Origin of the sequence: Xanthobacter sp. (assembly GCF_041911315.1) — a bacterium.
GTDB lineage: Bacteria > Pseudomonadota > Alphaproteobacteria > Rhizobiales > Xanthobacteraceae > Xanthobacter > Xanthobacter aminoxidans.
Genome location: NZ_JAYRPE010000058.1, coordinates 109,014 through 160,857, shown reverse-complemented (window position 1 = coordinate 160,857; position 51,844 = coordinate 109,014). Strand labels below are relative to the sequence as shown.

Sequence of the window (51,844 nt, the reverse complement as noted above, 5' to 3'; positions counted from 1 at the left end):
GGCCTTGCCCTTGTGTTGATCGGCTGGGCGCGGCGCGGACATTTCGCGCGCCTGCTCCTCGGTCACGAGGATGTCGCCCTTGCGCAGGGTGGTCTCGTCCTCAAGCCCGGCGAGGGCCTGCGCCCACGACTGGCCGGCCGGCTTGCAGGTGCAGGAGGGCACCAGTTCCTTGCGGTAGCGCAGGGCGTTTGGCAGCGACATGTAGGACTGGCCGGAGATGCTCACCGCCGACTTGATGTCGCCGCTATAGGTGAAGAGCTGCGCATCCGAGCCCGGGCACAGCCGCTTGCAGAGCTGCTCGTCCTGCGCGTAGCGGCTGGAGTTGGTGGCGCTCGCCATGGGGAAGAAGTAGCCGTCGCAGGTCCTGACGCACACGGTGCGCGAGGAATAGGTCTTCGGCGTCTCCAGCGGCATCAGGTCGAGGTCCGGCGAGGTTTCCTCGCTCTGGGGCTGCTGGGTGCCGAAGATGGCCTCGAAGAAGTTCTTCGGCTTGGCCGGCTCGGCGGCGCGGCGGGCGGCCTGGACGGCGGCGGTGTATTGCGGGCCGCAATTGTTCTGGGCAAGGGCGATGATAAGCGCCCGGCGCTGGCCGCCATTGTCGGCGCCACCGCGCTCAAGCCCGGCGATCTGCGACCTCAGGCGCGAGACCTGATCGTCGATCTGGTCACACTGGGGCGGACGGGGCGGACCCTGGAAGATGAGAAAGCCGCGCGGCGCATCGCAGCCCATGCCGCGCGCCTGGGCGGACAGACGGTCGAGATCGCCACGGAGCTTGGCGGCCTGCGCCTGCTGGTTGGCGACGCCGCCGGCGCTGCGATCGAGGGCCATCAGCGAGCCTTCGAGCTGCTGGCAGGTCGGGCTGCCGGCCTGCGCCAGCGCGGTGCCCGCGGTGGTGAGGGCGACCATGAGGCCCAGCGCCAGACGGCGCGCAGCACCTCGCGCAGCCTTTCCACGGGCTGCAATCCGGGCCATCCGAATGGCGCCGATCCCTCGCGCGGACTCCATCCTCAGCTCTTCTCTCCACTGGCGCCGTGCCGATCCGGCGCCCCTCTATAGACCGACAGCGGGGGACAATGGTGACGAAACTGTGGCCCCTCTCCGGAAGGTGAGGGGCCGGCCCGTTTGCGGTCCGGCGCGCTCAGCCGCGGCCGCGCGAGCGGATGTTGTAGCTGTCGTAGGCGTATTCCGCGATCTGCCACCACACCAGCTGATCGGCGCGGATGGCGAGCATGGAATCCAGCGCCTGCTTGAACGCCGGGTTGGTGGCGGCCAGCTCGTTGTACAGCTCGAATGACGCCTTGTAGCCCGCCTCCATGATGGACGCCGGGAACGGCTTCAGCTCCACGCCCTGCTGCACCAGCCGGCGCAGCGCCGGGGGATTCACCGAATCGTACTTCGCCAGCATCCAGTTGTTGGCGGCCTCGGCGGCATTGCGGACGATGGCCTGGTAGTGCTTCGGCAGCGCGTTCCACTGGGCGTTGTTGATGACGAGGTGCAGCATGGCGCCGCCCTCCCACCAGCCGGGGTAATAGTAATACTTGGCCACCTTCACGAGGCCGAGCTTCTCGTCGTCATAGGGGCCGACGAACTCCGCCGCGTCGATGGAGCCGCGCTCCAGCGCCGGATAGACGTCGCTGGGGGCGATCTGCTGCGGCACCACGCCGAGCTTCGCCAGCACCTGCCCGCCGATGCCGCCGATGCGGAACTTCAGGCCCTTGAGGTCGGCGACGTCGTTCAGCTCCTTGCGGAAGAAGCCGCCCATCTGGCAGCCGGAATTGCCGAGCGGCATGCCGGTGACATTGTACTTGGCGAGCACGCCGTTGATGATCTGCTCACCGCCACCGAAGAACCACCAGGAATGCTGCTGGCGCGAGTTGAAGCCGAACGGCACGCCGGTGCCGAAAGCCAGCGCGGTGTCCTTGCCGGTATAGAAATAGGTGGCGGTCTGGGCGCACTCCACCGAGCCGGTGGAGACCGCATCGAGCGCCTGCAGGCCCGGCACCAGCTCGCCGGCCGGGAAGGTCTGGATCTGGAAGCGGCCGTCGGTGGCCTCGGCCACATACTTGGCGAAGATCTGCGCCGTGCCGAAGATGGTGTCGAGGGAGCGAGGGAAGGAGGAGGTGAGGCGCCACTTCACCTCGGGCTGGGTCTGCGCGAGGGCGGGGGCGGCGACCGCGCCGGTGGCGAGCGCGGTGGCGGACGCGCCAATGAAATGGCGGCGCTTGATCTCCATGGATGTGCTCCTCGGGCCGGTTGATCGGCTCTCTAGGTTGGGGCGAAAACCGTGCGATGGGGCGAAAGGGGTGTCACGCGGCGCGTCGGCCGTCAATGTCGGCAATCGCCGGAGGAGTGATATTGCGCCGCTCTTCCGCTGCGGTCGGGGCATCCCATATGTCGGGGGCCCGCCTGTGGCAGCTTACCGGGGAGTTCCATGACGCACGCTGTCTCGACCATCCGTCCCACCCATACCCGCCGCCTCGGCCGCCTCGCGCTCGCGGGCGCGCTGGGCGTCACGCTGGGTGTCATGGCGCTCGCGGGCGGACCGGCGCTGGCGCAGGAGCCGAACCTCATCTTCCGCAAGTCCACGGTCTGGAAGTTCCTGACCCCCGACGACAAGCTCGCCGTCTACGGCATCGACGATCCGGTGGTGGAGGGCGTCGCCTGCCACTACACCACCCCCGAGAAGGGTGGCGTGAAGGGCATGGTGGGCCTCGCGGAGGAAGTCTCCGACATCTCGCTCGCCTGCCGGCAGGTGGGGCCGATCTCGTTCAAGTCGAAGTTCGAGCAGGGCGACGTGGTGTTCCGCGAGAGTCGCTCCTTCTTCTTCAAGAAGATGCAGATCGTGCGTGGCTGCGACACCAAGAGGAATGTGCTCGTGTATCTCGTCTATTCCGACAAGCTGATCGACGGCAGCCCGAAGAACTCCACCTCCACGGTCCCGATCATGCCGTGGGGCGGCAACACCGACGTGCCGAAGTGCGCGGACTTCCTGAAGTAACGAAAAGAGAAACGCCGCGCGCACAGGCGGGAGATCACCTCCGCCCCGGGCGCGCGGCGCATGCGTCAGAGGCAGATCAGAGGAAGTTCACCTTGCCGGTGCCGATGTCGTACATGGCGGCGGCCGACTTCAACCTGCCGGCGGCGGCCCGCTCCGACAGGATCGGTGCCGCGGTCTGCGCCAGCTTGGCGTTCATCTTCACGTTCATGTCGCTGGCGGCGGCGAGGAGATCGGCCGGGTTGCTCCGCATGGCCTCATAGACCGCCGGGCGGATGGCGTTGACGAGGCTCGGCAGGTGGCCGGGCGGCAGGGTGTTGTCCTTGATGGACGTGATGGTCGCCTGAATCGCGCCGCACGAGGCATGGCCGAGCACGAGGATGAGCTTCACCCCCAGCACGGCGGTGGCGAATTCCAGGCTCGCCAGCCCGTTTTCATCGATAAAGTTGCCGGCCACACGCACGATGAACAGTTCGCCCGGCCCCTGGTCGAACACCAGTTCCGGGACCACCCGCGAATCCGAGCAGGCGACAATGGCCGCGAACGGCTGCTGTCCCGTCGTGCGCTGCAGGCGGCCGGCGGAATAATCCGCCTGCTGGGGCGTGCCGGCCACGTAGCGGGCATTGCCGTCCACCAGACGCTTCATGGCTTCATCCGGAGTGACCGGCGTGGCCGTGCCATAGCCACCGCTCGACTGGGCGAAGGCGGAGGCGGCGAACAGCGGCGCGGCCGCAAGGGCCAGCCCACCCGCCAGTCCGCCGGCAAGAAGGCGTCGGCGTCCGATGGACGGTGATGAACACGTCTCGCACATGGGCGATCCTCTCCCGGTCAGTCTGTTTCAGGCATGTTTGGACCCGCCCGCAGCGGTGCCGCTGGGGCAGGCCGGGGCCGAACATAGCTGATCCGGGGACGAAGCATCAGGCCCGGCGATCACAAAACGCGGACCTAAAGCTTTGCCATGAAATGGCATTTCGGGGTCGAGGGGACCATCCCGGCGATCGCGCGCAGCCGGGCTACCGCGAGCAGGTGATGGCCACCGTTTCCGGGCAGAGCGGGCCGGTGCAGGTCGTCGCCGGCGAGGCGACGCTGGAGGGGGTGAAGGCGGAGGCAGGCACCGCCACGCGGCCGAAGTCGATGACCTGCGTGTAGGCGTGGCTGCGGCACCAGGCTTCCGCCACCTTCCGCCCGCACGGCGCGCCCGAGGCGAGGCAGGAATCGATGTTGGAGCCGTCGGAATTGTCGATGAGGAAGATGCGCGTCTCCGCCATGGCCGGCGCCATCAGCGACAGGCTCGCCACGGTGACGGCGGCGAGGGTTCGGATCAGCGGCATGGACAGGTCGGCACCTCTTTGACAGGCGCGTCCCGAACGCGGCGGTGCGCTTTCGGGTCACGGGCGGGATCATCGGATGCGCCCCGACCCCCGCCCGGCGCAACTCAGCCGGGGATAGACGCTCACCAAGGGGCAGGTCAAGCTGGGGAAGATAACGATATCCGGAGGTGCGGGGCCGCGCCGGGCGGCGTGAAACATCTTGACGAGCGCCCGCGCCCGAACCATTGTCCCGCGCCATGAACGGCGGTCTCGTCACCATCTGCGCCATTGCGGCGATTATTTGCGGTTAGCCGAAAAGCTGGCCGCGGCCGTCCTTTGCTCATCTTCTTAGACAAGGATCTGGACGCCCCGGCCGGTGGACCGGCTTGGCGCTTGTGCGCCATTCGGGGGAACGATCCATGGAGCTCAGGCTCTACAACACGCTGACCCGCTCGAAGGACCTGCTGCGTCCGCTCGATCCCTTGAACGTGCGCATGTATGTGTGCGGGCCGACGGTCTACGACCATGCCCATATCGGCAATGCCCGCCCGGTCATCGTCTTCGACGTGCTGTTCCGCCTGCTGCGGCGCCTCTACGGGGCGGAGCACGTCAAGTACGTCCGCAACATCACGGACGTGGACGACAAGATCAACGCCCGCGCCGCCGATCGCGCCATCTCCATCCGCGACCTGACGGAAGAGACCTATCGCTGGTTCCGCGAGGATACGGCGGCGCTGAACTGCCTGCCGCCCACCGTGGAGCCCCGCGCTACCGAGCATATCGAGGAGATGCGCATCCTCATCGAGCGGCTCGTCGCCTCCGGCCACGCCTATGTGGCGGAGGAGCACGTGCTGTTCCACGTGCCCTCCATGCCGGACTACGGCCGCCTCTCCCGCCGTTCGCTGGACGAGATGATGGCCGGCGCCCGCGTGGACGTCGCCCCCTACAAGCGCGACGCCATGGACTTCGTGCTGTGGAAGCCCAGCGCCGCGGGCGTGCCCGGCTGGCCCTCGCCCTGCGGCATCACCACCCCCGGCCGCCCCGGCTGGCACATCGAGTGCTCGGCCATGAGCTGGAAGCACCTGGGCGAGACCTTCGACATCCATGGCGGCGGCATCGACCTCGTCTTCCCGCACCACGAGAACGAGATCGCGCAGTCGCGCTGCGCCTTCCATTCCGGCGTCATGGCGCAGATGTGGATGCACAACGGCTTCCTGATGCTGGAAGGCGAGAAGATGTCGAAGTCCCTCGGCAACTTCGTCACCATCCGCGAGCTGCTGGACGAGTGGCCGGGCGAGGTGCTGCGCCTCGCCATGCTCTCCACCCATTACCGCCAGCCCATCAACTGGACCCGCCAGGGCCTCGGCTTCGCCGCCAAGACGCTGGACAAATGGTATCGCGTGATCGGCGACGTGGAGGCCGAGACGGGGGAGGCCAACCCGTTCGAGACCGAGATCGCCGATCGCCTGTCCGACGACCTCAACACGCCCTCCGTCATCGCCCATCTGCACCACCTCGCCGAGGTGGCCGAGCACGAGGACACGTCCTCCGCTCTGCGCCGCCGCTTCAAGGGCGCGGCCAACCTGCTCGGCCTGCTCGGGGATACCGAAACCGGGTGGCGCGCGCGGCAGAAGGAGGGCATTGCGCTGGACGAAGGTGTGATTGCCGGCCTCATCGCCGACCGCATCGCCGCCCGCAAGGCGAAGGACTTCAAGCGCGCCGACCAGATCCGCGAGGAGCTGGCGGCCAAGGGCATCGTGCTGATGGACAACAAGGACGGGACCACGAGCTGGGAGGTGTCGCGATGAGCGCCATTTCCCTGCGCCCCTACCTGCCCGCCGATGCGCCGGCGCTGGCCGACCTGTTCCGCGCCGCCATCGCCGAGCTGACCGGCGAGGATTACGACACCGAGCAGCAGGACGCCTGGGCCGCCAGGGCCGACGACGCGGAGGCCTTCGCCGCGCGTCTCGCCGCGAGCCTGACGCTGGTGGCGCTGCGCGGCAAGACGGTGGCCGGCTTCGTCTCGCTGAAGGACAATGCCCACATCGACATGCTCTATGTGGCGCCGGACGCCGCCGGCACCGGCGTCGCCAAGGCCCTGTGCGACGCCGCCGAGACGCTCGCCAAGGCCCGCGGCACCCGCAAGCTCACGGTGGACGCCAGCGACACCGCCCTCGGCTTCTTCCAGAAGCGCGGCTACGAGCCCCAGCGCCGCAACATGGTGCCGCTGGCCGACACCTGGCTCGCCAACACGGCGATGACGAAGACGCTGGGGGAAGGGGCCGGGCAATGACGGGCGCAACTGCCGAGGGGCGTGAACGCCTCTACCTCTTCGACACCACCCTGCGCGACGGGGCGCAGACGAACGGGGTCGATTTCACCGTGGCCGACAAGCTCAGGGTGCTTTCCCTGCTGGACCGGCTGGGCGTGGACTATGTGGAGGCCGGCTATCCCGGCGCCAATCCCACGGACACCCAGCTTTTTGCCGAGAAGCACGAGGCGAAGGCCCGCCTCACCGCCTTCGGCATGACCAAGCGCCCCGGCCGCTCGGCCTCCAACGATCCCGGCGTGGCGGCGCTGCTGGCGGCGCATTCCGATGCCATCTGCTTCGTCGCCAAGTCCTCCGCCTATCAGGTGCGGGTGGCGCTGGAGACCACCAAGGAGGAGAACCTCGCCTCCATCCGCGAGAGCGTGGAGGCGGCCATTGCCGCAGGGCGCGAGGCGCTGGTGGATTGCGAGCATTTCTTCGACGGCTTCAAGGAAGACCGCGACTTCGCCCTCGCCTGCGCCCGCACCGCCTATGAGGCTGGCGCCCGCTGGGTGGTGCTCTGCGACACCAATGGCGGCACCCTGCCCCACGAGGTGGAGGCCATCGTCACCGAGGTGGTGAAGGTGGTGCCGGGCACCAATGTGGGCATCCACGCCCACAACGACACCGAGCAGGCGGTGGCCAATTCGCTGGCCGCCGTCCGCGCCGGCGCGCGGCAGATCCAGGGCACGCTCAACGGCCTTGGCGAGCGCTGCGGCAACGCCAACCTCTGCTCGCTCATCCCCACCCTTCTGCTCAAGAAGGACTATGCGGCGCGCTTCGACATCGGCGTGGGCGAGGAGGCGCTGGGCGAGCTGGTCCACGTCTCCCGCACGCTGGACGAGATGCTGAACCGCGCGCCCGACCGGCACGCGCCTTATGTGGGCGAAAGCGCCTTCGCCACCAAGGCCGGCATCCACGCCTCGGCCATCCTGAAGGATCCCGCCACCTACGAGCACGTCGCCCCGGAAAAGGTGGGCAACCGCCGCCGGGTGATGGTCTCCGACCAGGCCGGCCGCTCCAACGTGCTCTCCGAGCTGGAGCGCCTCGGCGTGCCGGTGGACAAGAAGGACCCGCGCATTTCCCGCCTTCTGGAAGAGGTGAAGGAGCGCGAGGCGCTGGGCTATTCCTACGAGGCGGCGGACGCGTCCTTCGCCCTGCTGGCGCGGCGGATGCTGGGCTCGGTGCCGGACTATTTCGCGGTGGAGCGCTTCAAGGTGAATGTGGAGCGGCGCTACAACGCGCAGGGCGAGCTTGTCACCGTGGCGGAAGCCATCGTGAAGGTGAAGGTGGACGACGAGACCATGATCTCCGCCGCCGAGGGCAACGGCCCGGTGAACGCGCTGGACGTGGCCCTGCGCAAGGATCTCGGCAAGTACCAGCCCTTCATCTCCGGGCTGCATCTCACCGACTATCGCGTGCGCGTGCTCAACGGCGGCACGGAGGCGGTGACGCGGGTGCTGATCGAGAGCGCGGACGAGACCGGCGACCGCTGGACCACGGTGGGCGTCTCCCCCAACATCATCGACGCCTCCTTCGAGGCGCTCTTGGATTCCATCACCTGGAAGCTGCTGAAGGAAGGCGCGCCGGCCTGACGGGCTCGCGAGCCGGAATGTGAAAAAGGCCGGGCTGCGAAGGCCCGGCCTTTTCTTTTCAGTCCTGCGCTGGCGCCGTCAGCGCCCTGCCCTCACTCCGCCGCGGCGGGCGGAGGGGGCGCGACTTCCGGGGCGGGCGTGTAGATCAGGCCGCCGCCGTCGCGGAACTTCTGGGCCATCTCGGCCATGCCCGAGGAGGCGAGGTTGTCGGCCTGGGCGCGGGCGATGTCGCCGGCTTCCAGCTTCAGCTCCTGCGAGATCTTCATGGAGCAGAACTTCGGCCCGCACATGGAGCAGAAGTGCGCCACCTTGGCGCCCTCGGCAGGGAGCGTCTCGTCATGGAAGCGCTCGGCCGTCTCCGGGTCGAGCGACAGCGCGAACTGGTCGCGCCAGCGGAAGGAGAAGCGGGCCCGGGAGAGCGCATCGTCGCGGATGCGCGCGGCCGGGTGGCCCTTGGCGAGGTCGGCGGCGTGGGCGGCGATCTTGTAGGAGATGACGCCGGTCTTCACGTCGTCGCGGTCGGGCAGGCCGAGATGCTCCTTCGGCGTGACGTAGCAGAGCATCGCCGTGCCGAACCAGCCGATCATCGCCGCGCCGATGGCGGAGGAGATGTGGTCGTAGCCGGGGGAGATGTCCGTCACCAGCGGGCCGAGGGTATAGAACGGCGCTTCGTGGCAGACCTTGAGCTGCTTCTCCACATTCTCGCGGATGAGGTGGAGCGGCACGTGGCCGGGGCCCTCGATCATCACCTGGCAATCGTACTTCCAGGCGATCTCGGTAAGCTGGCCGAGCGTCTCCAGCTCGGCGAACTGCGCGGCGTCGTTGGCATCGGCGATGGAGCCGGGGCGCAGGCCGTCGCCCAGCGAGAAGGCTACGTCATACTGGGCGAGGATCTCGCACAGCTCTTCGAAGTGCTCGTAGAGGAAGCTCTCCTTGTGGTGCGCGAGGCACCACTTGGCCATGATGGAGCCGCCGCGCGAGACGATGCCGGTGACGCGGTTGGCGGTGAGCGGCACGAAGGGCAGACGCACGCCGGCGTGCACCGTCATGTAGTCCACGCCCTGCTCGGCCTGCTCGATCACCGTGTCGCGGAAGATCTCCCAGGTCAGGTCCTCTGCGACGCCGTTGACCTTCTCCAGCGCCTGATAGAGCGGCACGGTGCCGATGGGCACCGGCGAGTTGCGCATGATCCATTCGCGGATGGTGTGGATGTTCTTGCCCGTGCTGAGGTCCATCACCGTGTCGGCGCCCCAGCGGGTGGCCCACACCAGCTTGTCCACCTCTTCCGCCACGCCCGAGGTCACGGCCGAGTTGCCGAGGTTGGCGTTGATCTTCACGAGGAAGTTCCGGCCGCTGGCCATCGGCGCGGTTTCGGGGTGGTTGATGTTGTTGGGGATGATGGCGCGGCCGCGCGCCACTTCCTGCCGCACGAATTCCGGCGTGATCTCGGCGGGGATCGCCGCGCCGAGGCCCATGGCCTGATGGTGCGGATGGGCGCCGCCGTTCACCTTGGCGAGGTTCTCGCGGGCGGCGACATATTCCATCTCGGGCGTGATGATGCCGGCGCGGGCATAGGCCATCTGGGTCGGGCGCTTGCCCGCCTTGGCGCGCAGCGGCCTGCGGCCGGAGAGATCGAACTGCGGCAGGGTGGAGGACTGGCCCTCCTTCAGGCCGTTGTCCTCGGGGCGGACGGCGCGGGCCTCCACCTCTTCCACGTCGCCGCGCTCGCGAATCCACTGGGCGCGCAGCTGCGGCAGGCCCTTGGTGAGGTCGATGACGGCATCGAGGTCGGTATAGGGGCCGGAGGTGTCGTACACCTTCACCGGCGGCTCGGACGGATCGGTCAGCGCGATCTCGCGCATGGCGACGCGCACGTCCGGCCGGGTGGCGGAAACGAACACCTTGCGCGAATGGGGCAGCGGCCCGGTGGTGACTTTCAGGGAGGACGTCGAGGCTTCGTCCAGCATTGCGGATCTCCGTTCAGCTTGCGCTTTCAACGAGAACCGGGGTGTTGAGCTAGGAGACGGGTGCGGAGCGACGCTGAGCGCCGGGAAGCACAAGTTCCGATCCCTTCGCCGGTATGACCCGGATCAGGTTCGAAGGGTCATCGCGGCGCCGCGGAGCATAACCCCCGCGAACTTGCGATATCTCAGCCCCTTCCGGGACCCCCCTTGGAACAATGACACTGTGATGTATACGAAAGCCCAATGTCAACGCTGCACTGCAGCACGCGCATAGGTCAAGTCACCCAATTGGGAATGCCGGCGGTATTGGAACGCGCCGCGAAGCCGACTAGACCAGCCCTCCCACATCGCAAGGAGCATGGGCATATGGGCATGGCTGAAGACGGCACGATCCGCCACGACTGGACCGTTGACGAGATCGCGGCCCTCATGGACCTGCCCTTGCTGGAGCTGGTCGGCCGGGCCAATGCCGTCCACCGCGCCAATCACGATCCCAACGAAGTGCAGCGGGCGAGCCTGCTCTCCATCAAGACCGGCGGCTGCCCGGAGGATTGCGCCTATTGCTCCCAGTCCGCACGCCATGCGGAAGTGGACCTGACGCGGGAGAAGTTCCTCGATCCCGCCTCCGTCATCGCCCTCGCCGGGCAGGCGCAGGCCAACGGCGCCGAGCGCTTCTGCATGGGCGCGGCGTGGCGGCGGGTGAAGGAAGGGCGCGAGTTCGACGCCGTGCTGGAGATGGTGCGCGGCGTGCGCGGGCTCGGCATGGAAGCCTGCGTGACGCTCGGCATGCTGGAGCCGCATCAGGCCCAGCGCCTCGCCGAGGCCGGGCTCACCGCCTACAACCACAATCTCGATACGGGGCCGGATTTCTACGGCGAGATCGTCACCACCCGCACCTATGCGGACCGCATCGACACCCTCACCTGCGTGCGCGCGGCGGGCATCGAATTGTGCTCCGGCGGCATCATCGGCATGGGCGAGACCATGCGCGACCGCGCGGCCATGCTGCAGGTGCTGGCGGGGTTCGATCCGCATCCCGAAAGCGTGCCGGTGAATGCGCTGGTGGCGGTGGAAGGCACGCCGCTGGCCGATCGCCCGCCGGTGGACCCGCTGGAGATCGTGCGCATGGTCGCCACCGCCCGCCTCGTCATGCCCGCCTCGCGGGTGCGCCTCTCGGCCGGACGCGCTGCCCTCAGCCGCGAGGCGCAGATCCTGTGCTTCCTCGCGGGGGCGAATTCGGTGTTCTACGGGGACACGCTGCTCACCACCCCCAATGCCGGCCTCGGCGCGGATGCCGCGCTGTTCGAGGCCATCGGCGGCGCCTGATGGGCGGGGGTAGGCGGAGATCAGGAGACCCTCGCACCCCGGACGCATGCAGCGATCAGCGGAATGCGAGCCGGGGTCCAGCGCAAGAAACCGCCGCAGGCGCTTCAATTCAACGGCTCAGGAGAATCGCCGGCTGCGCCGGACTCTCCCCTGGTCCCCGGCTCAGCGCTCCGTCTGCGCCGTCGCTTGGCCGGGGAGCGAGGCAGCCATGGACCGCCTCGCCACGTTTCACGCCGCGAGGTGAGCGTGGTGCAGGCGCACCCGGTCGTGGTTGCGCGACTGGGCGCGGTCTTCCTTGTTCGGGCGCTGCTGGGCCTTGACCTGGCGCAGCACCTCGTCGAGCCGGGTGAGGGCATCGCTGGCGGCGTGCTCCTCGCGGCTCGATCCCGCCTCCCAGGCGGCCTCGTTGCGGAAGTCCTCGGCCTGCGCTTCCTGCGCCAGATAGGCGCGAACCTCGAGCAGCGCTGCCGTGAGGTTGGTTTGGGAGCTCATGTGTCTTGCCCTTGATCGTCACGAGTCTTGGTGCGTGCTCTTGCTGGTCTAATACGGCCGGGTCGTGGCGAAAAAGGGGGTCTCCAAGGGTCATACGCTGCGGAAATCCCTCACTTTTTCGCCATCTGCCCCCGCCGTGCCACACCTGTCCCAGCGTCAGCCTTGCCATAAGAAGCCGGCAACCATGTTCCCGCCGGCATGTGGATGGCGGCCGGCGGGTGCTGGCCGCATCCGGACGGGCGGGCTAAAGTCGGACGGCGAAAGCCTTATGGCGCTTGATCTTGGCCGGACATACCTAATGGAAGCTTACCACCAGCTCCTGCGCCGCATTCTCGATGAGGGCGTGCGCAAGGACGACCGGACCGGCACCGGCACCCTCTCGGTGTTCGGGCACCAGATGCGATTCGATCTGGCGCGCGGCTTCCCCCTCGTGACCACCAAGAAGCTGCACCTGAAATCCATCATCCACGAGCTATTGTGGTTTCTCGCCGGCGACACCAACATCCGCTACCTCAAGGAAAACGGCGTCTCCATCTGGGACGAGTGGGCCGACGCCAAGGGCGATCTCGGCCCGGTCTACGGCCACCAGTGGCGCTCCTGGCCGACGCCGGAGGGCGGCGTGATCGACCAGATCGCGCAGGTGGTCTCCGACATCCGCCGCAACCCTGATTCGCGCCGCCTCATCGTCACCGCCTGGAACCCGGCGGACGTGGCGAAGATGGCCCTGCCCCCCTGCCACTGCCTGTTCCAGTTCTACGTGCTGGAGGGCAAGCTCTCCTGCCAGCTCTACCAGCGCTCGGCGGACGTGTTCCTCGGCGTGCCGTTCAATATCGCCTCCTATGCGCTGCTCACCCACATGGTGGCGCAGGTGACGGGGCTGGGCGTCGGCGATTTCGTCCATACGCTGGGCGATGCGCACCTCTATGTGAACCATCTCGATCAGGCGCGCGAGCAGCTCTCCCGCACCCCGCGCGCCCTGCCCTCCCTGCGGCTGAACCCGGCGGTGAGCGACCTCTTCGCCTTCCGCTACGAGGACATCGAGATCGTGAACTACGATCCCCACCCGGCCATCAAGGCCCCGGTGGCGGTCTAGCCGCCCGCAGCCATCCGGCCCGCCAAGCCATGATCGAGACGCTGTTCCTGCCCGGCGCAACGGGAGACGCCGCGTTCTGGAAGCCCGTCGCGGACCGGGCCGCATGGGAGGGCACGTTCTTCTCCTGGCCCGGACTGGGCAGCCAGCCCGCCAGCGCGGACGTGAACAGCATCGATGATCTCGTCGGCCTGGTCGCGGACCGGATGCGCCAGCCGGTGGCCATCGTCGCCCAGTCCATGGGCGGCTACATCGCGCTGAAGCTGGCGCTCGCCTTCCCCCACCTCGTCCGGACGCTTGTTCTGTGCGTGACCTCCGGCGGGGTTCCGGTGGCTGATCTGGGCAGAGAAGACTGGCGCCCGGACTATTTCGGCGCCTTCCCGCACGCGGCGCGGTGGATCGCCGATCCCGTCGATGATCTCTCCGACCGGTTGCCTTCGGTCCGCGCGCCGACGCTGCTGCTGTGGGGCGACGCCGATCCCATCAGCCCGGTGGCTGTCGGGGAAAGGCTGGCGCGCCTGCTGCCAAACTCGCGCCTGTGCATCCTGCCGGGGGCGGGACATGATCTGGCGCAGACCCACGCGGCGGCGGTAGCGGACAAGATCCGGCGTCATCTGATCGCGACTTCGTAAGCCGATTGAGCCGGGGCGGAGTATCTTCGGGCTTGTCCGGGTGCGGACTTCGTCCTTAGCTCACGCGCGGGCTCGGGCGGCCCCATAAGCAAGATCATGCCCGCATTTGGACTCAACAGGGCTGTAGCAGCCCGATCGCAGCCGGGCCTTGCCCCGCGCAGCGGCACCTTGAGGGAGGAAGCCATGGCCGGAACGGGTGATCTTCTGGGACAGCTCATCGGCGCGGCGCTCGGCTCGGGCAGCGTGCGGGGCGGCGGCGCGCAGCAGACCGGCGGCGGCCTGCCGGGCGGGCTGGGTGACATCCTCGGCCAGGTGCTCGGTGGCGGCGGTCAGCGCGGCGGAGCGGGCGGAGCGCCGTCGGGACTGCCCGGCGGCCTCGGCGACATCCTGGGCCAGGTGCTCGGCGGAGGACGCGGAGCGCCGCAGGGTGGTCCGTCCGGCGGCGCGGCGGGCGGTTCCTCCGGCGGGCTGGAGGACATTCTCGGCCAGATTCTCGGTGGTGGCGCGGGCGGGCCGTCCGGCGGCTCCACGCAGGGGGGCGGCATGTCGGGCGGCGCGGGCGGAGGTCTCGGCGATCTCGCCTCGGAAGCCCTCGGCCGCGGCGGCTCGTCCACGGCCGGCGGCTATCCCCAGCCGGAGCCCCCGGTCTCCGACTATCGCCAGCCGCAGCCCTCGCCCCAGCCCGGCCATCAACCCTCCTCATCGGGCGGCAGCGACCTGATGCGATATGGCGGCCTCGCCATCATGGGGATGCTGGCCTGGAAGGCGTACCGCAAGTGGCAGGCGGGGGCCGGCGGACGCGCGGCCTTCACCTCCGGCACGCCGGAAGCCGCCTTCTCCCCCGCCGCCGCGCCGGGTGGCCCGGAAGCCTTCTCCGGCGTGCTGCTCTCGGCCATGGCCGCCGCCGCGCAGGCCGATGGGGAGATCGATGAGGAGGAGGTCTCCCGCATCGGCGGCGGGCTGGAGCGCATGGGCGCCGGCTCTCCCCAGCGGGATGCCCTCATCGCCATCCTCACCACGCCGGTGGACCCCAACGAGGTGGTCGCCGCCGCGACGACGCCGGAGGCGGCGCTGCAAATCTACGCGGCCTCGGCCCTCGCCATCCGCCCGGACAACGACGCCGAGCACGCCTATCTGGACTGGCTCGCCGGCGCGCTGGGCATCGAGCCCGGCCTCAAGGCGCAGATCGAAGGCGAGCTGAACGCCTGAGATACGCTCACGTCCAACTTCACGCCATCGTGCAGGCGGCGGCCGTAACGCTGCCGCAGGGGCCGGCGTAAGGGGAAGCAGGCGCCGGGCGGGCGCCTGCGCAGCTTTGCCGAAAGGTCCCGATGCCCCTGTTTCACGAGCGGTCCGGCCGTTTCAGCCCCGAGAAGACCCTGTTCCTCGTTTCCAGCATCCTGCCGGCGGTGTGGCTCGTGGGCCTTGCCGCCAACGGCCAGCTCGGCGCGCGGCCGTGGACGGAGGCGATCCATTTCACCGGCCTGTGGGCCATCCGCTTCCTCGCGGTGACGCTGGCGGTGACGCCGCTGCGGCGGCTGTTCAACATGCCGAAGCTGCACTTCGGCCGGCGCATCTTCGGCCTCGCGGCGCTCAGCTATGCGGCGCTCCACCTCACGCTCTACATCATCGACCAGGGCTTCGGCCGGGCGCTGAGCGAGATCGTGCTGCGCATCTACCTCACCATCGGCGCGGTGGCGGTGGGGCTGCTCGTGGCGCTGGGCGCCACCTCCACCGATGGCGCCATCAAGCGGCTCGGCGCGACGCGGTGGAACCGGCTGCACATGGCCGTCTACGCCATCGCGGTGCTGGGCACGGTGCATTTCTTCATGCAGTCGAAGCTGGATGTCACCGAGCCGGTGCTGATGGCCGGCATTTTCCTGCTGCTCTTCGCTTTCCGCGTCGCCGGGCGCAGCGGGAAGGCCGTCTCGCCCCTCGCCATGGCGGGCTTGTCCGTGGCCGGGGCCGCGCTCACGGCGGGCGTGGAAATGCTCTGGTATGCGCTGGCGACGCGGGTGGACCCGTTTCTGGTGCTGGATGCCAATTTCACCCTCGACCTCGGCCCCCGCCCGGCCGTGTGGGTGCTGGTGATCGGCCTCTGCGTGGCGGCGCTGGCCGCCATCAACCCGCCCGCCCCCCGGGCCGCCGGCCGCCGCGCGGCGATGGCCGGCAAGACGACGACTGGAAATACGATGACCGGCAATACGGAAGGCGCCGGCGCCTGAAACGGCGAAAGGAAGGGGTGCCCTGAGCCCCCTTCCTCCCGCGTGACGCCGGGCTGAACCCGTCTCGCACCCCGGACGCATGCAACGAAGTGGAATGCGAGCCGGGGTCCAGCGCAACAGACCGCCGAAGGCGCTTCCTGCCCCGCCGCTCTCAGGCTTGGCCCCGCTGCGCGGGTGTTTCCCCTGGGCCCCGGATCGGCGCTCCGGCTTCGCCGTCGCTGGTCCGGGGAGCAGAGGAGACGGCCCTCACGCCGCGGCGCGTTCCGGCACCGGCAGGCCGAGCCATTCGGTGTAGAAGGCGTCGATGTCGGGCTGGAAGTCGTGGATCACCGGATACCAGGGGGTCGGCGCCTCCACGTCATGGAGCGTGCCGCACTCGGGGCAGAAATATTCCCGGATCACCTGCCACGAGGGCGTCGGGGCCATGAGGCGGGGATAGATCTCCTCCATCTTCTGCGGCGTGTCGCGGACGTGGACGCGGGCATGCAGCTTCCAATTGTCCTTCCAGTCGCAGAAATCGTGGCCGCACTCGCAGCGCACGGTCCACTTCTTGGAGACCTTCTGCTGCACGATGTAGAGCTTCGGGCCGAGCGGCAGGATGATCTTCTCATCCCACGGAACGCGCTCCTGCAGGATCTCCACATAGGTCACGAACCGCTCGGGGTCCTTCGGCGTGGACAGCATCTGGTGCAGCGTATCGGGATCGATCTTGCCTTCCACGAGATCGACGATCTTGGCGCGGGTATAGGACATGGTTTCCTCCTGAATATTTCTGGGTTTCCTCGCCTCTCCGCGCGGAGAGGGCTCTCTGGATTTCGTCATGCCCGGGCTTGTCCCGGGCATCCACGTCGTGCCGCCTGATCACCCTTGCGAAGCGTTGCACCCGGCCCGCCGACGTGGATGGCCGGGGCAAGCCCGGCCATGACGGCCGTAAGAAAAAACGGGCGGCGGCGCGGACCGCCGCCCAGTGGAGGGATCACTCCTCCACGAACTGCACGGTGCGCACGTCCGGCAGCTCGGAGATGTCCATGGAGTAGCGCGAGCCGTAGGTGGGGATGCCGATGTCTTCCTCGTTCAGCACCCAGCTCTCCGGCAGGTCCCAGAAGGCCCGGAACTCGCGCTCGAACTTCGGACCCAGCTTGAAGGAGGCGGCGAACATCTGCTGCACCTGGGTGCCCGCATCCTTGGCGAGGATCTTCTCGCGCTCGCCCTTCATCCACTCGCGGGTGGGGACGGACTTGGCGATGCGCGCCTTGCGGATGTCCGCACGGGCGGCCTTGGTCGCCGCCTCGTCCACCACCACGAGGCCGCCGGCCCCCTTCTTCACCACCACGCCGTAGACATCGCCGGCGAGGCGCTCCAGCACGTAGCCGCCGTTGATGTCGTCGGCCACCGCCTGGGGCTCGCGGTCGAGCGGATCACCGAAGCCGGGGCCGCCGCGCATGTAGTTGAGGTAGAGGTCGTAGTCGGAGAACATCTCCTCGGTGGTGATGGCCTGCTTGTCGCGCTTGATCTGCGCCTTGGGCAGCATCGCGTCCCAGGTGGGGTTCTCCGGGTCGGTGTCGCCGCCGAGCGGGATGTCGGCGCCGGAGGCGATCAGCTCCTTCAGCCCGGTCTGGTGGGCGGCGAAGCGATAGCCGGAGGCGGCGGGATAGCCGCCCATCAGGCCCCAGTCGGACGAGATGTGGCCATTGCCCATGAAGAACATGGTCCAGTCCTTGGCGTTCCAGACCATGCGCAGGCTCTCGAAGCCGCAGCCGCCGCGATACTTGCCGGAGCCGCCCGAGGAGGCCTTGATCTGCCGGCCGAGGTAGATCAGCGGCTCGGCCAGTTCCCAGATCTCCATGTCGCCCATGTCGCCTTCCGGGTTCCAGATGGCGGCGGCATGGGAGAGGCCGTCCTGCACCGCGGTCGCCCCGGTGCCGTTGGCGGCGCACTCGAACGAGTTCACGGCGTGGATCTCGTCATACTGGTTGAAGCCGCCGCCCTGCAGCCAGTTGGAGGTGTTGGCGTTGCCCGCGTTCACCTCCTCCAGATAGCCGCGGCCGAAATAGGAGCGCGACAGGCCGCGCCACAGGGCCGTCCAGGCCGACACCAGGAAGTGCCAGGAATAGGAGAAGGCGACGCGGCGGTCGTCCGGGTTCATCCAGGTGCCCTTGGGCAGGCGGAACTCGGTGCCGTAGGCGGCGCCGTCGTTGATCATCTCCGAGGGGATGAGCGTCTGGGTCATCATCACCCAGATGCCCGAGGTGAAGCTCACCTGATGGGCATTGTAGGTGTGCCAGCCCCAGCGGCTCGACCCCTCGAAGTCGAGGCGCCAGGAGCCGTCCTTGCGGATGGTCATCTCGCAGGGGGCGTGCATGATGGTGTCGAGCTTGGCGAAGTCGGAGGGCACCCGCACGTCCTCATGGGCGTAGGGCACGTCCACGAAGCCCACCTGCCGGTAGGTGCCGGGGATGGTCATGGCCTTGATGCGCGCCTGAAGGCCGAGGCGGCCGTGCTCCACCGCCTCGTAGGCGAACTTCCAGTAGGCCTCGATGCCCTCTTCCGCGACCACCTCTTCCACCAGCTTGCGGATCATGTGGCAGCCGGCGATGCGGGTGCGCTCGTCCAGCATCCAGTAGCGGGTAGTGCGCACCATGCGCTGGCTCTCGTGCAGCCAGTCGCGGAACAGTTCGTCGTTGGCGCCCACCTTGCGGCAGGTGATCTGGTAGCCGTCGCCGAAGCGCTGCACCTGCCCGGTGGCCATGGAGCCCGGCCCCACCGCGCCGGTGTCGATGACGTGGGTGACGCCGCCCACCCAGCCGATCAGCTCGCCCTCCCAGAAGATGGGAACGATGGTGTGGATGTCGCAGGGGTGGACGTTACCGATGAGGCAGTCGTTGTTGCAGAAGATGTCCTTGTCCTGGACGCCGGGATTGGCCTCCCACTCGTTCTCGATCATGTATTTGATGGCAGCACCCATGGTTCCCACATGGATGATGATGCCGGTGGAGGTGAGAAGGCTGTCGCCCGCCGCATTGTAGAGGGTGAAGCACAGCTCGCCCTCCTGCTCGACGATGGGAGAGGCCGCGATCTTCTTCGCGGTCTCGCGCGCGTCCACCACGCCGGCGCGCAGGCGGGAGAACAGCTTGTTGTAGAGGATGGGCTCGCTCTCGCGCAGCTCCAGCTTCTTGAGGCCGGCATAGTGGCCGGTGGCCTTGGTGGCCGTCATCAGCCGGTCGCGATGTTCTTTAAGCGTCTCGCCGCCACGGACGATGCCGCGGGTGGCGCCCTGAAGGCTGGTCTGGTTGACGTTGACGTTCATGGGTTCGTTTCCTCTTGAGATTGTTTGGGTTTGCTCCCCTCTCCCGGTGCGGGAGAGGGGGCATGACGGAGCCCTGCCCTCACACCTCCTTCAGGTGGAAGAGGCGATGCCCGTCGAGCCAGGTCTCGAAACCGTCGGGCACCACGAACGTGGTGGCGTCGGATTCGATGATGGCGGGGCCCATGACGCGGTTGCCGGGGCGCAGGGATTCCATCTTGTAGAGCTGCGCATCCACCCACTTCTTCTTGCGATAGAACTTGCGGGTGCCGATCTTTGCTTCCTCCGGCGGGGTCTCGCCCTCTTCCGGCTCCTTGGGAATGCGGGGCTTCGGGATCGGCACCATGCCGCGCATGATGGCGCCGGTGACCGAGTAGCCCAGTTCCGGCGAGCGGGCGGACGCCGCATAGACGCGCCCGTAAGTGGCGTTGAAGGCGTCGGTGAGCTGGTCCCAGTCGGCCGCCGTGCCGGCGGTGGCGATGGGGCTCTCAATCTCCAGGTCGTTGAGCTGCCCGCGATACTGCATGCGGTAGCCGGGCTGGAGCGTCACCTGGTCGGCCGAATAGCCGTTCAGCTTGAACTCCTCCAGCACGTTGCGGGTCAGCTCCTCCCACGCCGCCTGAAGGGTTTCAGCCGCCTTCACCTTGTCCGCCTCGGGGGCGTCCGGCGGCATGTTGATGTCGAGGGACTTGTCGTAGCGATATTCGAAGTCCGCCGCCGCGCAGCCGAAGGCGGAGAAGCCGGCCGCCCAGGCGGGCACGATCACGTCCTCGAAGCCGAGGCCTTCCGTATAGCCATAGGTGTGGACCGGCCCGGCGCCGCCATAGGAGAAGCAGACGAAGCTCTGGGGCGAATAACCCTTGCCCGAGATCATGGAGCGCAGGTAATCGCGCAGGTCAGAGTCCAGCAGCTCGATGATGCCGGCGGCCGCATCTTCCACCGAGAGGCCGAGCTTGTCGGCGATCTGCACCTTGATGGCATCCACCGAGCGCTGCCGGTCGAGCTTCACGGCGCCGCCGAGGAAGTTGTCGGGGTTGAGATAGCCGAGCACCATGTGGCAGTCGGAGATGGTGACGGTCTCGATGCCGCTCTCCTTCCAGCACACGCCCACCCGGTAGCCGGCCGAATCCGGGCCGAGCTTGATGGCGCGGGTGTAGGGATCGAGCCGAATGAAGGAGCCGGCGCCGGCGCCCACCGAGTCCATCGCCACCAGCGGCAGCGAGAGCACGAGCCGGGCCATGTCCGGGTCGTTCTTGATGGTCATCTCGCCCTGGGTGATGAGCGCCACGTCGAACGAGGTGCCGCCGATGTCCGAGCAGGCGATGTTCTTGTAGCCCAGCACTTCGCCGAGATATTTCGCGCCGATCACGCCGCCGATGGGGCCGGAGACGATGGTGCGGGCCAGCTCCTTCGCCTTCCAGGAGATGGTGCCGCCATGGGTCGCCATCACGCGGAAGTCGAACTTGGTGCCGCGCTCCTTGAAGGCGTTGGAGATCTTGGAGAGCGTCTGGCGCGAGGGCTCGGCGGCGTAGCCTTCGAGGATGGTGGTGTTGGTGCGGTGGGTTTCCTTGCGCACCGGATAGTAATCAGCCGAGGCGAAGACCGGGATCTTCTTGCCGCTCTTCTCCACTTCCTCGATCACGATGTCGCGCACGCGGCGCTCGTTCACCGGGTTCTTGTAGGAGTGCATCAGGGAGATGACGATGCCTTCCACGTCCTCCGCGATCAGCTCGCGCGCCGCCTCGCGGGCGCTCGCCTCGCGCAGGGGGATCACCTCACTGCCCATCATGTCGGTGCGCTCGATGACGCCGCGGGTGAGCTGGCGGGGCACGAGCGGCGGGTCGTAGCGGTGGGTGTTGAGGTGGATGCGGTCTTCATAGGCATAGCCGAGGTGGCTCTGCACCGCGCGGCCCATGCGGTGGAAATCCTCCATGCCGCGATTGACGATGAGGCCGCATTTGAGCCCCTTGCGCTGGACCACGCGATTGAGCATCGCGGTGCCGGAATAGACGCCGGTCTGAAGCTGGGCGAGCGCGTCGTGGAGCGACATGCCCCAGTTGGCGAGCCCGTCTTCAGAAGAGGCGATGAGGCCGAGGGCCTCGTTCTGCGGCGTGGACTGGGCCTTGCCGACGACGAAGTCGCCGTCCTGGTCCACGAAGAAGGTGTCCGTCATGGTGCCGCCGGCATCGATGCCGAGCACCTGGACGCTGCGCAGGTTTCCCACGGGAACGTTCACGCTGGTTTCCTCCCTGTCGTGCCGGCGTTGGCTTTTGGGTGCCGGCTCGCAGCATGAGGGGCAGGATGCGTGCCAGCCGCGCTCGACTGTATAAATGCGAGGATTCTCCTGATCTTTGTGCAATGCGTCATGTAATCTGGAAGTCTTCGACTGTCCGATTTCCGGACACTTGTTGTCCGCCGCCGGATCGTTTCAGACGACGACTGCCGCGGGGCGGCCGGCCGGACTTGCGAGCGGCATGAAAGTGCGCGTATTCTCCCGCCAAAGCCGCCGCCGCCGGCCTCGATGCCGGCGGTCAGAACGCGGCATTTCAGGGAGTGAACCCGCCTGCGGGCACCTCGGCCACCGGCCAAGGCGGCCTGCCGGCCAATGGCTCAGGCGGCGCGACCACGGGAACGCCGCGCCGCCCGGCCCGGAGGGCAGAGCTGGTGCCACATCGCGAGATCGCGCGTGCCTGGGAACAGTTTCACCAGGACGGCGCCGCCTCCGCCGTCATCCGCCCGGCGGTGATGGCGTCGTGGCAGCGCTCCCGCCTTCATCTGATCGCCGCCGACCGCGCGGCCGCCCCCGTGGTCAGCGAGGCGGAGCTGTTCCGCCGCCGCCACCAGAACAACCGCCTCGTCACCGCCGCGCGCCTCGCCATGGAAGAGGCGCGCCACCTGCTCTCCGACGCCCATTCCATGCTCATCCTCTCCGACCCCGACGGCACGATCCTGGAGGCGGAGGGGGATGCCCGGGCCCTCGACACCGGGCAGGAGGTGAAGCTCCAGCAGGGCGGCCTGTGGTGCGAGGCCGAGATCGGCACCAACGCCATCGGCACCGCGCTTGCCTGCGGGCGGCCGGTGCAGATCCACGCCGCCGAGCATTTCTGCGCCCCGGTGCAGCGCTGGACCTGCGCGGCGGCCCCGGTGCGCCATCCCTTCGACCGGGAGATCATCGGCGCGGTGGACATTTCCGGCTCCACCGACACCTTCAACCCGCAGAACCTCGCCCATGCGGTGGCCCTCGCCCACCAGATCGAGGCGGTGCTGGGCCGGCGCATGGAGATGGAGCACGAGCAGGTGCTGCGCCATTTCCTCTCCAAGCGCTCGCTCTGGCTCACCGAGGAAATCCTCGCCTTCGGCCGCTCCGGCGCGCTCATCTATTCCACCGACCGCGCCCTGAAGGAGGCGGCACGCCGTTCGGACCGCCTCATCGCCGACGGCCGCCTCGCCGCCCTGAAGGACGTGACGCCCGACGCCTGGGCCGCCCGCATCGCCCAGCTCCTGCCCGGCGCCAGCGTGGAGATCGTGCGCGAGGATGGCGAGGAGATCGGCGGCGTGGTGGTGCTCCACGCCGCACGCCGGCCCAAGCCTTCACCGCGTGATCCGCAACGGGAGCTGGAGCCGCTGTCGTTCGACGCCATCATCGGCGAAAGCGCGATCATCGAGGAGGTGAAGGCCAAGGCCCGCCGCATGGCGGAGAGCGGCCTGCCCATCCTGCTGGAAGGGGAGACCGGCGTCGGCAAGGAGGTGTTCGCCCGCGCCATCCACGGCGTGCGCGCACCCGTGGGCCCCTTCGTGCCGCTCAATTGCGGCGGCCTGCCGCGCGATCTCATCGCCAGCGAGCTGTTCGGCTACGAGAAGGGCGCCTTCACCGGCGCCGACGCCGCCGGCAAGCAGGGCAAGGTGGAGGCGGCGGACGGCGGCCTCCTCTGCCTCGACGAGATCGGCGAGATGCCGCTGGAGCTGCAATCCTACCTGCTGCGCGTGCTGGAGGACGGCGTGGTCTATCGCGTCGGCGGCCACACCGGGCGACGGGTGGATCTGCGCCTCGTCTCCATGACCAACCGCGACCTCACCGGCGAGGTGGCGGCGGGGCGGTTCCGCAAGGACCTGTTCTATCGCATCGCCGCCCTGCGCCTGCGCATCCCGCCGCTGCGCGAGCGGGGCGACGACGTGCTGCTGCTGCTCGATCACATCGGCCGCAGCGCCGCCGCCCGCGCCGGCCTTCCCGCCCCGCGCTTCACGGAGGCCGCCCGCACGGCGCTCGCCGCCTATGCCTGGCCGGGCAATGTGCGCGAGCTGCGCAACGTGGTGGAAATGCTCATCGCCATGGGCAGCGCCGACACGCCCATCGATGTCGCCGATCTGCCGCCGGAAATCGCCACCGCCGCTGCGGTCGCGCCCCCCGCGACGGACCTTCGCACCGTGGAAGAAGCCGCCATCCGCGCCGCCGTGGACGCCTGCGGCGGCAACCTCACCCGCGCCGCCCGCCGCCTCGGCATCGCCCGCTCGACGCTCTACATGCGCCTCGCCGCGCTGGAGGCGAAGGGGGAGGGATAGGGGGCCCGACAACCCGATTCACCAACGTCCGCCATGCCCCGGACAAGCCGGGGCATGGCGGCGGATCAGGAAGTTGGGGCCAGCCCCTACCCCCGCCGTCCCGCCACCAGCTCGGCCGCCACCAGATCCTCGATGGCCGCGCCCACGGACTTGAACAGGGTGATGGCGTTAGGGTCCGTGCGCCCCTCCTTCGTGCCGCCGCACAGCTCGTAGAGGTCGGCCTTCACCTGATCGGTGGACCACACCCCCGCCGCCACCGGCAGCAGCAGGTCGCCGGCCTCGCCGAGGGCGCCGGCATAGGTGTCCACATAGACATCGCTGGCGCGAATGAGGGCGTCGTCGCTCTCGCGCATGGTGGGGGTGAAGGCGCCCACGAGGTCCACATGGGTGCCGGGCTTCACGTCCTGCCCCAGCACCAGCGGATCGTCGGAGGTGGTGGCGCTGGTGACGATATCGGCGGCGGCGACGGCGGCGGATAGGTCGCTCACCGGCTCCGCCGGCAGGCCCAGCGCCGCGAGATCGGCGGCCATGGCGGCGGCGCGGGCGGGCGCGCGGCCCCACACCAGAACGCGGCGGATGGGCCGCACGGCGCAATGGCCCTGCGCCAGCTGGAAGGCGAGATTGCCGGTGCCCACCACGGTGAGCGTCTCGCTGTCCATGCGCGAGAGGAAGGTGGAGGCCAGCGCCGAGGTCGCCGCCGTGCGCCGGTTGGTGAGCGCATCGGCCTCGATGATGGCGGTGGGGATGCCGGTGGAACCATCGAACAAGGCATAGACACCGTGCACCGCGCCCAGCCCGCGCGCGCCGTTGGTGGGGAACACGTTCACCAGCTTGACGCCGAACACCGCGCCCGGCCGCCACGCCGGCATGGTGAGCAGCCGGCCGGGCGTCTCGTCATTGCCCACATGGTGGACGCCGCGCACCGGCGATTCCACCTCGGCCGCCGCAAAGGCCGCCCGCAGCGCCGGCACCAGACGCTCATAGGTCAGCGCCGCCTCGACCTCGCTTGCATCGTAGAACGCGACCATCCCGCATCTCCTTCCGGAAACCTCTTCTACAGCATGGGCCGCGAAGCGCCGCAACGGCGCAAAAACGATGGGCTCCGCCGCAACGGCGCGGAACCAAAGGGCCGCACGGCCACTTGGTTCTGCAAAGGAGACTTGACCATGCACCACGATGGCGCGAGCCGCGGACCCGTCCGCCATTTTTTCCATGAGGCCGGCAGCTTCTTCCACGCGCCGCCCGGCTCCGAGCCCATCCTCGAATGGCGCGCGCAGGCGCCGGGCACCGAGGTGCTGGTCTGCGACGGCATGCCCGTCGCCCGCCTCGACTGCCATGACCGCCGCTGGACGTGGCGCGTGCTGGACGACGCCTCCGCCCCCATCCGCGCGGGGTCCGAGGCCGAGGCGCGGCTGCTGGCGCGCTTCTACGCGCGGCGGCTGCATGGGTGAGGCTTCCCTCCCTTTGCACCGGCGTCATCCCCCGGCTCGTCCGGGGGATCCACGGAACGGCCGGGTCGGATGCTTCGTCCGAAGCACCCCTCCTGCGGCGGAGTGGATGGCCCGGACGGGCCGGGCCATGACGTCTCCTGAAAGAACCGATTTCCCTTGCCCGCGCCCCCGCGCGGGTGTGCTCTGAGCGGCGTTGAGAGAAAGCCTGCAACGAGGGGCGAGATGGCGCCACGGGCGAGCTGGAAAGGGTTTCTCACAGTCGGCGCGCTGAGCTGCGCCGTTGGCCTCTATGCGGCCGCCTCCACCTCCGAGCGCATCAGCCTGCACATGGTGAGCCGCAAGAGCGGCCATCGCCTACGCCGGCAATATGTTGACGAGGAGACCGGCCAGCCGGTCGAGACCGACGATCAGGTGCGCGGCTACGAGGTCTCCAAGGGCGAGTACGTGACCATCGCGCCGGAAGAGGCGGCGGCCGTGCTGCCGGACAACGACAAGACCATCTCCATCGATGCCTTCCTGCCGTGCGACGGCATCGACACGGTGTATCTGGACCGCCCCTATTTCCTCGCGCCAGTGGACGAGACCGCCGCCCAGGTGTTCGACCTTTTGAAGCGCGGAATGGCGGCGCAGAAGGTGGCGGCGCTGGGCGAGGCCCTGCTGTTCCGCCGCGTGCGCAAGCTGCTCATCCGCCCCGCCGGCGAAGGCGGCGCGCTCCTCGCCTCCACCCTGTCCTTCGACTACGAGGTGCGCTCGGCGCAGGAGGCTTTCGCCGATGTGCCTGACGTGAAGATCACCGCCGAGATGCGGGAGCTGGCCACCCACATCATCAAGACCAAGGCCGGCACCTTCGATCCCGACGCCTATCAGGACCGCTACGAGACCGCTCTCGCCGAGCTGGTGCGCGCCAAGATGGAAGGCAAGCCCTTGCCGAAGGCGGCGCCGCGCAAGGAAGAGAAGGTGGTGGACCTGCTCGCCGCCCTGCGCGCGAGCGCGAAAGCGACGGGTGGGAGCGAGAAGAGGGCGCCCGCCAAAGGTAAGGCCACGAAGACGGTCACGGCCGAGAAACCCGCGCCGGCCCGAAAATCCACCCGCAAGGCGAGCTGAGCCGTGGCCGACCTTGACCGCTACCGCGCCAAGCGCGACTTCGCCGCCACCCCCGAGCCCTCCGGCACCGGTCGCCGGAAAGCGAAGGGCGAGGTCGCGCGGCCGGAAGGCGCCTTCGTCATCCAGAAACATGCGGCGCGGCGGCTGCACTATGATTTCCGGCTGGAGATGGACGGGGTGCTGAAGAGCTGGGCCGTCACCCGCGGCCCCAGCCTCGTGCCCGGCGAGAAGCGCCTCGCCGTGCATGTGGAGGACCATCCCCTCGACTATGGCGGCTTCGAGGGCACCATCCCCAAGGGCCAGTATGGCGGCGGCAACGTCATCATCTGGGATCGCGGCACCTGGACTCCCATCGGCGACCCGCACAAGGCCTATGCCAAGGGCCACATGGAATTCACCCTCGACGGCGAAAAGCTCCACGGCCGCTGGCATCTGGTGCGCATGGCGCCCCGCAAGGGGGAGACGAAGGAGAACTGGCTGCTCATCAAGGCGGAGGATGCATTCGCCCGGCCGGACGGCGCGCCGGACATATTGGAGGAAGAGCCGCTGTCGGTCGTCTCCGGTCGCAACGTGGACGCCCTTTCGGCCGATGACCCGCCGCCCAAAAAGCGCGCCTCGAAGTCGGGGACGAGTTCGAAGAAGGCCGCGCGAAAAACCCCCGCGGCGAAGTCCCCCGCCCCGCCCGCCGACGATCCCCCGCCCGATGGTGCGAAGGGCACCAGCGGCACCCCCCTGCCCTTGCCCAAGGGGGCGAAGGCCGCCCCCCTTCCCACCTTCGTGCCCCCCGCCCTCGCCACTCTCGTGACGAAGGCGCCGGCCGGCACACGCTACCTCCACGAGATCAAGTTCGACGGCTATCGCATCCAAGCGCGGGTCGAAAACGGCAAGGTGCGGCTGCTGACGCGCACCGGACTCGACTGGACTGACAGATTCGGCACCGGCATCCCTGCCGAACTCCACCGATTCCCCATCCGAACCGCGCTTTTCGACGGTGAAATCGTCGTGGAATCCGGCAATGGCGCGAGCGATTTCTCCGCCCTTCAGGCCGACCTTTCGGAGGGGCGGAGCGACCGCTTCGTCTATTACGTCTTCGATCTACTCCACCTCGACGGCCACGACCTGACACCCCTTCCCCTCAAGGATCGCAAGGACTTGCTGGAAAAGCTGGTGGGACAGAATGGGGACAAGGTGCGCTACAGCGCGCATTTCGAAGACGACGGCGCCCTCGTCCTCTCCCACGCCTGCCGCCTGAGCCTGGAAGGGGTGGTCTCCAAGCTCAAAAACGCCCCCTACCACAGCGGCCGGACGCGCGACTGGATCAAGTCCAAGTGTCTGGAACGACAGGAATTTGTGGTGGGTGGCTTCGTCCCCTCCACCACCTCGCGCACCGCCATCGGCTCGCTGGTGCTCGGGGTGTTCGAGGACGGCAAGCTGCGCTACGTGGGGCGGGTCGGAACCGGCTTCACCCAGCGGGTCGCGGCTGATCTCCACAAGCTCTTAGCCTCTGAAAAGACTGATGTTTCCCCCTTCTCCGGCAAGCTCACCGCCGACGAGGCGCGGGGCATCACCTTCGTCGAACCGCTCCATGTGGCGGAGGTGGAGTTCGGCGCCTGGACCGGCGACGGCCACCTGCGCCACGCCGCCTTCCGCGGCCTCCGGGAGGACAAGCCGGCGAGCGAGATCGTGCGGGAAAGCCCTTCTAAAACAACGACTTCAGATCCACCCCCGCTGAAGCGCCGGGTGCGCCTTACCCATCCGGACCGGGTCTACTGGCCGGATGTCGGCCTCACCAAGGAGGGGCTGGCGGACTACTACGCGCAGGTCTGGCGCCATATGGCCCCCTTCGTCACCGGCCGCCCGCTCGCGCTGGTGCGTTGCCCGGAAGGCATTGACGGTCAACGCTTTTTCCAGAAGCACCCGTGGAAGGGACTGGACAAGAACATCCTTCAGGTCGCCGATCCCAAGGCGAAGGACGAAGCCCCCTACCTCGCCATCCGCGACCTCGACGGCCTGACCGCCCTGGTCCAGGGTGCGGCCCTGGAGATCCACCCTTTCGGCGCCACGCTGGCGGACTGGGAGCGGCCCGACCTCCTCACCATGGATCTTGATCCGGGGGACGACGTGCCGTGGCGGGACGTGATCGCAGCCGCTGGTGAAGTAAAGCAAAGACTTGAGAAAAAAGGTCTTTCCGCCTTCGTGAAAACCTCCGGCGGCAAGGGCCTGCACGTCTGCGCACCGCTCTCGCCCAAGGCGGACTGGCCCAGGTTGAAGGCCTTCACGAAGCAGATGGCGGAGGAGATGGCAGCGGACAGCCCGGAGCGTTTCGTCGCCACCATCACCAAGGCGAAGCGCAAGGGCCGGATTCTTATCGATTATTTGCGCAACCAGCGCGGTGCGACGGCGGTGGCGCCTTATTCTACAAGGGCTCGGCCGGGGGCGCCGGTGTCCATGCCGCTGGCGTGGGACGAACTGGGCGAGGCCATCGGCCCGCAGCACTTCAACGTGGGCAATGCCTTGGCAAGGCTTATGAATCTCGGCCACGACCCGTGGGGAGACTTCCGCGCCGCAGCGGTGCCGCTGCCGGGCGCGTGAGGGGGGCGCGCCCTATTTGCGCTTGCCCCTCTCCGCCGAAAGGCTCCGGCGCAGCGCATCCATGATGCTGACTACATTGCCCCCCGTTGGCTCCTCCGCCGCGGCCTTGGCCGCCTTCTTCGCCGGGCGCGTCTTGCGCTTGGAGGCGATGAGATCGATGAGCCCTTCCTGCACGGGATCGTGCACCATCTCGGGCTCAAATGCTTGCGTACGCTCGGAAATCAGCTTCTTGACCAAACCCAGCGCCGCCTTGTCCGGCGCCTCCTCGGCCTCCGGTGAACCATCGAAATGGCGCACCTCGTCGCCGTAGCGCAGGGTCCACAGAATAAGCCCGCGCCCCCGCGGCTCCAGCATCACGCCCCGCTCGCGGCGATACATGACAAGGCGCGAGAGCGCGGCCGTCTTCGTCTCTTCCATGGCGGAGCGGATCACCGCGAAGGCTTCCGTGCCCACCTCGTCGTCGGGCACGAGATAGTGCGGCTTGTCCAGATACACCCAACCGATGCTGTCCCGCGGCACGAAGCTCTCGATATCGATGGTGCGGGTGGTCTCCAGCGCGACATCGTCGAGTTCTTCATCCTCGACAAGGACATAGCTGTCGTCGCCGGTCTGGTAGCCGCGCGCCTCGTCGTCTTCGGAAACCGGCTTGCCGGAGACCTCGTCCACATAGCGGGAGACGATGCGGTTGCCCGTCTCCCGGTTCAGGGTGTGGAAGCGCACTTTCTCGCGCTCGGAGGTGGCCGGAGTCATGGCCACCCGGCATGTGACGAGGGAGAGCTTCAGATAGCCCTTCCAGAAGGCCCGCGGCGCCATGGCCGGCTCATCGCTCAATCATGGGAGACATGAGCGGGCTTGCCCTTCTGCTTGGTCGCGGCGAGGTCATGAAGCTCCCTCTCGCTCATGGAGTCCACCATCTCGCGGGAGGCGCCCTTGAGCGAGGATTTCTTGCGCTCGCCCCGCTTGGCGGAGAGGGCGGCGCCCGCCGCCATCTGCTGGGCCTTTGATTTTGCTGGCATAAAAAGCCTCCGTCAGTAGGAGCGCCGGCCTTTCAGAATTTCCAGCTCCGCCCGCTCCCAGTATTCCCGGTCGCGGCCTTGGGGGCAGCCGTCCTCCCGCCAGAGCGCATGGGCGCGCCAGCGGATGCGGTCGCGTTCGGTGTCGGAGAGGCCCTGCAGGGCGGTGGCCGCATGAGCGGGATCGGTGCCGATGGATTCGGGGTTGGTGGCGTGGGGCATTTTGGTTCCTCCGCGCAAGTTGAAGGGCGCGCCTCGACGCGCGCCTCGCCCCCTCGGCTAGAACCCCCGGCCGCGCCCAATGGTTCCCGCCGGCCGAGAGGACGGCTAGAACAAGGCAAATCAGAACGAGGAGACGACCATGGCGCGCTTTCCCGGCACCGGCGAGATCGAAGCGGATGCAGATGCCCTGCTGGCGCGCCTCGGCATCCCGGATGACCGCCTCAAGGGCGGACGCGAGGCGGTGACGCCGTTGACCGGAGAAGCCATCGCCCGCATCACGGAGATGGACGCCCCAGCGGTTCAGGACGCCATCGGCCGCGCCCATGAAGCCTTCCTCCAATGGCGCATGGTGCCGGCGCCGCGGCGCGGCGAACTCGTGCGCCTGTTCGGCGAGGAGCTGCGCGCCGCCAAGGCCGACCTTGCGGCGCTGGTGACGCTGGAGGCAGGCAAGATCACTTCCGAGGGCCTCGGCGAGGTGCAGGAGATGATCGACATCTGCGATTTCGCCGTCGGCCTCTCCCGCCAGCTCCACGGCCTCACCATCGCCACCGAGCGGCCGGACCACAGGATGATGGAGACGTGGCACCCCATGGGGGTGGTCGGCGTCATCTCCGCCTTCAACTTTCCTGTTGCGGTGTGGGCGTGGAATGCCGCGCTGGCCCTCGTGTGCGGCAATTCCGTCGTGTGGAAGCCGTCTGAGAAGACGCCGCTCACCGCCCTCGCCGTGGACGCCATCTTCGCCCGTGCCGCCGCCCGCTTCGGCGGCGTGCCGGAAGGACTTTCGACGCTGGTGCTAGGCGGCCGCGCCGCCGGCGAAGCACTGGTGGACGATGCGCGGGTGCCGGTCATCTCCGCCACCGGCTCCACCGCCATGGGCCGCCATGTGGGGCCACGGGTGGCGCAGCGCTTCGGCCGGTCGATCCTGGAGCTGGGCGGCAACAATGCCGCCATCGTCTGCCCCTCGGCCGACCTCGATCTGACACTGCGCGCCGTCGCGTTCGCAGCCATGGGCACGGCCGGCCAGCGCTGCACCACCCTGCGCCGGCTGATGGTGCACGATAGCGTCTACGACGCGCTGCTGCCCCGCCTGAAGTCGGCCTATGCCTCCGTGAGCGTCGGCGATCCGCGCGAGGAGGGCACGCTGGTGGGTCCGCTCATCGATGCCGGCGCGTTCGAGGCCATGCAGGTGGCGCTGGAGGCGGCGCGCGCCGCTGGCGGCACCGTGATTGGCGGCGAGCGGCTCGGGGCCGAGTTCGCCCTCGATGCCTACTATGTCCGTCCGGCGCTGGTGGAGATGCCCGCCCAGACGGACAGTGTGGCGGCGGAGACCTTCGCGCCCATCCTCTACGTGCTGCGCTATTCGGACCTCGCCGACGCCATCCGCCTCAACAACGAGGTGCCGCAGGGCCTTGCCTCCGCCATCTTCACCACCGACCTGCGGGAGGCGGAGCGGTTCCTCTCTGCGGCAGGCTCCGATTGCGGCATCGCCAATGTGAACATCGGCCCCTCCGGCGCCGAGATCGGTGGCGCGTTCGGCGGCGAGAAGGAGACCGGCGGCGGGCGCGAGGCGGGCTCCGACAGCTGGAAGGCCTACATGCGCCGCGCCACCAACACCATCAATTACGGCGACCGCCTGCCGCTCGCCCAAGGCGTGACCTTCGACGTGGGATGACCGGAGCGATTGGGGCTCGACACGACGGCAGGACTGCGCTTCAAACGATTTAACGGAGATACCTCATGAGCCTTCCGAGCCCCCTTCCCTTCGTCGCCAAGGCCCCGGTGGTGCCGGTCGTGGTCATCGAACGCCTGGAAGACGCCGTTCCCCTCGCCCGTGCGCTGGTGGAAGGCGGCCTGCCGCTGATCGAAGTGACGCTGCGCACGCCGGTGGCGATGGAAGCCCTGCGTCTGATCGCGGCCGAGGTGGAGGGCGCCATTGCCGGCGCCGGAACCGTCACCAATCGCGCGCAGATCGAGGCGACAATCAAGGCCGGCGCCACCTTCCTCGTCAGCCCCGGCACGACGCCGGAACTTGCCGCCGCCTTCACCGAGGCGCCAATCCCGGTCATGGCCGGCTGCGCCACGGCCTCCGAGGCCATGCGGCTGGCGGAATTGGGCTTCGAGGTGCTGAAGTTCTTCCCGGCGGAGGCATCGGGCGGCGCGGCCTTCCTCAAGTCCATCGCCGGCCCCCTGCCCCACCTGCGCTTCTGCCCGACCGGTGGTATCGGCCCGGCGAACGCGGGCGACTATCTGGCCCTGCCCAACGTGGTGGCGGTGGGCGGCTCCTGGGTGGTGCCGACCGACGCCATCCGCGCCGGCAACTTCGACAAGGTGAGGGAACTCGCGAGGGCGGCTTCCCAGCTCAAGCGGGCGGCCAAGTTCGCCTGACCCGGACGCGCCTGTCTAAAAGCAAAAGCCCGGCGCTTAGCCGGGCTTTTTCGTCTGCTGAGGCTCTGTTCGCCTTGCCTCAGACGATGTTCTTGCCTTCGCCCTCGGCGAGGAAGTGCTCCAGCCAGTGGATGTCGTACTGGCCCTCGGCGACGTCGCGGGTGCGCACCAGCGTGCGGAACAGCGGCAGCGTCGTGTCGATGCCGTCCACCACGAACTCGTCCAGCGCACGGCGCAGGCGGCGCAGGCACTCGTCCCGCGTCTTGCCGTGAACGATGAGCTTGCCCACGAGGCTGTCGTAGGTGGGGGGAATGACATAGCCCTGATAGGCGTTGGAATCGACGCGGATGCCGAGGCCGCCGGGCACGTGATAGTGCGTGATCTTGCCGGGCGACGGGCGGAAGGTGGTCGGGTGTTCCGCGTTCACGCGGCACTCGATGGCATGGCCCTCGATCACCACATCCTTCTGCGTCAGGGTCAGCGGCTCGCCCGCGGCGACGCGGATCTGCTCGTTGATGAGATCGATGCCCGTGACCATCTCCGTCACCGGATGCTCCACCTGGATGCGGGTGTTCATCTCGATGAAGTAGAAGTTCCCGTTCTCGTACAGGAACTCGATGGTGCCGACGCCGATATAGCCGAGCTTGCGCATGGCCGCGGCGCAGGTCTCGCCGATCTCGGCCCGCTGGGCGGCGGTGATGACCGGGGACGGCGCTTCTTCCCACACCTTCTGATGGCGGCGCTGGAGCGAGCAGTCGCGCTCGCCGAGATGGATGGCGTGGCCCTTGCCGTCGCCCAGCACCTGCACCTCGATGTGACGCGGGGTGGAGAGGTACTTTTCCAGGTAGACGGCATCGTCGCCGAAGGCCGCCTTGGCCTCCGTGCGGGCCGTGGAGAGGGCCTGCGACAGGTCGTCGGCGGTCATCGCCACCTTCATGCCGCGCCCGCCGCCGCCGGCAGCCGCCTTCACCAGAACCGGGAAGCCGATCTCGGCCGCGACGCGGTGGGCTTCCTCGTCCGAATGGATGCCGCCATCGGAGCCGGGCACCACGGGGATGCCGAGGGCCTGCGCCGTCTTCTTGGCCTCGATCTTGTCGCCCATGATGCGGATGTGCTCCGCCTTGGGGCCGATGAAGTGGATGTTGTGATCGGCAAGGATCTCGGCGAAGCGGGCGTTCTCGGCGAGGAAGCCGTAGCCCGGATGCACCGCATCCGCCCCGGTGATCTCGCAGGCAGCGAGCAGCGAGGGGATGTTGAGATAGCTCTCGCGGGCCGGCGGCGGGCCGATGCACACGCTCTCATCCGCGAGGCGCACATGCATGGCGTCGGCGTCGGCGGTGGAGTGCACCGCCACCGTCGCGATGCCCAGCTCCTTGCAGGCGCGCAGGATGCGCAGCGCGATCTCGCCGCGGTTGGCGATGAGGATTTTTCTGAACATCAGCGGTGCGTACCTTTTGGGTGCCTGCCTCGTGGGTGCCTGCCGGTGTGTGCGTGCCTCGCGGGCGCGCTCATTCGATGATGAGCAGGGGCTCGCCGTATTCCACCGGCTGCGCGTTGCCCACGAGGATGCGCGTGACGGTCCCGGACCGCGGCGCGGGAATGGCGTTCATGGTCTTCATCGCCTCGACGATGAGCACGGTCTGCCCCTCGCGCACGCTGGTGCCCACCTCGATGAAGGGGGGGGCACCGGGCTCGGCGGCGAGATAGGCGGTGCCCACCATGGGGGAGGCAACGACGCCCGGATGCTTGGAGAGGTCCGCCGGGGCCTCGGCCGCAACAACCGGGGCAACCGCCGCGACGGGCGCGCCAGCCGGATAGGGCGCCGCGTAGGGGGCACCCTGGGCGATGGTAACCGAGGCGGGCGCGCGCACCACGCGGATGCGCAGGCCCTCGTGCTCCACCTCGATCTCGGTCAGGTCGCTGCCCGAGAGGAGATCGGCGATCTCCTTGACGATGGCGGTGTCGATGGGAGGGTTGGAGGGCTTCATGATGTTCCTGGCTCTGGCTGGCCGTCGGGCCGCGCGAGGGCGTTGGGGGATCTAAGGGGTCTGCGGCAGGCCGGCGATGGCGCGCAGGCCCAGCACATAGCTCTGGGGTCCGAAGCCGCAGATCACTCCGCGGACGACGGGCGACAGGTAGGAATGGTGGCGGAAGTCTTCCCGCGCGAACACGTTGGACAGATGGACCTCAATGGTCGGCACCCCCACCGCGGACACCGCGTCGCGCAGCGCGACGGAGGTGTGGGTGTAGGCAGCGGCATTGAGGACGATCCCCCGCGCTCCACGGGCCGCCTGGATGAAATCCACCAGCGCGCCTTCCGAATTGGTCTGGCGGAAGACGATGTCGAAGCCCAGCGCCTCGCCCTCGGCCCGGCACAGCGCCTCGACATCGGCAAGCGTCGCCGCGCCATAGATGCCGGGCTCGCGGGTTCCGAGCAGGTTGAGGTTGGGCCCGTTCAGGACGTGGACAGTGTCTGTCATCCGTGCGTGATCTGCCACCGGCCTCCTGTCGGCCGGGTCGCAGCCTTATAGGGGTGCGCGCGCCCGATGGAAAGAGCGCCCGCGGGACGGTCTGCCATGTGAAGGCTAGACCAAGTCCGCGGGCATCGGGCGGGTTGCCCCTCTTATTTCGCCGCCGGCTGCTTGCTGCGGGCGGTGGCGATGGCGGCCTTCAGCTTGTCGAAGCCGACGGCACCGATCACCACCTGATCGCCGACCACATAGGACGGCGTGCCGTTCAGCGACAGCGCCTCGGCGATCTTCATGCTCTCGTCGAGGGTCGCGTTCAGCTCGGGCGAGGTGGACTGCTTCTGGATCAGCGCGGGGTCGATGCCGACCTCCTTGGCCGCCGCCAGCGCCTTGGCGCGATCGGCCTGACCACGGCCGCCGAGCAGGGCCTGATGGAAGGCCATGTACTTCTCGGGGGCAACCATGCGCACGGCCACGGCCACCTGCGCCGCCTCCACCGAGCCCTGGCCGAGGACCGGGAATTCCTTCAGCACCACGCGAAGCTTCGGATCCTGCTTGATGAGGTCCTGAAGGTCCGACAGCGCCTTTTTGCAATAGCCGCAATTGTAGTCGAAGAACTCAACCAGCGTGACGTCACCCTGCGGGTTGCCGGCGACGATGCCGCGCGGGCTGGACAGGAGGAGCGGCTTCAGTTCGGCGACCGCCTTGCTGCGCTGGGTCGCATCGGCCACCATCTGCCGGCTTTCCAGCACGGAGATGGCCTCCTGGAGGACTTCCGGATTCTGGATCAGATACTCGCGGATGATGCCGCCGAGTTCCTTCTTCTCCTCGTCCGTGAAGGCCGCGGCCGGGCTGGCGGCGAGGAAGAAGGCCGGCACGGCAGCCAACGCCAGCGCAGAGAGGCGGGCGGCGAGGTGCCGGAAACCGGTGCGGGCCAGGCCCGTGGGGGAGAACATGCGGGGCTCCTTGGGTGAAAAGCTGTCTTTGGGCATCAGCGCTGGTTTGCGGCAGATGCGGGCGGTTTGAAATTCACGAGATCGTCGGCCTTGAGCCAGCCGGGCGACCCCTGCGGAAACTTCGTCCGGGCGCGGGCCGCGAGTTCCCGGCCGAGCTTGAAGTCACCGGACGCGAAATAGGACTGCGCCGAGGCCAGGTCTGCATTGGCAATGTCGCCGGTGCGACCGTAGGCGAGCGCGAGGGACCGCCAAGCCGAGGGCGAATTGGGATCGCGCTGCGTCGCCTGGATCAGCTCCCGGATCGCCTCCTGGGTGTTCGCCTGATTGCCCGACTGCACGAGCGCCTGCCCCAGCATCGCCCGGATGAGCGGTGCGCCGTTGGTCATCTGCACGGCCTTGCGCAGCGGACCGACCGCATCGCCCGCCCGTCCCGCCTCCAGCAGCGCCTGGCCTTTCAGCTCCTGAAAATAGGGATTCGATGGTTCCTTGGCGATCAGCGCATCGATCTGACGGATGGACGAATCGACGTTACCAAAACGGTAGGCCGAGATGGCGCGCGCATACTGCGCTGCCATGGAGGTATCTGACGGCGGGTAGCGCCGCACCACGGCCTCAGGCCGCTCCATGAAGCCGATGAGCTTCGCCCGCATCATGTCGTGGCGCGCCTGCAGGGCCGGCGGGTCCTTGACGTTGTAGTAGGGGCTGGACTTGGCGAGCTGTTCCAGCGCGCCGATACGCTCGCGGGCCATCGGGTGGCTCAGGACGTAGGGATCGATCCGCTGGCTGATGAAGAGCTGGTCGTTCTGAAAGCGCTCGAACGTTTCCAGCATGCCCTTGGACGACTGACCGGTGGCGTTGAGATACTTCACCGCCGACCGATCGGCAGCCGCCTCCTCGCCGCGCTGGTAGGAGAGCAGCGAGCGGCGGATCATCTCCTGCGGTGCTGATATCGCGGCCGCGCCCACATTGCCCACGTCCCGGCCGTTCATGCCGCTCGCCGCGCCGGCCGCGACACCGCCCGCGGCCAGAAGCATGGCGACGATGGCCATGGTCTGGGCGCCCGCCAGCTGCTCGCGCATGCGGGCGAGGTGGCCGCCGGCGATATGGCCGGTCTCGTGGGCGAGCACGCCGATGATCTGGTTCGGCGTCACCGAATCTACGAGGGCGCCCGTGTTCACGAAAATGCGCCGGCCATCCGCCACGAAGGCATTGAAGGCGCGGCTGGAGATGAGCACCACCTCCACATTCTGCTGAGCGAGGCCTGCGGCCTTCAGGATCGGACGGGTGTAGTCCTTCAGCAGTGCCTCGATTTCGGTGTCCTGAATGGTCTGCGGCGCCGAGCGGGGCGCCTGCTCCTGCGCCTGGGCAGCGCCCATCCATGTCGCCTGGAACGGCAGAGCGGTCGCAGCGGCGAGGCAAAGCATGCGTCCGGCGGCACGAAGCCCGTGCCGGGCACGCTTTCCAGTTCCGATCCGCACATCCGCTCGGGTTCGATCCATTCCGTCAACCACCACGCAAGCCGCCATTCACGCAGGGACCACAGCAATATCCGCCTTGGCTCGCTCCGGGGCACAGGCTACGAGACTGCCGGACACTGGCTTTGGCAGATGCCAAGGTCAATCCGCTGGCCTTCACGTTGGGGCGAACCCGCCTCAGGGACAGGCAGAATAAGGCGGCAGCACGGCAACGCGGGCATCTGCGCGGCGCACGCCGCACGAGCGCAACGGAAATTCGACTATGCGGAACGGTCTCCCTCTTCTCTCCCGGCGCAGCGCCGTCGAGCCCTTCATCGTCATGGACGTGATGGAGCACGCCGCCCGGATCGAGGCGCAGGGCGGGCATGTGATCCATCTGGAGGTGGGCCAGCCGGCGGCCCCCGCCCCGCTCGTGGCCCGGCAGGCGGCCGCGGCGGCGCTTGCGGCCGGACAGGTGGGCTATACCGCCGCCCTCGGCATCCCTGCCCTTCGCGCGCGCATCGCCCGCCATTACGAGGAGCAGCACGGCATCTCTGTCGATCCGGAGCGGATCGTCGTGACCAACGGGTCGTCCGGCGGCTTCATCCTCGCCTTTCTCGCGCTGTTCGAGCCGGGGGATCGCGTCGCCATCGCCGCACCGGGCTACCCGCCCTATCGTCATGTCCTGTCCGCGCTCGGCTGCGAGCCGGTGCTGATCGAGACCCGCGCCGAGGACCGCCACGCCCTCACCCCCGAGCGCCTCCTGGAGGCGCATCGCGCCGCGCCGCTCAAGGGCGTTCTGGTGGCGAGCCCCGCCAATCCCACCGGCACCATGATGGACCGGGCTGCCCTGACGGCGCTCCATGCCTGCGCCCGCGACCTCGGCCTCGCCTTCGTCTCCGACGAAATCTATCACGGCCTCGACTATGCCTTCCCGGCCGTGAGCGCGGTGGAGATCGGCGAGGACCTCACCGTCATCAACTCCTTCTCCAAATACTTCTGCATGACCGGCTGGCGCGTCGGCTGGATGGTGGTGCCGCCCGGCGTCTCGCGCACCATGGAACGGCTGCAGCAGAACTTCTCCATTTCCGTGCCGACCCTGTCGCAGATCGCCGCCGACGCCGCCTTCGAGGGCCGCGCCGAGATGGATCAGGTGAAGGCGACCTATGTGGAGAACCGCCGCATTCTCACCGAGGGGCTGCCCGCTGCCGGTCTCGGCCGCTTCCTGCCAGCGGATGGCGCCTTCTACCTCTATGCCGACGTCTCCGACTTCACCGACGATTCGGCGGCCTTTGCCCGTAGCCTGCTCGATGCCGCCCATGTGGCGGCGACCCCCGGCGTGGATTTCGACCCGTTCCACGGCCGCCAGTTCCTGCGCTTCTCCTATGCCGGCTCGGGGCCGGACATGGCGGAGGCGGTGCGGCGCATCGGCGACTTCCTCAAGCGGGGGTGACGTCGCCGACCCGCTTGCGCGCCGCGCGCGTCAATGGGTCGCGGGTGCCCAGGGAGACCGCCGGCACGCCGCCGCGCCACACGGCCGCTCGATTTGCTGGTAGGATGACCCGTCATGAGCCGGCCGAACGAACAGATCGTCGAGATCACGCCCGATGTGCTGCTGAAGGCCTATGCCTGCGGCATCTTCCCGATGGCCGAGAGCGCCGATGATCCCGGCCTCTACTGGATCGAGCCCGAGCGGCGCGGCATCATCCCCCTCGACGCCTTCCACGTCTCCTCCCGCCTCGCCCGAACGGTGCGCGCGGACAAGTTCGAGGTGCGCGTGGACAGCGATTTCGAGGCGGTCATCGACGGCTGCGCCGAGCCGCAGGAAGGTCGCGACAAGACCTGGATCAACGATCCCATCCGCCGCCTCTATGGCGAATTGTTCGCCCGCGGTCGCTGCCACACGGTGGAAGCTTGGCACGACGGGAAACTTGTGGGCGGCCTCTACGGCGTGCGGCTGGGCGGCGCGTTCTTCGGCGAGAGCATGTTCCACCGCGAGCGGGACGCCTCCAAGGTGGCTCTGGTGCATCTGGTGGGGCGGCTGATCGCCGGCGGCTTCCGGCTGCTCGATACGCAATTCGTCACCAGCCACCTCAAGACCTTCGGGGCGCTCGAGGTGACGCGGCGGCACTATCACAAGCTGCTGGAGAACGCCCTCGAGGTGGAGGGCGATTTCTACTGCTGGCCCCGGGCGGTGACGGGCGAGGCCGCCTTGCAGCCGATCAGCCAGACGTCATAGATCGGGTGCTCCACCGCGTGCAGGCCCGGGCTCGCCGCGAACATCCAGCCGGTGAAGATGCGCTTGGCCTGCCCCTGCAATGTCACCTCGTTCACCTCGGTGAAGGAGGTGGTGTTCTGCGTCTCGGTGGCGGGACGCGTGTAGCAGACGCGCGGTGTCACCTGGAGCGCACCGAACTGGGCCGTCTCGCCGATGGCGATATCGAATGAGGTGATGCGCCCGGTGATCTTGTCGAGGCCGGCATAGACCGCATAGGCGTTGGCGATCTTCTGAGTCGGCGGCTGCACCACCACCACGTCCCCCTCATCCCCGGGAGGCGCGGGCTGCATGCCTGCGGGAGGCTGCTGGGCAGCGGCCGGAGGCGGCGGGGGCGCTGGACCGCGCTGGATCGCGGCGGGGGCCGCCGGTCGCTGCGCGGGCGCCGCGGGCGGGGCCGCGATCACCGGAACGCTGTTGGGCACCTGAGGCAGCGGACGCTGGTTGGGAATGGTTCCGGGCGGCGGCAGCGGGGTCTGCTCGATGGTGCCGCGGCTCTGCGCCAGCGCCTGAGGCATCGCGGCGGCGATCAGGCCGGCGGCCAGCAGCGAAACGGAGCAGAGGAAGCGCATCAGTCTGTGAACCCGTGGAATGAAGGCGGCAACGCCGGGAAGCGGGCCGGCCCTTCTCCCCTTCTGACCGCCTGAATCGGGCGGTGGCAAGGCGGCGCCCGGAGGAGCCTTCACAGAAAGGAGACCGTGCAGAAGTACCGCGGGACGCCGAGGCGCCGGCCTATTCGCCGGGCGTCCAAGCCTTGTAGTCGCCGGTGACGCGGGGACGCAGGCCACCGGCCAGCACCGAGCCCTTGGGACGGTAGGCGCCGGGCGTGCCGGTCATGTTGCGGCGGTGCGGCTTCTGCCAGGAGCGGGCGGTATAGGTCTCATCCACCGGCGGCGTATCCACCCGATGGTGCATCCAGCCCCACCAGCCCGGAGGAATCGTCGAGGCCTCGGCATAGCCGGGATAGATGACCCAGCGGCGCTCGAAACCCAGCGTCGGGTCGATCTTGCCGCCCTTGGTGCGATAGTAGCGATTGCCGAACTCGTCTTCGCCCACGAGCTCGCCGAAGCGCTTCGTCCACCACATGGTGCCGACGGTCTGCTTGTTCCACCAGGTGAAGATGTAGAGCAGAAAATTCTTCACGGCCCGCGCCTCGTTCAAGTCGCGCGGAACATGCCACTCGCCCCGCCCGATGTCCACCGCCGGACAGCCACCGACCGGCTCTTTAGGGGGCGAACAGCAGCATCACATAGACGCAGAACACGATGAGGTGGATTACCCCATTGAGCGCATTGGTCTTTCCGGTGCCGAAGGAGAGCACGGAAAGGACGAAAGTGAGCAGCAGCATGGTGCGGTCCTCGTTGTCGAGGCCGAGCACCATGGAGCGTCCGATCATGACGCTGATGAACGCCATGGCCGGGATGGTCAGCGACACCGTGGCGAGCGCCGAGCCGAGCGCGATGTTGAGCGAGTGCTGCAGATGATTGCGGGCGGCGGCGCGTACCGCGCTGATGCATTCCGGAAGGAGGATCAGCGTCGCGACCAGCGCGCCGGTCACGGCGTCAGGATCTTCCAGCGAGAACTGCGCCAGGAAATCCTCGAAGGTTGCGGCGACCTGGCCGGAGAGCGCCACCACCGCGGCGAGACTTGCCAGCAGCATGCCGATGGCGAGCAGGAAAGCGGAGAGGCCCGGCACCGGTTCGCCGTGGCCTTCCGCCTGCCCGGCGAAATGTTCCCGATAGCGCACCGTCTGCATGTAGAGAAAGGCGGCATAGAGCGCGATAGCGATCAGCGACATGTAGACGAGCTGAAACAGCGAGAAGGCGCCTGTCGCCCCTGCGTGCGTCTCGTTGGGCAGGATCAGCAGCATCACGCCGAGCGCGATGATGGCAGACAGATAGCCCGACGCGCCCTGTTGCTGGATCGTCTGCTCGCGGTGCCGGATGCTGCCGAGCAGGAGACACAGGCCGACGATTCCGGCGTTCACGATCATCAGCACCGACAGCACGGACTCGCGGGCAAGCGTCGGGTTGTTTTCGCCGTTGAGCATCATGGATGCCATCACCGACACCTCGATGATGGTCACGGACAGGGTGAGGAGCAGCGTGCCCCATGGCTGCCCCAGCCGGGCCGCCACCACGTCGGCGTGCCCGACCGCCGAGAAGGCGGAGCCGCACAGAAGCGCTACCGAGCCAGCCGCGAGCACGCCCGGCAGCACGCCCGGTGTCCCCGGTCCAACGTCGGGCCACAGCAGGAAGACGAGAGCGAGCAGCAACCCCAGGGCGGGGAGAATATAGGCCGAGATGCCTGGCCGCTTTCCCATCTCTTGCCTTCCCGAATCCAGCCTGTGTGCGCTGAGCGCCCTCCCTTATCCCGTCCGCCCGCAAAAGGGTACAAGCCCCCCCCCCCGCGGGACGGAGCTACAGCGCCGGCGAGCGCCCCCCCTCCTTGCGCTCGGCCAGCAGACACAGATAGAGCGAAGCCAGCGTCGCACCGGCGAGCGCCGTGATCTCCGCATGGTCGTAAGGCGGGGATACCTCCACCACGTCGAACCCCTTGAGGTCGAGCGCACCGAGGCGCCTGAGGCAGGCCATCACCTCACGGGTGGAGAGACCGCCACACACCGGCGTCCCGGTGCCGGGCGCAAAGGCGGGGTCGAGGGCATCGATGTCGAAGCTGACATAGACCGGCGCGTCACCCACCCGATCACAGATATGCCGGGCCAGAGCGGCGGGGCCCATTTCGCCGGCCACGTTGCCATGCACGATCTCGATGCCGTAGCTGCGGGGCGCATGGGTCCGGATGCCCACCTGGATCGAGCGGTCCACCCTGATCAGGCCGTCCTTCACGGCGCGGGTGATCATGGTGCCGTGGTCCACGCGGTCCCCGTTGTCGTCCCATGTGTCCTGATGGGCATCGAACTGCACCAGCGCCACCGGCTGCCCGAGCCGCGCCGTCAGCGCCCGCAGGATGGGGTAGGTCAGGAAATGGTCGCCGCCGAGGGTCACGAGGTGGCTGCCGCGGGCGTAGTGCGCGGCAGCTTGAGCGGCGATGGCGCCGGGGATGCCCGCCGGCAGGCCGTAGTCGAACACGCAGTCGCCGCCATCCGCGACATCCAGCGTCTCGAACGGGTCGAAGCCGAAGGGATAGAAGGGATCGCCGTCGAGGATGGAGGACGCGGCACGGAGGGCGCGCGGCCCGAAGCGGGTGCCGGGCCGGTTCGACACCGCCACATCGAGCGGCACGCCCCACACCACCACCTCTGCTCCCCCGCCGTCACGGGCATAGCGACGGCGCAGGAAGGACGTGACACCCGAATAGTTCGGCTCGGTGGACTGGCCGTGGCGGAAGCCCGGATCCAGCGCGCGGTCGACAGGGCGGGGAAGGGTCGGATCGGCCATATTGTCCTCGCTGGCACTTTTCGCGCACGGCACAGCGCCGCCGGCCCATGCGCGGTCGCATCATAGCGAAGGCCGGGCGCCCCGAAAGCACGGCCAAGAGACGCCTGTGCCGTATTCACCGGCCGCGGGCACTCCTCGGCAATCTGTGGAAACAAAGTCAGCCATCGGAAACAAAATTACGCCGTACAATAGTAGGACGACCGACTTGTGCGCACGTCGACTACACGCTATTGGCGCATACAACCTATTTTTCTCCCCGCGTGTGGTTCAACGCCCCCCGGAGCGGCCCCAGACATGGATTTTCAGGTCCAGACTGTGCTGTCGGTCTCGGCCGTGGTGGGCCTGCTGCTGGCTGGCCTTCAACTTCTGGCGGGATGGCGATTGCGGCAGTCCTGCCTGTTCGTCTGGTCGCTCGCCAACCTGTTCCTCACGACCGGCTGCGTTTTCCTTGCCGCGCGCATCGACATCGGCCTTCCGGCGAGCGTACTGGTCGGCAATGGCTGCATCCTCATCGGCATGGGGCTCATCTACAGCGGAATTCGCACGCTTGATGAGCGCACGCCGAGGCTGGCCGCGGTGGCGGTGGTGACAGCGCTGGGAACGGGCCTCCTCGGCCTGTCGCTGTGGAGCGGCAACAACCTCGCTGATCGCGTGACCATCACTTCGGTCCTGGTCGGTTGCTGGACTGCGACAGCGGGACGCGCCCTGCTGCAGACGCCCGGCGGGGGACCGATCATCTCCCGCGTCGCATCGGCCTTGGTGTTGATGGTTCTGGCCATCGGCTACACGCTGCGGGGCTTGGGGGTGCAGTTCGGCATCGTTCCGCTGCCGGGCGATGGCCCCGTGGAAGTGCTGATCGCCATCCTCGGCCTTGGCCTTGCCATCTGCTGGACCTTCGGCAGTCTCTACATGGTGCTCGAGAAAGTCGCCTCCCTCGACGACCTCACCGGCCTGCTCAATCGCCGCTCGATCCTGCAGCGCGGGGAGGAGTTGTTGCGGTCCGCGCGTGCCCGGCGCATGCCCTTCTCGCTGCTGCTCGCCGACCTCGACCACTTCAAGTCGGTCAACGACCGCTTCGGCCACGACGTGGGCGACCTCGCGCTGAAGCGCTTTGCGGCCGTCGTGCCGCAGAGCATCCGCTCCAATGACGTTGCGGGGCGCTACGGCGGCGAAGAATTCTGCATCCTTCTGCCAGGGGCCGATGCGAAAGGCGCCCATGCCATAGCCGAGCGATTGCGCCTGCTGGTGGAAGCGCAGCTCCGCGAGGTGGCTTCCCACGACATCGGCGTCACGCTCACTGTCGGGGCGGCGACCTATCTGCCGGGGAGCAGCGGGCCGGACACCATCGCCGACCTCATCATCGCGGCCGATGGCGCGCTCTATTCCGGCAAGGCGCTGGGCCGCAACCGCACCGCCATGGCGCAGTTGCCATCGGGTGAGGTCCCGAGCGCGCCGCGGGAGACGCCGGGTCACGGCACGATCGCCGCGGAGCCCTCGCGCTAGAGGACGCTCATTCCGGCACCAGCCGGCCGCGATAGACCACGGTTGCCTCAGGCCCCTTTGTCGTATCCGGCCGGTCGGCCGGCTCACGTGTCACCACCAGCTCGGTGCCCGAAAGCCCCTTCCGGCCAAGCCGCGCGAGTTCGGGCACGCGTTCGGACAAGCCTGATGAGAAGGCGCCGATCAGCCGCGCACCGGAGGTGGAGACCAGCCACAGTCGATAGGTCTCGCCGTCCGGTGGTGCCGGAGCGAACGACCGCACATGCACGGCGCCGCTATCGGGGTCGATCCGCACCGACACCGCGGGCAGCGGCTCCGCCTGCATCACCGCAACCCAATAGCCCTCACCGGGCCAGACCCACTCGCGATAGGCCGCCACCCCGCCCAGCCCCAGGGAGAGCAGCGCGAGCAGAAGCGAAATCCCGCGCCAGGGACCGTGACGCACAACGACGCGCGTGGGCGCGCTCGGCTCGTCCGGCAGCGCCGACACCTCACCGGAAGCAACCTCAGTTGCCCATCCGGGCAGCGGCGCCTCCTCGGCCTTCTCCCCGGCGGCAGGATCAGCCGACGGGGCCTCGCTCGACGGCGCGTCCTGAGGGGCGGCCTCAGGGGAAGACACCTCGGCGGCATTTGCGAGCGCGGCAGGCGGCGCGACAGCCTCCGCCTCTTCGTCCGACTTCTGCTCCGTGGCCTCGATCACGTCCAACGCCATGGGCGCAGCGACAGGTTCAGGCCCCCCTTCAGCGACGGGCGGCAGAGCGGCCTCCATGGCGGCCGGCTCCGTTTCAACCGGCGTCGGCGCGGGGGCGACGGGCGCGGGCTCGGCCGCATCGGGGGCGCCTTGGGAAACCGCTGGGGCCGTCGGCTCCAGCACCACGGGCGGCGCAGGAGCCACCGCGTCCGGCTCAGCCACGGTTTCGGACGGCGGAAGGCTCTCCGCGGCCGGTGCCGCTTCCATAGGCGTGCCGTCCCCGACCGGCGTGGGCGACGCCTCCGCGACGGGCTCCGGCTCCGGCGGCGGATCGGGCTCCAGGAACATGAAGGCTGGCGGCGGCGTGAGCGGCTCGGGCGACGGGCGGGGGCGGGGCGGAAGCGCGACCAGTTGCAGGGGCGCGGACGGCTCCGGTAACCGCGCAGCCGTCGGCACAGTCCCCGGCCCTGGCGACGGGGGACGGGACAACTGGGACGACACCTGAGGCAACAGGCCCGCCGACCTCGTGTCGCGGATCGGCCCGGCCGGCACCCGTGGGGTCTCCATCGGCTGGGGCGGCCCTATAGGACCGGCTTCGAGCGGGGGGAAGGCCCGGCGGCGGGACGGCCGTTCCGCTCCACGCGAAGGCTCGACACGCCCCGGCTCGGCGCCCCGGCCAAGGCCGAACAGCCGGCGCACCCGTTCGACTGCGCCCTCCCCCGTCCCTGCCGCCGAACGCAGCGGCCGGCCTTCCGGCATGGCCGGCCGGCGGGGCGGATCGGGTGAAGGCGACATGCCGCGCGGCATGGTGGCCCCGCGCAGGGCGGGCGGGGCGCTCCTCAGATCCGAGGCGATGGCCCGCCAGATCTCCGGCGAGGGAATGACCGGCACGGCCAGTTCATGCAGCGGCGCCAGCCGGCGCTCCCACAAGCGGACCAGAGCGGCGAACTGCGGCTCGGCGGCGCAGCGGGCACGCACCCGGCGACGGTCCTCATTGTCGAGGGTGCCGAGCACGTACTCGGCGGCGAGGATACGGTCCGCATCAGGCGGCGCCACACGCTCGGGCAGGCGATCGGGAGAGGCCCGGCTCATGGGGTGAACCTCATGACCGCCGCCCCAGAAACTCGCCCAACTGGTGGATGCTGCGGGCCATCCAGGCGCGGATGGCCGGCGCGGGCGCGTCGAAATAGACCGAGAGCGCCTCGTAGCTCCAGCCATCATAGAAGGCGAGCAGCAGCATCCGGCGCCGCTCCTCGGGCAGTCGCCCGAGGCAGGTCAGGAGGCGCGTCAAAGCCGGGCTGCGGTGCGGCGAGGCGATCGGATCATGGCCGCGCTGGGCCACGTCGAACGGCTCGAAGGCGTCGCCCACCGGCCGCTGCCAGGCCATGTCGAGGGCGCAGCCGCGGGCGATGGAGACCATCCAGCACACCGGGTCTTCATTCTGACGAAGAGTATGCGCCTCGGACCGCACCCGCCGGTAGGCCTGCCGCATGGCCTCCGAGGCGAGCTCGGGCCGGCGCAGCAGGCGCAGCACGATGCCGTAGAGCTTCGGGCTGGTCAGCCGGTAAAGCTCTTCGAACGCGCGCAGGTCGCCCGCGGCAACCGCGTCGACGAGGGCATGGACCTTGCGGTGGGGAGTCACGGAACACTCGTGCTCGGGGTTTGGCCGAGCAGAAGGTACCGGAGCGGTAGACCCGAATGGAAGCCTCAAGGTTGCAGGAACCGCCCGCGGACGAGAAAAATCGTCTGCCGCACCGCAGCAAAGGCTACCTGCCTACCCCCTTGAAACTCAAGCCATACCGCGTTCAGAAGCGCACCGGCGCAGCGGGCCTGAGCGGCGGGCGGCGGGTTGCGTTGTCCACACGTGCGGAACGGTCCATCTCTCCGGCCGCCTCCACCAGCGCGAGGTCGGCTTCCGCTTCGGTTAGCGTGGCCTTGGCCTCGTCCTGCTGCACCTTAAGGTCGTCCGCGGAGCGGCGCAGATTGTCCCGGCGGTTGCGCGCGGCGAGCGCCAGCGGCGGATAGGCGAAATGGCGCGGATCGGTGATGCCGGAGCGCGCCTCCTCGGCGGCGATGTCGCGGTCGAGTTCCTGGGCCATGCGCTCGAACTCGGCGATCATCGTATCGATCTGCGCGAGGCGCCGGCGCGCATCGTCGATCTGGAACCGCTTGGCACGGATCAGGGGGTCACGCGACTTCATCGGCGTCTACTCCGGTACAAATGACGCAGCCCCTCAACGCCCGCCCGTGTGCGCCTGAGGCCTCCGGGAATGAGAATGTCCTGTGCTGGTTGCCCTTTCCTTACCTTCGGCGTCGCCATGGCAGGAAAATCGTACGGATCACGCCGTCGGCAACCAATCGTTTACCGCCTTCGTTAATGATGACGCTACGGTTCGGGTGATGCGCCGCTGCGCGCTCAGCCGGACGCCGGATCAAGGGGCTCGGGCGAGGGGTGGTCGGGCGGTTTGCGTGAGGGCTGTGGAAAAACCTTAAGTGCCTGAAACAGAGTCAGTCTTGACTCTCATGCACAAAGATTTTTCCGCAGACTCTTGTGGGTAGGAATCGAGTTCTGTTAACGATTCTACACACGTAACGCGAATCACCCCGATGGCCGAGCAACGAAAGTCGGCGCCGCCGCCTTTCGGCTAGTTGCGAGGAAAGGGATAGCCATGCGCGTCTTGCTCATCGAGGACGACAGTGCTACGGCCCGAGGCATCGAATTGATGCTGAAGACCGAGAGCTTCAACGTCTATACGACCAACCTCGGTGAGGAAGGCGTGGACCTCGGTAAGGTCTACGAGTACGACATCATCCTTCTTGACCTTAATTTGCCCGACATGTCCGGGTTCGAGGTCTTGCGCTCCCTTCGCGTGGCGAAGGTGAAGACGCCGATCCTCATCCTCTCGGGTCTCGCCAATACGGAAGACAAGGTGAAGGGCTTCGGCTTCGGTGCCGACGATTACCTCACCAAGCCCTTCCACAAGGACGAGATGGTCGCCCGCATCCACGCGATCGTGCGCCGCTCCAAGGGCCATGCCCAGTCGGTGATCCAGACCGGCGACCTAATCGTCAACCTGGACACCAAGACCGTCGAGGTGGAGGGCAACCGCGTCCACCTCACCGGCAAGGAATATCAGATGCTGGAGCTGCTCTCGCTCCGCAAGGGCACCACCCTCACCAAGGAGATGTTCCTGAACCATCTCTACGGCGGCATGGACGAGCCTGAGCTCAAGATCATCGACGTGTTCATCTGCAAGCTGCGCAAGAAGCTGGCGAACGCGTCCGCCGGCAAGAACTACATCGAGACGGTCTGGGGCCGCGGCTACGTGCTGCGCGAGCCCATGCATGGTGCCGAGCGCATCGCCGTCTGACCCGACTGACCTTTCCCTTTCCTTTTCGTCATGAGGCCCCGCTCCAGCGGGGCCTCTTGCGTTTTGGAACCTCTTGCGTTTCGGAACCTCTTGCGTTTTGGGGCTCCGGCTACTTCGCCTTCGCGCGGGCCTCGGCGCGGGCGAGCCAGGCCTTCATGAAGGCGATCTCCTCCTCCTGCGCCTTGATGATCCCCTCCGCGAGCTTGCGGATCTCGGGATCCTTGCCGAAGGCGAGCTCAACCTTAGCCATGGCAACCGCCCCCTCGTGGTGGGGGATCATGCCGCGCACGAAGTCCACGTCGGTATCGCCGGAATAGGCGATGTCCATGTCCTTGTGCATCTGCGCCCCGGCAGCCTTGAACGTGGCCGTGGATGGGGTGTCGGCCGCAGTCGAGGCCGGCCCGCCCATGGCGTGGGGCATATCGTGCATCATCGGTCCGCCGGGCACGGCCGACTGGGCCGCCGCCGGGTTGATGGACACAAGGCCGGCGACAACCACGGCAGCAAAGGTCAAGGGCACGGCCGCGCGCAGGCGCGCCGCGTAGGTACGGGACCGCATGGGGTCTCTCCTGAATGATGAAATGTCCGTTCCGGCGCCCTCGGCCGGCGCCGTAGCCGTCAGGCGCGCGGTCTGGGCGGCGGGAGTTGGACCTCGGGTCCGTGGGCCGGCCTGTCGCTTGCGGACGAAAAGGCGAGACGCTGACCGGGTCCGTTCGGCCCAGTCGCGAGGTCGAGCGCCGGCGCGACCCAGTGGCAGGTCATCAGGCATCCCCAGCCGGAGCAGCAGGACGGTCCCGCCGGCATGGAGGCGCCGCCGGCATGACCCAGATGCGCCGGCACCACGGGCTGGGGCGTCGCACGGGGGGCCGCAGGGCTGTGGGAAGACGGACGCTTCTCGGGCGCGGTCGAAGTGACTGGCGCAACATGCGCCGTCACCTCGTGCGGGCTCACCTCCGCCTGCGCGCCCGGCGCCATATCATGGGGATAGCTCGCGTGGGCACCGGCCACACCTGCCAGCGCCAGCACGCCGCAGAGCAGCGCGAGACGCAGAAGCAGGCGTGCGGCCAGACGCATGGGGGCATTCCTCGGGCGACGGTCAGGCGGCAGAGAGCGTAACCGTATCACCGTCCTGAGTGAAGCCGATCGAAAGGCCGCAGTCGCGGGCGAGAAGCCCGGCATAGAAGGGCTGGACGGAATGGGCATCGAGCCCGCCTTCCGGAAGGGTGCCCGTCGCCAGCGCCTCGATGCCCTGCGGAATACGGGCGCTCTGGCCGGTGGAGACGAGGGCGAAGGTCACGTCGTCCCCCTCCCCCGCCCCGGTGACGCGGATGACGCCGCCCCTCGGAACGGTGGTACCGGCGAGCAGGACGAGGTTGAGCAGCAGCTTCACCCGGTTCTTGGGCAGCAGCACACGCGGCAGCGTCCATTCCAGCGACGTGCGCTGATCCTCGACCACACCGCGCACCACCTGCTCGGCGTCGCCCGTGTCGAGGCGGGCGCCGGCCGAACCCGCCGCCCCGAAGGCGAGGCGGGTGAACTGGAGCCGGGCCGAGGCCTGCCGGGCGCTCTTGGCGATGAGGTCGAGGGCCACGTCGCGCATGTCGGCAGCGTTCTCGTCCTCGAGAACCTCAAGACCGTTGACGATGGCGCCCACCGGGCTGATCACGTCGTGGCAGACCCGCGAGCACAGGAGCGCGCCGAGATCGAGCGCGGAAACGGCAAGCGGAATGCGGGGGGCGTCGGCGGACATGACGTTTCCCGGGGCGGCGACGGAGACGGCGCCGGGCACCGCATGCGTCTCGAAATGGCGAATCCGTCTCGAAGGACGGCCGGCCCTGATACACCGCCGCCGGGAAGGGCCACAAGCCGCGCCCCCCTGCGCCGCATCGACATGCGGTCCGCGCCCGTCTAGAGACGGCCGAAACGAGCCCATCGAGATCCGACAATGACCCAGCGCCCTCCCCGCTCCCCCGCGCCCACCGATGCCGCCATCCTCGCGGGGATGGCCGAGGCGGCGCTGGCGGCCGGCGTCGCCATCCGGCGCATTGAGGCGGAGGGCATCGATGCCCGCCAAAAGGCGGACCTCAGCCCGGTGACGGCGGCCGACCATGCGGCGGAAGAGATCATCTGCGCCGCCCTCGCCCACCTCTTGCCCGGCGTGCCGGTGGTGGCGGAAGAGGCCATGGCGCTGGGCGCGCAGGTCGATTGCGGCAACCGCTTCGTGCTGGTCGACCCCCTCGACGGCACCAAGGAGTTCATCTCCGGCAACGGCGAGTACACGGTGAATATCGCTCTGGTGGAGGACGGCACGCCGGTGCTCGGCATCGTTTATGCCCCGGCGCGGGCGCTGCTGTTCGCCGGCCGGCCCGGCGCCGCCTTCCGCGCCATCCGCGCCCCGGGCGCGGCGGTGGATGCGCAGGACTGGACGCCCATCGCCTGCCGTCAGGTGCCCGAGGGGCCGATCGTGGTGGCGGCCAGCCGCTCCCATGGTGATCCCGCCACGGACGCGCTGATCGGCCGCTATCAGGTGGCGGAGCGCATCCCCGCCGGCTCAGCCCTCAAGTTCGGGCTGCTCGCCGAGGGCAAGGTGGACCTCTATCCCCGCCTAGGGACCGTGATGGAGTGGGACAGCGCCGCCGGCCATGCCCTCGTCGCCGCCGCTGGCGGCAGCGTCACCCGTCCGGACGGCAGCCCGCTCACCTATGGGCATGCGGACGCCAGCTACAAGGTGCACGGTTTCATCGCCTGGGGCGCCGGCGGCCCGGCCCGCGCGCGCAGCGCCGATTAACGCTCCGATAACACGCGATCACCATGGTGATTGTGATGCAACGGCTCGGGACAAGCGACGGCGCGCCTTTGCGCGGTCACACTGGTCGCCATAATCGAACCGATTCGTCCCGCTGTTTGCGAATTTCACCGCCCGCCCGCTGAAGCCCTCCGGCCGAAGCCCACCGCGAGAAACCCCATGCGCTTTGCTTCCGTGCGCTTCTCTTCTGTCCGCTTCCCCCGGAGCCTCCTGAAGACCGCCCGCGCGCTCGCGGTCGCCATGGGCGTTGTCTCTGGCCTGCCGCTCGCCGCCGGGATCTCCCCGGCCGCCGCACAACAGGGGCCGGCGCCGCAGAACTATTCAACCAACGAACTGGTGAGCAAGGGCCATTCC

At 68.4% G+C, this 51,844-nt stretch carries 49 protein-coding genes and 1 riboswitch (1 of these 50 running past the window's edge); of the genes, 21 read left to right on the top strand and 28 right to left on the bottom strand.

The window, feature by feature from the left end:
• On the bottom strand, positions 1 to 972 hold a 972-nt coding region (locus ACE3QW_RS17185; protein WP_374252763.1), incomplete at its 3' end, for a DUF2865 domain-containing protein.
• A gap of 166 nt (positions 973 to 1,138) precedes the next feature.
• Entirely contained in the window at positions 1,139 to 2,227 is a 1,089-nt protein-coding gene (locus ACE3QW_RS17180; protein ID WP_374252775.1) for a TRAP transporter substrate-binding protein, read from the bottom strand.
• Positions 2,228 to 2,524: 297 nt separating this feature from the next.
• Here ACE3QW_RS17180 and ACE3QW_RS17175 point away from each other — a divergent pair, with 297 nt between their 5' ends.
• On the top strand, positions 2,525 to 2,998 hold the full coding sequence (locus ACE3QW_RS17175) for a CreA family protein (RefSeq protein WP_250166735.1): 474 nt from the start codon (positions 2,525 to 2,527) through the stop codon (positions 2,996 to 2,998).
• A 76-nt stretch (positions 2,999 to 3,074) separates the two neighbouring features.
• Here ACE3QW_RS17175 and ACE3QW_RS17170 read toward each other — a convergent pair whose 3' ends face one another.
• Positions 3,075 to 3,806 carry a carbonic anhydrase gene (locus ACE3QW_RS17170; protein ID WP_029558027.1) on the bottom strand — a complete coding sequence of 244 codons (732 nt, stop codon included), beginning with the start codon at positions 3,804 to 3,806 and terminating at the stop codon, positions 3,075 to 3,077.
• 202 nt (positions 3,807 to 4,008) lie between these two features.
• Positions 4,009 to 4,326 (bottom strand): hypothetical protein, encoded by a 318-nt coding sequence (locus ACE3QW_RS17165; protein WP_250166598.1) that lies wholly within the window; start codon positions 4,324 to 4,326, stop codon positions 4,009 to 4,011.
• A gap of 398 nt (positions 4,327 to 4,724) precedes the next feature.
• Between ACE3QW_RS17165 and cysS the strand changes: the two genes are divergently transcribed.
• The 3 genes from cysS to cimA are packed head-to-tail and all read left to right on the top strand — an operon-like array spanning position 4,725 to position 8,208.
• Positions 4,725 to 6,113, top strand: coding sequence for a cysteine--tRNA ligase (gene cysS, locus ACE3QW_RS17160; protein ID WP_374252760.1), 1,389 nt, complete (start codon positions 4,725 to 4,727; stop codon positions 6,111 to 6,113).
• A complete protein-coding gene (locus ACE3QW_RS17155; RefSeq protein ID WP_374252759.1) occupies positions 6,110 to 6,598 on the top strand; it encodes a GNAT family N-acetyltransferase in 489 nt (162 codons plus the stop codon). The genes cysS and ACE3QW_RS17155 overlap by 4 nt, the downstream gene beginning before the upstream one ends.
• Entirely contained in the window at positions 6,595 to 8,208 is a 1,614-nt protein-coding gene (gene cimA, locus ACE3QW_RS17150; RefSeq protein WP_374252757.1) for a citramalate synthase, read from the top strand. The genes ACE3QW_RS17155 and cimA overlap by 4 nt, the downstream gene beginning before the upstream one ends.
• Before the next feature lie 92 nt (positions 8,209 to 8,300).
• On the opposite strand, the gene thiC is transcribed toward cimA, so the two are convergent.
• Positions 8,301 to 10,175: a phosphomethylpyrimidine synthase ThiC gene (gene thiC / locus ACE3QW_RS17145; protein WP_374252756.1), complete on the bottom strand. Its 1,875-nt coding sequence runs from the start codon at positions 10,173 to 10,175 to the stop codon at positions 8,301 to 8,303.
• Between the two features lie 82 nt (positions 10,176 to 10,257).
• Positions 10,258 to 10,390: riboswitch (TPP riboswitch) on the bottom strand.
• A 148-nt stretch (positions 10,391 to 10,538) separates the two neighbouring features.
• Here thiC and bioB point away from each other — a divergent pair.
• The gene (bioB, locus tag ACE3QW_RS17140; protein WP_374252754.1) at positions 10,539 to 11,498 is read left to right on the top strand and encodes a biotin synthase BioB; all 960 of its coding nucleotides are present in this window, start codon (positions 10,539 to 10,541) and stop codon (positions 11,496 to 11,498) included.
• Positions 11,499 to 11,726: 228 nt separating this feature from the next.
• Here the strand turns inward: bioB and ACE3QW_RS17135 are convergent, their stop codons facing one another.
• The gene (locus ACE3QW_RS17135; protein WP_374252752.1) at positions 11,727 to 11,990 is read right to left on the bottom strand and encodes a hypothetical protein; all 264 of its coding nucleotides are present in this window, start codon (positions 11,988 to 11,990) and stop codon (positions 11,727 to 11,729) included.
• A gap of 298 nt (positions 11,991 to 12,288) precedes the next feature.
• Here ACE3QW_RS17135 and ACE3QW_RS17130 point away from each other — a divergent pair, with 298 nt between their 5' ends.
• The 4 genes from ACE3QW_RS17130 (at position 12,289) to ACE3QW_RS17115 (ending at position 15,937) form a co-directional block, all read left to right on the top strand.
• Entirely contained in the window at positions 12,289 to 13,083 is a 795-nt protein-coding gene (locus ACE3QW_RS17130; protein ID WP_374252750.1) for a thymidylate synthase, read from the top strand.
• Positions 13,084 to 13,112: 29 nt separating this feature from the next.
• Positions 13,113 to 13,712, top strand: a complete 600-nt coding sequence (locus tag ACE3QW_RS17125) for an alpha/beta fold hydrolase (RefSeq protein WP_374252748.1) — start codon at positions 13,113 to 13,115, stop codon at positions 13,710 to 13,712.
• Positions 13,713 to 13,895: 183 nt separating this feature from the next.
• Positions 13,896 to 14,921, top strand: coding sequence for a tellurite resistance TerB family protein (locus ACE3QW_RS17120; RefSeq protein ID WP_374252746.1), 1,026 nt, complete (start codon positions 13,896 to 13,898; stop codon positions 14,919 to 14,921).
• Positions 14,922 to 15,043: 122 nt separating this feature from the next.
• Positions 15,044 to 15,937: a sulfite oxidase heme-binding subunit YedZ gene (locus tag ACE3QW_RS17115; protein ID WP_374252744.1), complete on the top strand. Its 894-nt coding sequence runs from the start codon at positions 15,044 to 15,046 to the stop codon at positions 15,935 to 15,937.
• A 246-nt stretch (positions 15,938 to 16,183) separates the two neighbouring features.
• Here ACE3QW_RS17115 and ACE3QW_RS17110 read toward each other — a convergent pair whose 3' ends face one another.
• From ACE3QW_RS17110 to ACE3QW_RS17100, 3 genes are all read right to left on the bottom strand, one after another.
• Positions 16,184 to 16,690 (bottom strand): acetone carboxylase subunit gamma, encoded by a 507-nt coding sequence (locus ACE3QW_RS17110; RefSeq protein ID WP_024279572.1) that lies wholly within the window; start codon positions 16,688 to 16,690, stop codon positions 16,184 to 16,186.
• Positions 16,691 to 16,913: 223 nt separating this feature from the next.
• Positions 16,914 to 19,244 carry a hydantoinase B/oxoprolinase family protein gene (locus ACE3QW_RS17105; protein WP_250166605.1) on the bottom strand — a complete coding sequence of 777 codons (2,331 nt, stop codon included), beginning with the start codon at positions 19,242 to 19,244 and terminating at the stop codon, positions 16,914 to 16,916.
• Positions 19,245 to 19,323: 79 nt separating this feature from the next.
• On the bottom strand, positions 19,324 to 21,477 hold the full coding sequence (locus ACE3QW_RS17100; protein ID WP_374252742.1) for a hydantoinase/oxoprolinase family protein: 2,154 nt from the start codon (positions 21,475 to 21,477) through the stop codon (positions 19,324 to 19,326).
• Positions 21,478 to 21,794: 317 nt separating this feature from the next.
• Between ACE3QW_RS17100 and ACE3QW_RS17095 the strand changes: the two genes are divergently transcribed.
• Positions 21,795 to 23,801, top strand: a complete 2,007-nt coding sequence (locus tag ACE3QW_RS17095) for a sigma-54-dependent Fis family transcriptional regulator (RefSeq protein WP_374252740.1) — start codon at positions 21,795 to 21,797, stop codon at positions 23,799 to 23,801.
• 86 nt (positions 23,802 to 23,887) lie between these two features.
• Here the strand turns inward: ACE3QW_RS17095 and ACE3QW_RS17090 are convergent, their stop codons facing one another.
• A complete protein-coding gene (locus ACE3QW_RS17090; RefSeq protein ID WP_374252739.1) occupies positions 23,888 to 24,829 on the bottom strand; it encodes an ornithine cyclodeaminase family protein in 942 nt (313 codons plus the stop codon).
• A 138-nt stretch (positions 24,830 to 24,967) separates the two neighbouring features.
• Here ACE3QW_RS17090 and ACE3QW_RS17085 point away from each other — a divergent pair, with 138 nt between their 5' ends.
• From ACE3QW_RS17085 to ligD, 3 genes are all read left to right on the top strand, one after another.
• Positions 24,968 to 25,252 carry a hypothetical protein gene (locus ACE3QW_RS17085; RefSeq protein ID WP_029558011.1) on the top strand — a complete coding sequence of 95 codons (285 nt, stop codon included), beginning with the start codon at positions 24,968 to 24,970 and terminating at the stop codon, positions 25,250 to 25,252.
• Positions 25,253 to 25,474: 222 nt separating this feature from the next.
• Positions 25,475 to 26,356: a Ku protein gene (locus ACE3QW_RS17080; RefSeq protein WP_374252738.1), complete on the top strand. Its 882-nt coding sequence runs from the start codon at positions 25,475 to 25,477 to the stop codon at positions 26,354 to 26,356.
• A 3-nt stretch (positions 26,357 to 26,359) separates the two neighbouring features.
• Complete coding sequence (ligD, locus tag ACE3QW_RS17075; protein WP_374252736.1) at positions 26,360 to 28,948, top strand: DNA ligase D; 2,589 nt, start codon at positions 26,360 to 26,362, stop codon at positions 28,946 to 28,948.
• Positions 28,949 to 28,960: 12 nt separating this feature from the next.
• On the opposite strand, the gene ACE3QW_RS17070 is transcribed toward ligD, so the two are convergent.
• Genes ACE3QW_RS17070 through ACE3QW_RS17060 form a run of 3 tightly spaced genes read right to left on the bottom strand, consistent with a single transcriptional unit; the run spans position 28,961 to position 30,183 of the window.
• Positions 28,961 to 29,761 carry a Ku protein gene (locus tag ACE3QW_RS17070; protein WP_374252734.1) on the bottom strand — a complete coding sequence of 267 codons (801 nt, stop codon included), beginning with the start codon at positions 29,759 to 29,761 and terminating at the stop codon, positions 28,961 to 28,963.
• A gap of 14 nt (positions 29,762 to 29,775) precedes the next feature.
• Positions 29,776 to 29,964, bottom strand: a complete 189-nt coding sequence (locus ACE3QW_RS17065) for a DUF3008 family protein (protein ID WP_374252732.1) — start codon at positions 29,962 to 29,964, stop codon at positions 29,776 to 29,778.
• 12 nt (positions 29,965 to 29,976) lie between these two features.
• A complete protein-coding gene (locus ACE3QW_RS17060; RefSeq protein WP_374252730.1) occupies positions 29,977 to 30,183 on the bottom strand; it encodes a DUF2934 domain-containing protein in 207 nt (68 codons plus the stop codon).
• Between the two features lie 139 nt (positions 30,184 to 30,322).
• On the opposite strand from ACE3QW_RS17060, the gene ACE3QW_RS17055 reads away from it, so the two are divergent.
• Both ACE3QW_RS17055 and eda read left to right on the top strand, forming a co-directional pair.
• The gene (locus ACE3QW_RS17055; RefSeq protein WP_374252729.1) at positions 30,323 to 31,855 is read left to right on the top strand and encodes an aldehyde dehydrogenase family protein; all 1,533 of its coding nucleotides are present in this window, start codon (positions 30,323 to 30,325) and stop codon (positions 31,853 to 31,855) included.
• 65 nt (positions 31,856 to 31,920) lie between these two features.
• Entirely contained in the window at positions 31,921 to 32,568 is a 648-nt protein-coding gene (gene eda, locus ACE3QW_RS17050; protein ID WP_374252727.1) for a bifunctional 4-hydroxy-2-oxoglutarate aldolase/2-dehydro-3-deoxy-phosphogluconate aldolase, read from the top strand.
• Positions 32,569 to 32,647: 79 nt separating this feature from the next.
• Here the strand turns inward: eda and accC are convergent, their stop codons facing one another.
• The 5 genes from accC to ACE3QW_RS17025 form a co-directional block, all read right to left on the bottom strand.
• The gene (gene accC / locus ACE3QW_RS17045; protein ID WP_029558006.1) at positions 32,648 to 34,006 is read right to left on the bottom strand and encodes an acetyl-CoA carboxylase biotin carboxylase subunit; all 1,359 of its coding nucleotides are present in this window, start codon (positions 34,004 to 34,006) and stop codon (positions 32,648 to 32,650) included.
• Between the two features lie 70 nt (positions 34,007 to 34,076).
• A complete protein-coding gene (gene accB, locus ACE3QW_RS17040) occupies positions 34,077 to 34,556 on the bottom strand; it encodes an acetyl-CoA carboxylase biotin carboxyl carrier protein (RefSeq protein ID WP_374252725.1) in 480 nt (159 codons plus the stop codon).
• 51 nt (positions 34,557 to 34,607) lie between these two features.
• A complete protein-coding gene (gene aroQ / locus ACE3QW_RS17035) occupies positions 34,608 to 35,048 on the bottom strand; it encodes a type II 3-dehydroquinate dehydratase (protein WP_024279588.1) in 441 nt (146 codons plus the stop codon).
• A 143-nt stretch (positions 35,049 to 35,191) separates the two neighbouring features.
• A complete protein-coding gene (locus ACE3QW_RS17030; RefSeq protein WP_374252723.1) occupies positions 35,192 to 35,992 on the bottom strand; it encodes a DsbA family protein in 801 nt (266 codons plus the stop codon).
• A gap of 35 nt (positions 35,993 to 36,027) precedes the next feature.
• A complete protein-coding gene (locus tag ACE3QW_RS17025) occupies positions 36,028 to 37,416 on the bottom strand; it encodes a M48 family metalloprotease (RefSeq protein WP_374252721.1) in 1,389 nt (462 codons plus the stop codon).
• Between the two features lie 313 nt (positions 37,417 to 37,729).
• Between ACE3QW_RS17025 and ACE3QW_RS17020 the strand changes: the two genes are divergently transcribed.
• Positions 37,730 to 38,899 carry a pyridoxal phosphate-dependent aminotransferase gene (locus ACE3QW_RS17020; RefSeq protein WP_374252719.1) on the top strand — a complete coding sequence of 390 codons (1,170 nt, stop codon included), beginning with the start codon at positions 37,730 to 37,732 and terminating at the stop codon, positions 38,897 to 38,899.
• A 114-nt stretch (positions 38,900 to 39,013) separates the two neighbouring features.
• On the top strand, positions 39,014 to 39,685 hold the full coding sequence (gene aat / locus ACE3QW_RS17015) for a leucyl/phenylalanyl-tRNA--protein transferase (protein ID WP_374252717.1): 672 nt from the start codon (positions 39,014 to 39,016) through the stop codon (positions 39,683 to 39,685).
• Here aat and ACE3QW_RS17010 read toward each other — a convergent pair.
• The 4 genes from ACE3QW_RS17010 to speB all read right to left on the bottom strand — a co-directional run bounded on the left by ACE3QW_RS17010 (position 39,622) and on the right by speB (position 43,122).
• Positions 39,622 to 40,293 (bottom strand): DUF2155 domain-containing protein, encoded by a 672-nt coding sequence (locus ACE3QW_RS17010; protein WP_250166621.1) that lies wholly within the window; start codon positions 40,291 to 40,293, stop codon positions 39,622 to 39,624. The two genes, aat and ACE3QW_RS17010, sit on opposite strands and share 64 nt — an antisense overlap.
• A gap of 160 nt (positions 40,294 to 40,453) precedes the next feature.
• Entirely contained in the window at positions 40,454 to 40,864 is a 411-nt protein-coding gene (locus ACE3QW_RS17005) for an NADH:ubiquinone oxidoreductase subunit NDUFA12 (RefSeq protein ID WP_024279594.1), read from the bottom strand.
• A gap of 82 nt (positions 40,865 to 40,946) precedes the next feature.
• Positions 40,947 to 42,044: a calcium:proton antiporter gene (locus ACE3QW_RS17000; protein ID WP_029558000.1), complete on the bottom strand. Its 1,098-nt coding sequence runs from the start codon at positions 42,042 to 42,044 to the stop codon at positions 40,947 to 40,949.
• A 97-nt stretch (positions 42,045 to 42,141) separates the two neighbouring features.
• Entirely contained in the window at positions 42,142 to 43,122 is a 981-nt protein-coding gene (gene speB, locus ACE3QW_RS16995) for an agmatinase (RefSeq protein ID WP_029557999.1), read from the bottom strand.
• Between the two features lie 294 nt (positions 43,123 to 43,416).
• On the opposite strand from speB, the gene ACE3QW_RS16990 reads away from it, so the two are divergent.
• Complete coding sequence (locus ACE3QW_RS16990; protein ID WP_374252715.1) at positions 43,417 to 44,625, top strand: diguanylate cyclase; 1,209 nt, start codon at positions 43,417 to 43,419, stop codon at positions 44,623 to 44,625.
• A 7-nt stretch (positions 44,626 to 44,632) separates the two neighbouring features.
• Here ACE3QW_RS16990 and ACE3QW_RS16985 read toward each other — a convergent pair whose 3' ends face one another.
• The 3 genes from ACE3QW_RS16985 to ACE3QW_RS16975 all read right to left on the bottom strand — a co-directional run bounded on the left by ACE3QW_RS16985 (position 44,633) and on the right by ACE3QW_RS16975 (position 47,514).
• The gene (locus ACE3QW_RS16985) at positions 44,633 to 46,405 is read right to left on the bottom strand and encodes a hypothetical protein (RefSeq protein WP_374252713.1); all 1,773 of its coding nucleotides are present in this window, start codon (positions 46,403 to 46,405) and stop codon (positions 44,633 to 44,635) included.
• A 10-nt stretch (positions 46,406 to 46,415) separates the two neighbouring features.
• The gene (locus ACE3QW_RS16980) at positions 46,416 to 46,955 is read right to left on the bottom strand and encodes an RNA polymerase sigma factor (RefSeq protein ID WP_024279600.1); all 540 of its coding nucleotides are present in this window, start codon (positions 46,953 to 46,955) and stop codon (positions 46,416 to 46,418) included.
• Positions 46,956 to 47,118: 163 nt separating this feature from the next.
• Complete coding sequence (locus ACE3QW_RS16975) at positions 47,119 to 47,514, bottom strand: flagellar export protein FliJ (RefSeq protein WP_024279601.1); 396 nt, start codon at positions 47,512 to 47,514, stop codon at positions 47,119 to 47,121.
• Positions 47,515 to 47,982: 468 nt separating this feature from the next.
• Here ACE3QW_RS16975 and ctrA point away from each other — a divergent pair, with 468 nt between their 5' ends.
• Positions 47,983 to 48,684, top strand: a complete 702-nt coding sequence (gene ctrA, locus ACE3QW_RS16970; RefSeq protein ID WP_024279602.1) for a response regulator transcription factor CtrA — start codon at positions 47,983 to 47,985, stop codon at positions 48,682 to 48,684.
• A gap of 109 nt (positions 48,685 to 48,793) precedes the next feature.
• On the opposite strand, the gene ACE3QW_RS16965 is transcribed toward ctrA, so the two are convergent.
• From ACE3QW_RS16965 to chpT, 3 genes are all read right to left on the bottom strand, one after another.
• Positions 48,794 to 49,117, bottom strand: a complete 324-nt coding sequence (locus tag ACE3QW_RS16965; protein WP_374252772.1) for a DUF305 domain-containing protein — start codon at positions 49,115 to 49,117, stop codon at positions 48,794 to 48,796.
• 185 nt (positions 49,118 to 49,302) lie between these two features.
• On the bottom strand, positions 49,303 to 49,758 hold the full coding sequence (locus ACE3QW_RS16960; protein ID WP_374252710.1) for a hypothetical protein: 456 nt from the start codon (positions 49,756 to 49,758) through the stop codon (positions 49,303 to 49,305).
• Between the two features lie 22 nt (positions 49,759 to 49,780).
• A complete protein-coding gene (chpT, locus tag ACE3QW_RS16955) occupies positions 49,781 to 50,434 on the bottom strand; it encodes a histidine phosphotransferase ChpT (RefSeq protein ID WP_029557995.1) in 654 nt (217 codons plus the stop codon).
• Between the two features lie 195 nt (positions 50,435 to 50,629).
• Between chpT and cysQ the strand changes: the two genes are divergently transcribed.
• Positions 50,630 to 51,472 (top strand): 3'(2'),5'-bisphosphate nucleotidase CysQ, encoded by an 843-nt coding sequence (gene cysQ, locus ACE3QW_RS16950; protein ID WP_374252709.1) that lies wholly within the window; start codon positions 50,630 to 50,632, stop codon positions 51,470 to 51,472.
• 258 nt (positions 51,473 to 51,730) lie between these two features.
• Positions 51,731 to 51,844: the start of a DUF1134 domain-containing protein gene (locus ACE3QW_RS16945; RefSeq protein ID WP_374252771.1), read on the top strand. 441 nt of this gene lie beyond the right edge of the window; 114 of the gene's 555 nt are visible here — the first part of the coding sequence; the start codon lies at positions 51,731 to 51,733; its stop codon lies off the right edge, out of view.

What these genes read in the sequence shown, in the direction of transcription:
- ACE3QW_RS17175 (WP_250166735.1), top strand. Translation starts at nt 2,525, where the DNA reads ATGGCGCTCGCGGGCGGACCGGCGCTGGCGCAGGAGCCGAACCTCATC.
- ACE3QW_RS17170 (WP_029558027.1), bottom strand. Translation starts at nt 3,806, where the DNA reads ATGTGCGAGACGTGTTCATCACCGTCCATCGGACGCCGACGCCTTCTT.
- ACE3QW_RS17165 (WP_250166598.1), bottom strand. Translation starts at nt 4,326, where the DNA reads ATGCCGCTGATCCGAACCCTCGCCGCCGTCACCGTGGCGAGCCTGTCG.
- cysS (WP_374252760.1), top strand. Translation starts at nt 4,725, where the DNA reads ATGGAGCTCAGGCTCTACAACACGCTGACCCGCTCGAAGGACCTGCTG.
- ACE3QW_RS17155 (WP_374252759.1), top strand. Translation starts at nt 6,110, where the DNA reads ATGAGCGCCATTTCCCTGCGCCCCTACCTGCCCGCCGATGCGCCGGCG.
- cimA (WP_374252757.1), top strand. Translation starts at nt 6,595, where the DNA reads ATGACGGGCGCAACTGCCGAGGGGCGTGAACGCCTCTACCTCTTCGAC.
- thiC (WP_374252756.1), bottom strand. Translation starts at nt 10,175, where the DNA reads ATGCTGGACGAAGCCTCGACGTCCTCCCTGAAAGTCACCACCGGGCCG.
- bioB (WP_374252754.1), top strand. Translation starts at nt 10,539, where the DNA reads ATGGGCATGGCTGAAGACGGCACGATCCGCCACGACTGGACCGTTGAC.
- ACE3QW_RS17135 (WP_374252752.1), bottom strand. Translation starts at nt 11,990, where the DNA reads ATGAGCTCCCAAACCAACCTCACGGCAGCGCTGCTCGAGGTTCGCGCC.
- ACE3QW_RS17130 (WP_374252750.1), top strand. Translation starts at nt 12,289, where the DNA reads ATGGAAGCTTACCACCAGCTCCTGCGCCGCATTCTCGATGAGGGCGTG.
- ACE3QW_RS17125 (WP_374252748.1), top strand. Translation starts at nt 13,113, where the DNA reads ATGATCGAGACGCTGTTCCTGCCCGGCGCAACGGGAGACGCCGCGTTC.
- ACE3QW_RS17120 (WP_374252746.1), top strand. Translation starts at nt 13,896, where the DNA reads ATGGCCGGAACGGGTGATCTTCTGGGACAGCTCATCGGCGCGGCGCTC.
- ACE3QW_RS17115 (WP_374252744.1), top strand. Translation starts at nt 15,044, where the DNA reads ATGCCCCTGTTTCACGAGCGGTCCGGCCGTTTCAGCCCCGAGAAGACC.
- ACE3QW_RS17110 (WP_024279572.1), bottom strand. Translation starts at nt 16,690, where the DNA reads ATGTCCTATACCCGCGCCAAGATCGTCGATCTCGTGGAAGGCAAGATC.
- ACE3QW_RS17105 (WP_250166605.1), bottom strand. Translation starts at nt 19,244, where the DNA reads ATGAACGTCAACGTCAACCAGACCAGCCTTCAGGGCGCCACCCGCGGC.
- ACE3QW_RS17090 (WP_374252739.1), bottom strand. Translation starts at nt 24,829, where the DNA reads ATGGTCGCGTTCTACGATGCAAGCGAGGTCGAGGCGGCGCTGACCTAT.
- ACE3QW_RS17085 (WP_029558011.1), top strand. Translation starts at nt 24,968, where the DNA reads ATGCACCACGATGGCGCGAGCCGCGGACCCGTCCGCCATTTTTTCCAT.
- ACE3QW_RS17080 (WP_374252738.1), top strand. Translation starts at nt 25,475, where the DNA reads ATGGCGCCACGGGCGAGCTGGAAAGGGTTTCTCACAGTCGGCGCGCTG.
- ACE3QW_RS17070 (WP_374252734.1), bottom strand. Translation starts at nt 29,761, where the DNA reads ATGGCGCCGCGGGCCTTCTGGAAGGGCTATCTGAAGCTCTCCCTCGTC.
- ACE3QW_RS17065 (WP_374252732.1), bottom strand. Translation starts at nt 29,964, where the DNA reads ATGCCAGCAAAATCAAAGGCCCAGCAGATGGCGGCGGGCGCCGCCCTC.
- ACE3QW_RS17060 (WP_374252730.1), bottom strand. Translation starts at nt 30,183, where the DNA reads ATGCCCCACGCCACCAACCCCGAATCCATCGGCACCGATCCCGCTCAT.
- ACE3QW_RS17055 (WP_374252729.1), top strand. Translation starts at nt 30,323, where the DNA reads ATGGCGCGCTTTCCCGGCACCGGCGAGATCGAAGCGGATGCAGATGCC.
- eda (WP_374252727.1), top strand. Translation starts at nt 31,921, where the DNA reads ATGAGCCTTCCGAGCCCCCTTCCCTTCGTCGCCAAGGCCCCGGTGGTG.
- accC (WP_029558006.1), bottom strand. Translation starts at nt 34,006, where the DNA reads ATGTTCAGAAAAATCCTCATCGCCAACCGCGGCGAGATCGCGCTGCGC.
- accB (WP_374252725.1), bottom strand. Translation starts at nt 34,556, where the DNA reads ATGAAGCCCTCCAACCCTCCCATCGACACCGCCATCGTCAAGGAGATC.
- aroQ (WP_024279588.1), bottom strand. Translation starts at nt 35,048, where the DNA reads ATGACAGACACTGTCCACGTCCTGAACGGGCCCAACCTCAACCTGCTC.
- ACE3QW_RS17030 (WP_374252723.1), bottom strand. Translation starts at nt 35,992, where the DNA reads ATGTTCTCCCCCACGGGCCTGGCCCGCACCGGTTTCCGGCACCTCGCC.
- ACE3QW_RS17025 (WP_374252721.1), bottom strand. Translation starts at nt 37,416, where the DNA reads ATGCTTTGCCTCGCCGCTGCGACCGCTCTGCCGTTCCAGGCGACATGG.
- ACE3QW_RS17020 (WP_374252719.1), top strand. Translation starts at nt 37,730, where the DNA reads ATGCGGAACGGTCTCCCTCTTCTCTCCCGGCGCAGCGCCGTCGAGCCC.
- aat (WP_374252717.1), top strand. Translation starts at nt 39,014, where the DNA reads ATGAGCCGGCCGAACGAACAGATCGTCGAGATCACGCCCGATGTGCTG.
- ACE3QW_RS17010 (WP_250166621.1), bottom strand. Translation starts at nt 40,293, where the DNA reads ATGCGCTTCCTCTGCTCCGTTTCGCTGCTGGCCGCCGGCCTGATCGCC.
- ACE3QW_RS17000 (WP_029558000.1), bottom strand. Translation starts at nt 42,044, where the DNA reads ATGGGAAAGCGGCCAGGCATCTCGGCCTATATTCTCCCCGCCCTGGGG.
- speB (WP_029557999.1), bottom strand. Translation starts at nt 43,122, where the DNA reads ATGGCCGATCCGACCCTTCCCCGCCCTGTCGACCGCGCGCTGGATCCG.
- ACE3QW_RS16990 (WP_374252715.1), top strand. Translation starts at nt 43,417, where the DNA reads ATGGATTTTCAGGTCCAGACTGTGCTGTCGGTCTCGGCCGTGGTGGGC.
- ACE3QW_RS16985 (WP_374252713.1), bottom strand. Translation starts at nt 46,405, where the DNA reads ATGAGCCGGGCCTCTCCCGATCGCCTGCCCGAGCGTGTGGCGCCGCCT.
- ACE3QW_RS16975 (WP_024279601.1), bottom strand. Translation starts at nt 47,514, where the DNA reads ATGAAGTCGCGTGACCCCCTGATCCGTGCCAAGCGGTTCCAGATCGAC.
- ctrA (WP_024279602.1), top strand. Translation starts at nt 47,983, where the DNA reads ATGCGCGTCTTGCTCATCGAGGACGACAGTGCTACGGCCCGAGGCATC.
- ACE3QW_RS16965 (WP_374252772.1), bottom strand. Translation starts at nt 49,117, where the DNA reads ATGATGCACGATATGCCCCACGCCATGGGCGGGCCGGCCTCGACTGCG.
- ACE3QW_RS16960 (WP_374252710.1), bottom strand. Translation starts at nt 49,758, where the DNA reads ATGCGTCTGGCCGCACGCCTGCTTCTGCGTCTCGCGCTGCTCTGCGGC.
- chpT (WP_029557995.1), bottom strand. Translation starts at nt 50,434, where the DNA reads ATGTCCGCCGACGCCCCCCGCATTCCGCTTGCCGTTTCCGCGCTCGAT.
- cysQ (WP_374252709.1), top strand. Translation starts at nt 50,630, where the DNA reads ATGACCCAGCGCCCTCCCCGCTCCCCCGCGCCCACCGATGCCGCCATC.